Origin of the sequence: Arthrobacter sp. WCS2018Hpa-7, from assembly GCF_031843805.1 — a bacterium.
In the GTDB taxonomy this organism is placed as follows: Bacteria; Actinomycetota; Actinomycetes; order Actinomycetales; family Micrococcaceae; genus Arthrobacter.
On record NZ_JAVTJB010000002.1, the window covers coordinates 1 to 57,671 of the forward strand.

Below are 57,671 nucleotides of genomic sequence, written 5' to 3' on the forward strand. Positions count from 1 at the left end.
GTTGGCGCCGATTGCGCCCGTAAGCTCTGGTGCGCTTGGCGCGTAGTGGTGCGGCGTTGGCGCACGAGTGGTGCGTTTGGCGCGTAGTGGTGCGGCTCTGGCGAACAACTGGTGCGCCGCGTGAACGCGAGGGCTATCCTGTCGCTATGACGACGGCGGCTGGTCCGCGCGGCACTGACCGCGGGCTTCTGCCCGACCTCGCCGGGAGACGCGAGCTGGTTGGGGGATGGGCAGCGATCACGCCCATCCACTACTTCATTGTGGAAGCCGTTGCGATAGCCGCCTGGCTGGGCAGCCCGGGCTATGAACGGCGGGCCCACGTCATCAGCGATCTCGGCGCGGCCCACTGTGGACCCTTCAATGGGTACGAAGTCTGCTCCCCGCTCAATTGGTTGATGAATGTTTCGTTCGTGCTTCAGGGCGTAGCCATGATTCTGGGCGCCGTGTTGGTGAATACGGCCGTGTTGTCCATCGCAGCCCAGCCTGGCGCGCGTGTTATCACTCCCCGGATGGCCTCGGAATCCCAAAGGACGGCCGAGTCTTTTCCTTGGATCGCGGCCGGGGCGGTGCGGGTGCTGATCTTCGTGGCGGGCATTGGCCAGGCAATGGTTGGACTGGTCCCGGAGGACACGGACCTGGCACTGCATCTGGTCGGCGCCGGCATGTATTTCATCGCCGGCCCACTGTCCTTGGCGGTCCTGGGCGTCGTGTGGCGCAGGCATACGCAGATGTCCTGGTTTGTCCTTGTCTGCGGTGCGGTGTCGTTGGGCACCACCATCTACATCCTCGCAGTGGGGTTGCGCGTGGAGGAGCCGGGCGCGATCGAACGCACCATGGCCTATCCGATCATCATGGGGCTATCCATGGTGGGCCTTGTGGTGGCACGACGCGTGACGAAGCAAAGGAAAGCCGTCAGGGCTTTGCGCTCTTCCGGCCCAGGAAAACAGCCAGCACGCCGCACGCGAGGCTGACCAGGAACAGTACCCACGACGCAATGGTGAGGCCGGACGCCAAAGCCACCGAACCGGCGTCGGGCGCGTCCGACGCCAACATCGAATCGATGGCGACGTTGGACCACAGATGAGCCACGGCGAACAGCATGGGAGCCGCCCACATAGCCCAACGCCATGACTTCCGGGCCACGTTGGTGCCGATGAGCAGGAGCCAGCTGAACCCGAAAATCAGGGGAAACAATGTGCCTGCGGTCTTATGCACGTAGTTCAGCTGGCCGCGCGCGGATTCGTCCATGGCCTCGCGGAGTTGGCCGACGTATTCCTGCGAGAATCCGCCGATCAATGAATCCGGCATAGCCAAGCCGCCGGAGAGCTGGGTCATCTGGTTCAACGTCAGCAAGTGCAGGTACCAGAACAGGAACAGGCTGGCCACCACGCCCGCGATCACGATGAGCTTGGAGTTGCTCTGCGCCTTTTGCGGTGTCCGCTGGGTGGTGGTGTTGATCACGGGAGGCAGTGTGTGATCGGGAACCACTGCCTTTGCTCCGTGCTTCTTGATGCGCTGGGCTGGTGTCTTGGCCATGTCATTCATTATCCGTCCACATAAGCTGGAACCATGACCACCGGCAGGCACACAGCAACTGAACTCGATCCAACACTGAATGACTACCAACTGGCCAGCGCGCTGGTCCGTGAGGCAGGCCAGTTGGCGCTGCTCATGCGGATGGGCGGCCTGCAGGGCGAACGCAAGACCTCAGTGTCCGACGTCGTCACTGCAGCCGATCACGCCGCCGAGGCCTACGTCCTGGAACAGTTGCGGCGCTGCCGGCCCGAGGATGGCATCCTCGGCGAAGAAGGTGCGTCGGTGGCGGGAACGAGCGGCCGGACCTGGGTGATCGATCCCGTGGACGGCACTTACAACTTCCTGCACGGATCCACCTACTGGTGCTCGGCGATCGCCCTCAAGCGGGACGGCTCCGAGGACGGGACCAACCCCGTTGCCGATCCGGAGGTGCTGCTCGGCGCCATTTACCAGCCTGAGCTGGACAAGCTGTGGCTCGGCGGGGAAGAACACCCCGCGACGTTGAACGGCGAACCGATCTCCGGCTCGGGCGATCGCGCCGTGGGAGAAATCAGCGCGGCCACCTACATCCACCCCACGTGGCTGGCGGATCCCCGCGCGGCCATGCCGTGGCACGCCGCTGCGGTCACCGCGGCGTCCCTGCGCATGTTCGGCTCGGGTTCGTGCGACCTCGGCCGCGTAGCCGACGGCGAACTCGGCTGCTGGTTCCAGCACAGCTGCCCGGAATGGGACTGGCTGCCCGGAAAAGCGATCGTCCGCGCAGCAGGCGGGGACACCGCCGTCGTGAAGGTCAACGGACTGAACTGGTTCGTCGCTGGAGGCCCGACGGCGGTGCGCGAGTTGAGTGCCGCACTGGCCTCGGTTCCCCAGTTTGCTTAGTCGCTAAGGCGTGTGAAGCGTCGATGGACCGGTGCCGGATACCCGGTGCCTTATTGTGTCGGGGCCACCGCCTAGACTGGTAGGCACCATGGATATGTTGTTTGACCCCTACGCAGACGGACCCTTCAAAGCAGGCACCAAAGCCGCAGCCAAGGCTGCCCCGGAGCTTTCCCACTCAGGGGGAGGCGCTGCCGGCGCCCGCCTCCAAGGGGGCAGCAGTGGGTCGTCGGACACTGCGGCGGGCCCGGCATCGGGAGGATGGGGCAACACCGGCGGGTCGGGACTTCCGTCTGCTGATGCGCTCCTGCAGGGGCTGAACCCGCAGCAGGAAGAGGCCGTCAAGCACGCCGGCAGCCCCCTGCTGATCGTGGCCGGCGCGGGATCGGGCAAAACCCGTGTCCTCAGTAACAGGATCGCCTACCTGATCGCCACCAAGCGCGCACACCACGGGGAAATCCTGGCCATCACCTTCACCAACAAAGCGGCAGCGGAAATGCGGGAACGCATCGAAGCCTTGGTTGGCGGCCGGGCCAAGGCCATGTGGATCTCCACGTTCCACTCCTCCTGTGTCCGCATCCTGCGCAGGGAAGCCACCACGGTGGGCCTGAACTCGAATTTCTCCATCTACGACTCCGCGGATTCCCTGCGCCTGATCACCCTGGTAGCGAAGAACCTGGACCTCGATCCCAAGAAGTTCGCGCCCAAGGCCATCCAGCACAAGATCTCGGCGCTCAAGAATGAGCTGATCGACGCCGATTCCCATGCCTCGTCCGCCAACTACAACGACCCCTTCGACACCGCCGTGGCCGAGGTCTTCAAGGGCTACACGCAGCGCCTCCGCCAAGCCAACGCCATGGACTTCGATGACCTCATTGCTGAGACCGTCTACATGTTCCGCGCCTTCCCCGCGCTCGCAGAGTCCTACCGACGCCGATTCCGTCACGTCCTGGTGGATGAGTACCAGGACACCAACCATGCCCAGTACGCTTTGGTCCGGGAAATCGTTGGAGTGGGAACTGACACCAGCGTCCAACCCAGCGAGCTGACGGTGGTGGGCGACTCCGACCAGTCCATCTACGCGTTCCGCGGTGCGGACATCCGCAACATTGTGGAGTTCGAGGCCGACTACCCCAATGCCCGCACCATCAAGCTCGAGCAAAACTACCGCTCCACCCAGAACATCCTCAGCGCCGCCAACTCCGTCATCTCCCGCAACCCCAACCGCCAGGAAAAGCGCTTGTGGACGGCGGAGGGCGATGGCGAAAAAATCGTTGGCTATGTGGGCGAGAACGAGCACGACGAAGCCCAGTTCATCGCCAAGGAAATCGACCGCCTGCAGGATGAGGACGGCCTCCGTCCGGGCGACGTCGCCATCTTCTACCGCACCAATGCCCAGTCCCGTTCCATCGAAGACGTGTTGGTCCGGGTGGGCTTGCCGTACAAAGTCGTGGGCGGCACCCGCTTCTATGAACGCAAGGAAATCAAGGATGCCTTGGCCTACCTTCGCGTCCTGGTCAACCCGGATGACGACGTCAACCTGCGCCGTATCCTCAATGAACCCAAGCGGGGAATCGGTGATCGGGCCGAAGGCGCCGTAGCTGCCTTGGCAGAACGCGAGCGGTCCTCCTTCATGGCTGCTGCCCGCCGTGCGGACCAAGCGCCCGGAATGGCCAGCCGTTCGGTCAACCTGGTCCTCGGCTTCGTGAAGCTGATGGATGATCTCGCCGAGGTCGCGTCAGGTTCCGGTGCCGCTGCCGCACTGGAAGCTGTCCTGGAGCAGACTGGATACCTCGCCGGGCTGCGGGCCAGTAGTGATCCTCAGGATGAATCCCGTGTGGAGAACCTCGCCGAACTCGTGGCCGTGGTCCGTGAGTACGAACGCGACAACCCGGAAGGTTCCTTGGGCGAGTTCCTGGAACAGGTCTCCTTGGTAGCCGACGCCGACCAGATCCCGGATGCACCCGGCGCTGACATCGACGCCGCCGTGGCCGAGGCAAAGCGCATGGGCGTGGTCACGCTCATGACCCTGCACACCGCCAAGGGCCTGGAGTTCCCGGTGGTCTTCCTGACCGGCATGGAGCACGGGATCTTCCCGCACCAGCGATCGGCCACAGACCCCAAGGAACTCGCGGAAGAACGCCGCCTTGCCTACGTGGGCCTCACCCGCGCCCGCAAGCGGCTCTACGTCACGCGATCCGAAGTCCGCAGCATGTGGGGCCAAAGCCAGTACAACCCTGCCAGCCAGTTCCTCGAAGAAATACCCTCCGAGCTGGTGGAGTGGAAGCGCGAAGGCATGAGCCGCCAGGCCGGCGGATGGGGCAGCGCCCCGATCGGTTCCAATCGCTATGGCGGTTCGTTCTGGGGAGCCGGCACCTCGCGCGGTGCTGCCGCCAGCCCCACTGCAGGGTTCGACGACGACGTTCCTGCCGCCGTCGCACGCAACAGGGTGCAGCCGCAGAAAGAAGTCATTTCAGTGGTGGTGGGGGACAAGGTCAACCACACGAGCTTCGGCAATGGCGTGGTGCTGGGCGTCGAGGGCGCTGGCGATAAGACAGTGGCCAAGGTGAAGTTCGACGTCGGCGAGAAGCGCCTGCTGTTGCGGTACGCGCCGCTGACCAAACTGGACGCTTGATCTTCGCCGGCATCCGGTTACCGGCATAATTGGTGGCATGCGACGGACTGTTCTGGGGATTATTGCTGCCGCGCTCTTGGTCTTGACCACAGGGTGCTCCTTCGCCACCGAGGATCCGGACTACGTTCCTCCTGCCCCGTTGGCGCCCCTGGAGCAGTTACAGCAGGTTCCGGTCACCGAGCAGACCACCCTGGCTGCGGGCGAGGATGTCACTGCGTTTGTCACGGCTGATAAGAACATTGTCTGCGCCCTGACTTCCTCCCGGGGCGGGCACCTCAACCTGCCCTATGAGGCCAACTCCTACTCGGACGCCGCCAACAACAAGTTCGCAGTTGTTCCCGTGGCTCATTGCGAACTGGCGAAGTATGCCAAGCCTGACCTGGCCGACATCGCCGACGACTGCGCCGGAACGGGCCTGGGCTACCTCGGTGGCACGGTCCTCCTTTCGCCGGACAAGGCCGTCTACGGCTCATGTCGTTCCGGCGTAACACAAATGGAGTCGGAGTTCGGGCCCAAAGGCAGCCGCAACGGGCCTATCTCCAAGTTGCGGGAGCTGGCCGATGGGCAGAACATCGAGCGCAACGGGCTGCGCTGCTCTGCCTATAACGGCGGTGTTGCCTGCGGAAACGTCTCCGGTGGCGTGGCTTTCTTCGTGACTCCCGAGGGGTACCAGCTGATTTCCGACGGCGGCAAAACAGTCACGGGGAACCTTAAGCAGGCCTCATGACGGACGTCGAATGGCCCAAAAACCGCGTCATTCTGCGGTTTTTCTACAGGCGATAGAAGTGTAAGGTTACTCACTTAACAGGTAGTGTGTAGCTGGCGGGACTCCTCATAGGGCTAAAGTTCCGAGAGGACCTTACGCAATGTGACCGGCTTCAATCCTGGTTGTTACCGCGTACTTTCCGCAGCTGGCTATCGCGGTCATCGCGGTTCCCGGCTGAACAGAAAACTACTTCGACGTAGAAGGACACTAAACCGTGGACCTGTTTGAATATCAGGCGCGCGATATGTTCGAAGCGCACGGTGTACCCGTGCTCGCCGGCATCGTGGCGCACACTCCTGAAGAAGCAAAGGCAGCTGCCGAGAAGATCGGCGGCGTAACTGTCGTCAAGGCACAGGTTAAGGTTGGTGGCCGCGGCAAGGCTGGCGGCGTCAAGGTTGCCAAGACTGCCGAAGAGGCACTTGAGCACTCCACCAACATCCTGGGCATGGACATCAAGGGCCACACCGTCAACAAGGTGATGATCGCCCAGGGCGCCGACATCGCCGAAGAGTTCTACTTCTCGGTCCTCCTGGACCGCGCCAACCGCAACTACCTGGCCATGTGCTCCGTAGAAGGCGGCATGGAGATCGAGCAGCTTGCTGTCGAGCGTCCCGAGGCCCTGGCCAAGATCGCCATCGATCCCGCTGTGGGCATCGACCAGGCAAAGGCCGACGAGATCGTCGCAGCTGCAGGTTTCGCTGAAGAACTGCGCGGCAAAGTGGCCGACGTCATTCTGAAGCTCTGGGACGTCTTCAAGAAGGAAGACGCAACCCTGGTTGAGGTCAACCCGCTGGTCCGCACCGGTGCAGGCGAGATCGTTGCCCTCGACGGCAAGGTTTCCCTGGACGAGAACGCTGACTTCCGCCACGTGCACCACGCCACGCTGGAAGACAAGGACGCAGCTGACCCGCTCGAGGCCAAGGCCAAGGCCCAGGACCTCAACTACGTCAAGCTGGACGGCGAAGTAGGCATCATCGGCAACGGCGCCGGTCTTGTGATGTCCACCCTCGACGTCGTCGCTTACGCAGGTGAGAACCACGGCAACGTCAAGCCCGCCAACTTCCTGGACATCGGCGGTGGAGCTTCCGCCGAGGTCATGGCCAACGGTCTGGACGTCATCCTTGGCGATTCCCAGGTCAAGAGCGTGTTCGTGAACGTCTTCGGTGGCATCACTGCGTGTGACGCCGTGGCAAAGGGCATCGTGGGTGCACTTGCTGAGCTTGGTTCCTCCGCGAACAAGCCGCTGGTAGTCCGCCTCGACGGCAACAACGTTGAGGAAGGCCGCCGCATCCTGACCGAGGCCAACCACCCGCTGGTTACCCTGGCCGCCACCATGGACGAGGGCGCCGATAAGGCTGCCGAGCTCGCCAACGCAGCTAAGTAAAGGGACGCGACAATGTCTATCTACCTCAACAAAGACTCCAAGGTCATCGTTCAGGGCATCACCGGCGGCGAGGGCACCAAGCACACCGCCCTGATGCTCAAGGCCGGCACCAACATTGTTGGTGGCGTCAACGCCCGCAAGGCCGGCACCACGGTCCTGCACGGCGACAAGGAAATCAACGTCTTCGGCACCGTCAAGGAAGCCATCGCTGAAACCGGCGCAGACGTCTCCATCGTCTTCGTCCCGCCGGCATTCACCAAGGACGCCGTTGTTGAAGCAATCGAAGCCGGCATCGGCCTCGTTGTGGTCATCACTGAAGGCGTTCCGGTTCAGGACTCCGCCGAATTCTGGGCACTGGCCCAGTCCAAGGTTGACGCTGACGGCAAGCAGATCACCCGCATCATCGGGCCGAACTGCCCCGGCATCATCACCCCGGGCGAAGCCCTGGTGGGCATCACCCCGGCGAACATCACGGGCAAGGGCCCCATCGGCCTCGTGTCCAAGTCCGGTACCTTGACCTACCAGATGATGTACGAACTCCGCGACCTCGGCTTCTCCACCGCGATCGGTATCGGTGGAGACCCCGTCATCGGCACCACGCACATCGACGCCCTGGCTGCGTTCGAAGCTGACCCCGAGACCAAGGCAATCGTCATGATCGGCGAAATCGGTGGCGATGCTGAAGAGCGCGCAGCCGACTACATCAAGGCCAACGTCACCAAGCCGGTTGTGGGCTACGTTGCCGGCTTCACGGCTCCCGAGGGCAAGACCATGGGCCACGCAGGCGCCATCGTGTCCGGCTCCGCTGGCACCGCACAGGCCAAGAAGGAAGCTCTCGAAGCTGCTGGCGTGAAGGTCGGCAAGACGCCGTCCGAGACCGCCAAGCTGCTGCGTGAAGTTTTCGCAACGCTCTAGCTAGGCTGCCGTAAGGCACCTGAAGTACGACGACGGCCCGGTGCCTTCCCCACGGAAGGTACCGGGCCGTCGTCGTACTTTAACGCGGCTGACGCGGGCCGAAGAGTCTGGGGGAAAACTCCGACCCGCGCCAGGTTCATGGGGCCGGCTAGGCGATGATCTTCAAGGCCTGCCAGCCGGTGCCGAGGCTGACCGGCGGTACGTTGCTGAACGTCCCGCCGCCCGATCCGGGATACAGCCACAAGGTGTCTCCGATGCGGCCCACGACGTCGTTCCTGCCGTCGCCGTCAAGGTCCCGCGGCCCGGCCACCGCAGTGCGGGTTCCCCAGCCCGTCCCGATCTGCGTCCATTGCAGCCAACCCCCGGTGCCATTGCCCGGATACAGCCATAATGCGCCTGTATCCGTACGGCGCGCCAGTACATCTCCCTTGCCGTCGCCGTTGAAATCGCCGGTACTGAAGATGGCGTTCATGACGTCCCAGCCCCAGCCCACCGTGTAGGGAGTCCGCTGCCCTCCGGTGCCGTTTCCTTCGTACAGCCGGAGCTCGCCGTTGCTTCGACGGCCGATGAAATCGGGGATGCCATCGCCGCTGAAGTCGCCGGGGGAGAAGAGCTGCGACATGGTGCTCCACCCGGTACTGACCTGGGTCCGTGCCCCGAAGCTGCCCGCACCGTCGCCGGGGTAGAACCAGAGGACATCGCCCGCCCGTGCCAGGAGGTCGGGCTTGCCGTCCTTGTTGAAGTCGCCGGGGGTGAGGGTGTCCGTGACGGTGGACCAGGCTGGCGCGGCCAGGGCGATCTTCCTGGTGTCCAGTCCGCCGGAGGCGTTGCCGGGGTAGAGATACAAGTTCCCGGCCGTATCAGCGGCCAGCACGTCCGCCCGGCCGTCACCATTGAAATCATGGGCCGACGGCGGTCCGGCTGCCGGCACGGTGTAGGTCTGGGTGCCCACGGCCGAGGTGTTGCCGGCAGTGTCAACACCCAGGTACTTGACCACCAAGGTGGTGCCGCCCATGACGATCGGATTGGCGGGGTTGTACTTGATGTTGGTGGCTGATTCCGTAGCCGTTGGCGTGCTGCCGTTGGTGGTGTAGTAGATGGCGGCAGGTTCGTTCGCTGACAGGGCAATGGTGGCTCCGCTGGCCAGGGCTCGGCTGGTGGGGTTGGCCGTGACCGTGGGAGCGGTCGTGTCAGGTGGCACGGTGTAAGTCTGGGTGGCCACCTCGGAGACGTTCCCGGCGGTATCCCGGGCGAAGTACTTCAACGTCATGGGACCGGGACCGTTGAAGGGGATTGCTGCGGTGTAGGTGAGCCCGGCCGTCAGGGGATCGGTACCGTCCGTGGTGTACCGGATTTCGGCCGGTTCATTCGCGGCCAGTGTGATGGTGGTGCCCGCTGCGTGTTGGCCGCCCAAGGGGTTGGCCGTGACCACCGGCTTGGTGACGTCCGGGCCGGTGGAGTAGGTCTGCGTGACCACAGCCGATGAATTGTTGGCGGTGTCCACGGCGAAGTACTTCAGGGTCAGCGGGCCGCTCAGAATCAGCGGAGCGGTGTATTTGCTGCTGGCCGTGGTGGGGGTGCTTCCATTGGTGGTGTAGTAGATGGTGGACATTTCATTGGCGGTGAGGGTGACGGCCTGGCCCGCCGCGTAGGTTCCACCCGGGGGCGCCGCAGTGACCACGGGGGCCACGTTATCGGTGCCGAGGTAGGCCTCGAACTCGGCCAGTCCGGCATTGGTGGTGCCGGCACTGACGGAGGTGATGTTGAGCCGTACCGAGCTCACTGTCTTGGCGGGAAACTTGATGGTGAGGCCCGATCCGTTGTTGGGCAGGGACGGGACCGCCACAGTGCTTCCATCCGAGAACTGCAGGTTGCCGCCGGTGATCTGATCGGTCAGGAGGGGCCGGTCGGACAGGGTGACCGCATTGATGGTCCGGGTGGGAGTGAAGTTGTATTGGATCCAGCTGCCGGCTTTTTCCCCGGCTGAGACCCATTCGCGGGTTGCATCCATCGGAGCGCCCCAGTGGTACCCGTCACGGACCTTCTCAGGGCTTTGCGCCGCAGCCTTCTGCGACGACGCAGTGACGGTGGTTCCTGCGGACTTGGCGGCGTTGCCCACCCACTCGATGGCCGTAATGTACTGCCGTTTCAGCCACTCGTCATAAGGGGAATCCGGACAGCCCTCACCGGGGCTGCTGCAGACGTACATGTCGAAATCGGCGAATCGCACAAACGTGTCCACCTTGGCGGTGAGCTCAGCGCCGGTCACGTTCTGGGCGTATTCATCAATGACGTAGGCATCGTAGGCCATGGACGTGTGCGGTCCGGTGTAGCTGCGGGTGGCAAGCTGGGCAAATTTTGCGGTAGCCCAGTGGTCGCTGTGGTCGTACGGGGTGGTGAAGTTTCCGGTCCAGTCCTGGGTGCGGAAGGTGGTGGGCTGGAAGTTGGCCACAAGCCGGTTCAACGCTGACTGGAACTGGGACTTGGTGAAGGTAGCAGCGTTGTCCACCGGGCGGATGGAGGAAAGCCGGCCGTCCCAGAGTTTGAGGATGCTCTGGCTGTTGTACGCGGCGCTGCCCAAGCCATTGGGGAAGCCGTCCGGCAGTCGCATGTACACCACGGAGACATTCGGGGCACCGTTGAGGGTCCGCAGGGTGAGCGGGCGTCCTGGTACACCGGCGTCGGAGGTCGTCCAACTGTTCGATACTCCGGCCATTTTGGCGTAGCTGGCCTGGATCCCTGATTCGAGGCTGCGCCAGTAGGTGGCACCTTCACCTGCCTCGCCGGCGGTAGCAAACACCGTTTGAACGCAACGCTTCGCCTGGATATCTCGCATGAAGTCCGGGCTGAGGAAAAGCAGGTCATCATCAGTGTGGGCAACGATCTGCATGGCGCCGCCCGTGCCCGCGCACGGCGGTTCAGCAGCAGCAGCGGGAGCAGCGGTGGTGAGGGCGAACCCGCCCATGACCAACGCGGGCCCCAGGAGAAGGCCCAGAATGCGTTTTATTAAAGAATGGCGGTTATTCGGACGAAGAGGACGACTGGCGTATTTTGGACGGTCCACAACCATGCTCCTTTGAGCAGATGTTGGGCCCCCCAGCCGGCAAACTTACGACGCCCCCTGGACGCCTTGATGAATGAAGTTGGTACTGGCTGAACTTCCGATGACGCTGAAAGCGATGCAGTGAGCGTTACTGTACTCCACCAGGACGAGCCTGGATAGGGTGCCGGCATACTTCCACAAAGGAAGTGAAAGGCACCAGCCGTTCTGAGTCGGCGAGCTGGGAAACTTCGGGGTGCCACTGTACGGAGGCAACCCACCGGGATGGATCTTCCAGCGCTTCCACCGTACCGTCGGCGGCGATGGCCGTGACAGCCAATCCCTCGCCCACCCTGGCCACCGCCTGGTGGTGCCCCGAGGCGACCTTGACAGTGGACCCGCCGGGGGAGCCATAGAGGGCCGCAGCCTTGGATCCGGGGGTGAGCTGGACGTCATGCCAGGACCACTCGCTGGCTGCGGGATCGTGTGGATCCAGGCCACTGTGGTTTACCGAGGTCGGGGCCATGTCCTGGGTCAGCGTTCCGCCGTACAGAACATTCAGCAGTTGATGGCCACGGCAGATGCCCAGCAGGGGCAGGCCGGCGTCGATGGTAGCGCGGGCTACGTCCATGTCCAGGTGGTCCTGCTCCTGGTTCACGTCATACAGGGAGTCTTCGGGATCCTGGCCGTACAAGCGGGGATTGATGTCGCCGCCGCCGGGGAGCAGCACGCCGTCGAGCATTTGCATCTCGGCAGCCAAGCGGCCTGCGCTGTCCGCCGAAACCGGCGTCAGCAGGACCGGCTGGGCACCGGCCTCGCGCAGCAGGTCCACGATGAAGGTGAAGAGCTGATTGGCTTCGCCCACCCGGGCGTCGGGGGTGTCCGAACTGCTGAGGCGTACCGGAACACCGATGCGCGGACGGGCAACTTCTGAACTCTTCATGTTTCATGATGCACTGGACAGCAGCCCGGCGCGCAAACGCCCGCGTCACAGCCTTGGCGATACTACGCTGAAACCATGAATCGCACCGGCGCCCTGAACCCGAGCCCGCGGACGCTCGACATAGAAAGCGTGGTCCACTTCCACCATCTGGTGACCGCAGGAGCCGGGTCCATGAATGGCTGGCACGCGCAGTCACTGGACCTGCGGGGACACGCACGGGAGCTCAAGTCCCTGGACGCCCAGGGCGCGATCTTCCTGGGATGTACCTTCGACGAGGGTGTGGAAGAGAGCCTGCGGCGCCGTGGAGCGCTGATCTTTCCCACGATGCAGGGCGTGCCGTTCGACCCCTACCGGAACAGCCTGTACACGGCAGCGGAACTCTACCCGGACATCTCCTCCACAGAGTACGAGACAACCCTCGACACCCGGGTCTACCAGTGGAGCATCCTCCCCGGGCAGCGGGGAAGCCTGGACGCCACCCTCGCCGCAGCCCTGCACGACCACGCAATCGGCGACGCCCTGGACGAACTCCTGGACCACGGAGCACTCTCCGGGGCCAAAGTAGTGGGTGTCATGGGTGGACACGCCGCCCAGCGCGGCACCAGCGACTTCGCCGACGCCGCACGGCTGGGCCGGCTGCTCGCCCAATCAGGATTTGCTGTCGCCACCGGCGGCGGACCCGGGGCCATGGAAGCAGCCAACGTGGGCGCCTACCTGAGCGGAACGTCCGACGCCGATGCTGCAGCCGCGCTGGAAACCCTCGCCGAAGTACCGGGGTTCAGGCCCTCGGTGACGGCCTGGGCGCGGCAAGCAGCCGCCGTCGTCGAACGCTGTCCGGAGGGCACTGCGACCCTCGGGATTCCCACCTGGTTCTACGGCCACGAGCCACCGAACCTGTTCGCCACACACATTGCCAAATACTTCGCCAATGCCGTCCGGGAAGCCATCCTGCTGGAACTGTGCACCGGCGGGATCGTCTTCCTTCCAGGCGCCGCAGGAACAGTGCAGGAGATCTTCCAGGACGCCTGCGAGAACTACTACGGAGCACCCGAAACCATCAGTCCCATGGTGCTGGTGGGACGTGAACACTGGGAACGGACACTCCCAGCCTGGCCGATGCTGCAGAGCCTCGCCGCGGGAAAACCGATGGAGGAGAAGATCTTCCTGGTGGACACCGTGGAGGAGGCGCTCGCAGTGGTCTCCACTCACGCGTGAGGCACAGCTAGAAGTCTTTGCTGCAGGGGCCCGAGCCGAGTTGGGCCAAGCCGGTCCTGTCGCCTGCAGCGTACTGGCGGACCCAGGAAGCCTGGTCAAACATCAGTTGCCGGGGGTCGTCCACGTGGTCAAGGCCCAGCAGGTGTCCCAGCTCATGCATGATCACCGCTACCCCGATCTCCTTGCCCTCGGAGGTGTCCACGATGCCGGCGAACTGCGGGGCGTCCAGGGACACGGTTCCGGTGACATAGGCTTTGTAGCCATCGCTCAGGCCAATCGAGGAACTCCCACCCAAGCCCACGGTTTGGCCCGTCAGGCGCGGTACCTGCTCCGGAGTGCTCCACGCGATCAGGACGGGCGCCCACCGGTCACCGTATCTGGCGGGCTGGTATCCCTGCCTGTTGGTGGACGGGACCTCGGAACTGGGGCCGTCGTAGACGAACTTCAATCCGGTGGCCACGCTGGCTTGGCGAATGGCCTCGTCCACCAATGGCTGCCAGGAAGGATCCCCGAGATCCGCGTTCACCACGTAGTGGATGGGCCTGCACGGTGAGTAAGCCAGGGGCGTTCCGTCCTCCTTCACGGCGAGGAACTTGTACGAGGTACTGGTCCGGTTCACCGGTGCCGGAGTTCCCAGTGGCGCGTCGGCTTCTTCCAGACCGGGCAGAGGGTCTTGGCGCTGCCCGAACGGCACCAACCCGGGCCGGGGTGCCTGGCTTTGCGTGGCGGAGGAGCCGTACAGGAACCGCTGCAGGTCGCCGCTGAAATACGCACCCGCGCACACCAATGCGAGGATGCCCAGGAAGAACAGGATGGCGGCGATGCTGCTGTGCTTGACGGGCGGCCGTGGCGTGGCCGGTTGCCGGGCCGGCGGTGCCAGCGTTCCCTCGGGCCGGTAGGGGCCATGCGGAGGATCATGGGGGCGGGAAGGATCGGGGTCCTGCCACTCGGGCGACCCGTAAGGTTCCATGGAACCCCCTGACGTGGAGGCTGCGACGGGAGGTGGGGCGCCGTCGTCGGCCGTTCCCGACAGCATAAGTCCGGTACCGCCGCGAGTCCATGGCGGACTGAACGGGCCCTTAGATATCCTCGCGGCAGGGGGCCGAGGCAAGGAGGTGCAGTCCGGTCAGGTCGCCGGCCGCTAGACCGTCAGGGGCCCCAATCTCCGGGTACATCAGCTGGACCGGATCTTCCACGTGGTCCAAACCCATGACGTGCCCCAATTCGTGTTGCATGACCGCCAGGACATAGTCGGCGCCTTCGGGGTCAGCGAGCAGTTCGGAGACCTGCGGGGTGTCCAGCTCCAGGCTGCCCGTGATGTAGCTTTTGGGTCCGTTGTTGAGTGAGTACATGGTGCTGCCGCCGGTGCCAATGACTTTGTCCGCCAAAGCCGGCGCGGCCTCTGGCGTGGTCCACGAAATCAGCAAGGGCGCCCACCGGTCGCCGTACTTGGCCGGTTGGTATGGCTCCCGCCGGTCTACCGGCAATTCGTCGGTGGTGCCGTCGTTGACGAACTGGATCCCTGAAGCGGCGGAGACATTGGCGATCGCTGTCTCCAGCAGTGCATCGGAACCCTCCGGCGCGGATGCGTTGTTCACCACGTAGTGCAGCGGCCGGCATGGCGAGTACCCCACCGGAGTGCCGTCGTCGTTGGTGGCCAGGAACTTATACGAACCGTTGGTAGTTTCCGGCGCCTTCGGCGAGGCCAACGGGGCGTCCGCCTCCTCAACTCCGGGCGGCGGGGCGTCTGCTGCACGTGCAGGCGCCGTTTGCTTCTGCCCGGGGTGCCCGTCCTGCGCGGCACCTGGGACGCTCACACCCGGGAAAAGGGCGGTGATCCGTGGGTCTCCATGCAGGAATCCGCTGACCAGCACTGCCACCACAGCGGCAATTCCGGCCATCAGTACGCCACGGAGAATGCGCCAGGCCGTACCGGCACGCCGGTGCTTGGGCGCACGCGTTTCCCGCTCCGAGTCCACGGTTCTCCATTCCTCACGCCCTGGTCACGCGGGGCAGCGCGGAGGACGAACCAACATTACGGGCTGCGGGGGGAGCCGTCCAAACTAGATGATGGTTGCCCCGAACACCAGGCCCAGCCCGTAGGTGGCGGCCGCTGCTCCCAGGCCGATCGCGAGCTGGCGCAGCCCGCGGCTCAGTGGCGACGTTCCGGACAACAAGCCCACGACGGCGCCGGTCGCCAGAAGCGCGATGCCCACCAGGACACCGGCCACCATCAAGGCGGCAAAGCCCGTCATGCCGAAGATAAAGGGCAGGATGGGAACGACCGCACCGGAAGCGAAGAAGCAGAAGCTGGACACCGCGGCGCCCCACGCGGAGCCGACGGATTCGTGCTCGTCGGTGGCAGGTTTCTCAGGCTGCAAGGAGAGGCTGGGATCGCAGTCGCAGCTGAACACGCCCATGCGCTCTGCGGCGCGGTGCTCGGCGGCTTCGCGGGTCATACCGCGGGCGAGGTACACCAGCACCAATTCGTTGTGCTCGATGTCCAAGGACGGGGCAGCCGTGAGGGTGGCTTGCGTTGGCAGGGTCGCATTGAGCAGTTCCCGCTGGGAGCGGACCGAGACGTACTCGCCGGCGCCCATGGACAGTGCGCCGGCCAAAAGACCTGCCACACCGCTCATCAGCACCACCGGACTGGGTACGCCGGTGGCGGCCATGCCCATGACCAGCGAGAGGTTACTCACCAAACCGTCGTTGGCGCCAAAGACCGCGGCACGGAAAGTACCGGAAAGCCGGTTCCGGCCGCGGGTGGCCAGTCCCCTGACCACCTCTTCGTGGATCTGTTCGTCGGCCACCATGGCAGCTGTTGCCGCGGGTTCGGTGCCGTAGGGGGAGCGGCCCTCTGCTCGTTGGGCCAGGGCCAGCACAAAGACGGACCCGAAGTTGCGGGCCAGGAAGCCCAGGAACTGGCCGCGGGTTGATGCGGCCTTGGGCATTCCGGCGTGCTCACCGAGGAGCTTGAGCCAGTGGGCCTCGTGACGGCCTTCGGCTTCGGCAAGGGCCAGCAGGATTTGGCGTTCTTCGCCGTCGCGCCTCTGGGCGAGTTCGCGGTAGACGGCGGCCTCGGCACGTTCATCGGCGAGGTACTGACGCCACCGGCGGATGTCGGCGTGCGAGGGCGGCGGCGGTTGCGTTACGTCGTTTTCGGGGGCTGCCGATTCCGGGGTGGGGTCCGGAGCGGGGCTCGACGAACCGGGGGATTCCTGGTGCTGTTGCACTTTCTCTCCTGTGCTGGGTGGGGTAGTTGCGGCCCCATTGCACGCCCCACACTACCGCTTATCCGCGCGGATTTTTGGCTGGTATTCCTTAGCTGGAATGTTCGGTGCACCGTAATTTCCGGCCGTCCTTGACCCTCGACTGAGCCGGTGCTCAGATGGAAGGACAGGGGCGGGGGCCCTCCCCGCACACGTTCAACTGGGCTTTGAGCCGCCCACGAGACGGAGGTTGCAGCATGGACACCACCGAATCACACGCCAAGCACCCGGACCGGGCAACCATCGAGTCGGATCCCGCCTACGACTACGCAGAGGACCAGGAAGTGGACGAGGCCTGGGTGGAAGAAGTGGACGCCCCGGAGGACGACGAACGCGTGGTCCCGATCGATGAAACCGAAGAGTTCCGCGACGAGGACGAGGAAATCCAGGCTTAGTCCTCCCGGGAGAGGGTGTAGTGCTGCCGCACACCCTCGCGTTTGCCGACGGCGGCAACAGTTACCGTGAGTGTCCTGGACGACTCACACCAGAGCGTCGGACGGACGGCCCGGGCCAACGCTTGCGCGATCAGGTGCGGCTGGGGATGTCCAAACCGCCGGGTTCCGGCCTTCGCGGTGATGGTGACCGTGCCCATGAAAAGGTCGACGGCGGGAATCACCGCAACTGTGGGCGTGGCTGTTGGTGCCGGGGTGCTTGGTGCCGGACTGCTTGGTGCCGGGGTGGTATCGCCTTGGTATGGCAAGGGACTGCTCCTTGGGGGAGTGCTCTTGCCCGCTCGGTTGTCTCTGGTCCGGGACGGGCCGCTTCCTCATCCGAACCACCCGTGAACATGGGGTTGGTGTGTGGCCAGTCGGAGCTTGGCACCACATCTCTTGAAGCTGGGACCACCCTACAGCACAGCACCCCAACCCCCTCCCGTTGTGAGGCCTGCTCTGCGTGCTTTGGCGGGGTTTTAGGGAGCACAGCGGGCCACGCAACGCCCAGTTCCCGGAGGCAAAACAACGGCGGGGACAAAACAACGGCGGCGCCACCCCGGAAAGGGGAGGCGCCGCCGTCGAACGTTGCTCTGTTGCTTGTTGCGTTACTTGTGGCTGCTGACCGGGTGGGCCTCAGGCGGGAGTTCCTCAGAGACGGCACCTGCAACGCGCTTATCCCAGGCCGCGCGGACGGCGGGATCCGTTGGCGGGGTGAGCAGTGAAATCACGACGTAGGCGATGAACGAGGCAGCGAGGCCGAAGTAGATCGGTTCGTTGGCGTAGACGCCGTCCGCACTCGGAATGACACCCACGGCGAAGAGGATCAGCAGCGTCAGAGTCAACACCGATCCCACTGCCATGGACCACGCAGCGGCGATGCCCGTGCCGCGCTTCCACACCAAGCCGCCCAGAATTGCTACCAGGAGGCCGCCTACCAGGATGTCGTAGGCGATGGTGAGGGCTACCACCACGTCCTGTGCTGCCATGGAAATCAGTACTGCCACGATGCCGAGTCCAAGAACCCAGTAGCGGTTTGCCTTGACGTCGTGCTCGGGATTTTCGCTGTCATCGGTGTTGATGGTCTTTCCGAACCAGCTGGCCACGAACGGGACAACGTCCGCACGTGCCACCGTTGCTGCGGCAATCAGGGCGCCGGAAGCGGTGGACATCATGGCTGCGACAGCCGCGGCCATGACCAGGCCGCCGATGCCGACGGGCAGGATGTGGGTGGCTACCTCTGCGTAGACAACGTCCTTGCCGAGGTTGGCGACGTCGATATCCGGCAAGGCCACGCGGGCAGCCAGGCCGATCAGGGCGCCGGCGATGCCGTAGAGAATGCAGTAGACACCGGCCGTGGCGCCACCCCAACGGGCAACCGTGGGGGTCTTGGCGGTGAAGACGCGCTGCCAGATGTCCTGGCCGATCAGCAGGCCCAGCGTGTAGACCACGAAGTAGGTGATGATGGTCTGGGCGCCGATGCCATCGATCTGGAAGAAGGTGTCGTCGAGGCGCTCACGGATGCCGTCCATGCCGCCGGCAGCGTTCAGGACGAACGGGAGCATCAGGAAGAAGATGCCGACGGTCTTGATGATGAACTGGACCTGGTCGGCCAAGGTGATGGACCACATGCCGCCAATGGTGGAGTAGACCAGGACGATCGCGCCGCCAACGGCGATGGCCAGCCAGCGTTCCCAGTCGAAGAGCACCACGAAGATGGTGGCGTAGGCGCCGGTGGACGTAGCGCAGAGCATGAGCGTGTACGCCAGCATGACGATGCCTGAGGTCTGTGTGGCCCTGCTGCCGTAGCGAAGGCTCAGCATCTGGGAGACGGTGTAGATCTTCAGGCGCTGGATGGTGCCGGCGAACAGGAGGCTGAGCAGCAGCACGCCTGAGCCGATGGCCACCACCAGCCACATGCCGGAGATGCCGAACTTGTAGCCGAGGCCGACGCCGCCCACGGTGGAAGCGCCACCGAGGACCACAGCGGCCATGGTGCCGGTGTAAAGGAACGGTCCCAGGCGGCGGCCGGCCACCAGGAAGTCGCTGTTGTTCTTGGTGCGGGACTTGCCCCACCAGCCGAATGCCAGCATGGCGAGCAGGTACACCACCACGATTGCGATGTTAATAGCCGAAGATTCCATGAACGGTCCTTGGAGCTGATGCACGGAGGTTGGGGTTTTCGACGATACTCCTGCGAAGCGTCGAAGTCTCTGTGCTGATGGTTGGAGATTGGGGAGGTGTTGTGTGCCTCACAGACAACACTTGTTGCCTATGAGGATATGTTGTGATCGGAGTAACAGTCAAGGTGCTTTGGTCATGGTTCCGCGGATTCTGGTCCTGTTGGCCTGTCTCCCGGCTACTATTGCTCCAATGACAGGGCCACATGACAGGCCTGAAAGGTTCGTGAATGAAGGCTCTCCCCGTTGAACCGAGCAATGTTCCCGTTGCCATCGGTTCCAGAATCCGCGCAGCCCGGCAGGCGCAGCGCCTCACCATCGAGCAAGTGGCTGATGCTACCGGCTTGACCAAGGGCTTCCTCAGCCGTGTGGAGCGTGACCTGACATCGCCGTCGGTCGCTTCTCTGGTCACCCTGTGCCAGGTCCTGTCGGTGTCCGTAGGCGACTTGTTCGCCGCCCCGGAAACGCACCTGACCAAACGCGACGACGGTCCGCGCATCTCCTTGGGTGGCCAGGGCATTGTGGAGCGTTTGCTGACGGCCCGCTCAGAGCGTCGACTCCAGATTTTGCAGGCCACTATAGAGCCGCGGGGCCGTGGGGAGAACGAGCTCTACGCCGTAGACTGCGACGTCGATGTCCTGCACGTGGTCAAGGGCAGGATCAAGCTCATCCTGACCAATGAAGAGTACGACCTTGAAGAAGGGGACACACTCTCCTTCCCCGGCCGCGAACCGCACACCTGGATCAACCCCACGGACGAAACCGTCGAAGTGCTCTGGGTGCTGGTGCCGGCGGCAAGCCGCTAGTTTTTCTCCCCGCGAGATGGCAGTTAATGCCCATGTTTGCGGCAAACATGGGCATTAACTGTAGTTTCGGCGGCGGGGGAGCAGGTGGTCAGCCCACGTGCACCCACGGCCGGCGGGTGATGTCCGGCTCGGCCTCCCTCAGCACTTCACGGGTTACCGGCGCGATCTCGCCTTCGCCGAAGAACAGGAACTTGCTGAGGTTGGAGATCGGGTTGCCCTCGGTCCAGCGGAAGTAGATGTGGGGCATGAATCCAGTGACGTCGCGGATGTGGAGGAGGACTGCCGCCACGGTGTTGGGGACATTGTTGCTGTGCACTTCCAGGATCTTGAAACCGTGCCGGATCTTGCCCGCAACCTGGAGTTCCTGTTCGAAGTCCGAGCTGTCGTCCACGATGACCTCGATGAAGACGGCGTCGCAGTCGACGGGCAGGTGGCTGGCCTGTTGCGCGTGCTGCAGTTTCTCGCGGTACCTGCTGGCGCTGAGGTGTTTGGGTTCATGCGCGATGATCCGGACGGGTCCCTCGGAAGCGTTGGCGGTGAACTCCAGTGCTTTCTCGTCCATTTTGATGTGGGTTGCCCGGAGTTCGAAGGCACGCCGCATGCGGGATATGAAGCTGACCACCATGATGCCCAGGATGAAGAGTGCTGCGATCTTCAGGCCGTCAGGACGCTCGATCGAGTTGACCACTGTGGTGTAGACGAAGACGAGGGAGATGATCCCGAAGCCGATGAACTGGCCGCGTTGCTTCTTTCGCCGTGCGGACAAGGTGACTGCGATGGAAGCGGAAGTGATGAGGACCAGCACGCCTGTGGCATAGGCGCCGCCCTGGGCATTGACGTCAGCCTTGAAAATGATGGTGACGATGAAGGCGATCACAGTGAACACCAGGACCAGCGGGCGCAGTGCCCGGGCCCAGGCTGGAGCCATGCCGTAGCGGGGCAGGTATCGCGGAACGAGGTTCAGCAGCCCGGCCATCGCGGACGCGCCGGCGAACCAGAGGATGGCGATCGTGCTGACGTCGTAAACGGTACCGAATCCGTCGCCGAGGAATTTGTGCGCGAGGTAGGCGAGTGCGCGGCCTTCGGCTTTGCCGCCGTCCTGGAATTCGGCGGCGGGGATCAGCATGACGGTGGTGAAGCTGGACGTGATGAGGAATGAGCTCATGATGATGGCCGCAGTGGTCAGCAGTTTGTGGGCGCCCTTGATCCGGCCGGCCGGGTTGGCTTCGGTGTCTGTGGCGTGTCCCTTGATCTGGGGCATAACGGCCACGCCGGTTTCGAATCCGGAGAGTCCCAGTGCCAGGCGGGGGAAGACCAGGAGGGCCAAGGCAACCATCATGATCGGATCGCCGTGGGAGGTGGTGAGTGCGGTCCACCAGTCGGTAATGACTCCGGCTTCGGTGAACAGGTGGGTCATGGATACGGCGATGACCACGAGGTTCAGTGCCAGGAACGCTGCCACCAGCACTACTGCCACGTTGATGGCTTCCTTGAATCCGCGAAGGAAGACCACGCCCAGTCCGGCGATCAAAGCCAGTGTGATGACAACTTGCTGGCCTTCCAGGAAGTGCGGCGCGAAGGGGTTCTCGATCAGGTGGGCTGTGGCGTCGGCAGCTGAGAGCGTGATGGTGATCATGAAGTCCGTGGCTGCGAACCCCAGGAGGGCCAGGACGAAGAGCTTGCCGCCCCAGCGGGGGAGGAGCCGCTCCAGCATGGCGATGGAGCCTTCGCCCCGAGGGCTCTCGCGGGCCACGCGCCGGTAGACGGGCAGTGCGCCGGCCAGGGTTGCCAGCACCAGGAGCAGGGTGGCCAAAGGGGACAGCAAGCCCGCTGCCAGGGCGGCGATGGCGGGCTGGTAGCCGAGCGTGGAGAAGTAGTCCAGGCCGGTGAGGCACATGACCTTCCACCAGGCTTGCGGCTTGTGAGCGTCCGACGGGCGGCCGTGGGGGCCTTGCCTCTTGCCTGAGGTGTCCGGCATTCCTTCCAGCAGCCAGGGCTTGAGCTTGAAGGAGTTCTTTGGCCGGTTGGCCGGATCGGCCGGAGGCCTCGACAAGGTGGTCACTGTGTCCTTTCGTGCAGCACGATGCTGCTTCCGCAAGGAGCGTATGGCCGCGTTCGACGCCGGGACCCCGGTTTTTATGGAATCTTTACGCCCACTGTGACCGGCATCTCAGGACGCACGCCTTCAAATCTGACTTGTAAACAGGTGATGCATATTAGGAAACTTTGAGTGTATGATGGGTGTCACAGTCATCCCAGCTATCCACTAAGGAGTGGCGCATTTTGGAAGAGCTCCGTATTGAGGCCAACGGCAACCTTGGTCCCATCGATTCGTCCCGCATCCCGCGCTATGCCGGTGCCGCCACCTATGCCCGCCTGCCCCGCCTGGACCAGGTGGCCAAGGCTGACGTCACTGTTGTAGGCGTCCCCTTCGACTCCGGCGTTTCCTATCGCCCCGGCGCGCGCTTCGGCGCCAACCACGTACGTGAGGCCAGCCGTCTGCTGCGCCCGTACAACCCCGCCTGGGACGTGAGCCCGTTCGAGAACATCCAGGTTGCCGACGCCGGCGACATGGCTGTGAACCCGTTCAACATCAACGAGGCCATCGAAACCATCCAGCAGAATGCCATGGACCTCACGGCCAACGGCAGCAAGCTGGTCACTCTGGGCGGCGACCACACCATTGCCCTGCCCCTCCTCCGCGCAGCAGCAGAGCGCGCCGGTGAGCCGATCGCCATGCTTCACTTCGACGCGCACCTGGACACCTGGGATACCTACTTCGGCGCCGAATACACGCACGGCACCCCGTTCCGTCGCGCCGTCGAGGAAGGGATCCTGGATACCGAAGCCATCAGCCACGTGGGTACCCGCGGCCCGCTGTACGGCAAGAAGGACCTCGACGACGACCACCGCTTCGGCTTCGGAATCGTCACCTCCGCAGACGTCTACTACCAGGGCGTCCTGGAGACGGTCGCCAAGATCCGTGACCGCATCGGCAACCGTCCGCTGTACATCTCCGTGGACATCGACGTCCTGGACCCGGCCCATGCCCCGGGTACCGGCACTCCTGAAGCTGGCGGCATCAGCAGCCGCGAACTCTTGGAAATCATCCGTGGCTTCCGCGGCATGAACCTCGTCGGTGCGGACATCGTTGAAGTTGCCCCGGCCTACGACCACGCAGAAATCACTGGTGTCGCAGGCAGCCACGTCGCGTACGAGCTCGTGACCCTCATGGCCGACAACGCAGTGGAAGGTGACCGCCTCGGCGCTCCGAACGGCTACGCGCAGCAGGCCCTCGGCGCTCGAATCGCAGAGCTCGCCAAGGCAACAGGGGATCAGCGATGATCGACTTCGACCCCGGCACAGCAGCTCCTACGAAGGGCACCAACCAGCGCAACGGCGGGGACCTCGTCGTCGAGACCCTTGAAGCGCTTGGCGCGAAAACGGTCTTCGGTATCCCGGGCCAGCACGCGCTGGGCCTGTTTGACGCCATGGGCCGCGGCAACCTCCACTTCGTGTCCTCCCGCGTGGAGAACAACTCGGCCTTCGCAGCGGACGGCTACTCCCGCGCCACCGGCGAGGTAGGTGTGTTGTTCCTGTCCACCGGTCCCGGCGCGCTGACGTCCTTGGCCGGTCTCCAGGAGGCCTACGCTACGGGTGTTCCCATGGTGGTTGTGGCCAGCCAGATCCCGCTTGACGGCCTGGGCGCACGCCGCAAGGGCATGCTTCACCAGCTCGATGACCAGAAGGCTTCGGCCGCGAACGTCACCAAGAGCCAGCGACTGATCCAGCACGCCTCGGGCATCCCGTCGGCCATCCAGGACGCCTGGACCGAAGCGATCTCCTCGCCGCAGGGCCCTGTCTGGATCGAAATCCCGCAGAACGTCCTCCTGGACCCCATCATGGTTCCCCCGGTGGAAGACGCCCTCGCAGAGGCATTCGACAACCCGCCGCGCGTCGAACTGATCCGCGAGGCCGTGAAGTGGCTTTCGACGGCGGAACGTCCGGCGATCATCGCAGGCGGCGGTACCCGCCGTGGCCGGGCCGAGAAGTCGCTGCTCTCGATCGCGGAGCAACTGCGCGCCCCGGTCATCTGCACCCCCGGCGGCAATGGTGCGTTCCCGTGGACGCACGAGCTGTCACTGCAGTCGTGGATCGAGGACCGGCACATGACCGATGTCCTCGAAGACGCCGATGTGCTCATCGTGATCGGCTCGTCCCTGGGTGAAGTGACGTCCAACTACTTCACGTTCGAACCCCGCGGCCGCATCATCCAGATCGACGCCGAACCCCGCGTCCTGGAGTCCAACCGGCCGGGGCTGGGCATCCGTGCCGACGCCGGGCAGGCCCTTGCGGCCCTGGACGAAGCTCTTGCCGCAGCAGGGGCGGCGGACGCAACCAAGCGTGATTGGCACGGGACCAGCCCGGAAGACGTGGTCAAGGAATCCTTGGCCAAAGTCACCGCCCGCCTGGAATCACAGGACCTGGCCAAGGAACTGAAGTTCATGGCCGACATCCGCGAGGCCGTCCCGGCCGACATGCAGACGTTCTGGGACATGACCATCTCCGCCTACTGGGGCTGGAGCTGCTGGGACGCCCGTCAGGGCCAGTTCCACTCCGCCCAGGGCGCCGGCGGCCTCGGCTACGGCTTCCCTGCGGCAATCGGCGGGGCTGTGGGACTGGAAACCACGGGCAAGCCAAGCCGTGTGCTGGCAGTATCGGGTGATGGTTCCTCCATGTACTCCATTTCCGAACTTGCCACTGCCAAGCAGCACAACGTCCCGGTGACCTGGCTGATCGTGGACGACGGCGGCTACGGCATCCTGCGCGAATACATGGTGGGCGCCTTCGCCCAAGCCACCGCAACCGAGCTTGCCCGCCCGGACTTCGTCAAGCTTGCCGAGTCCTTCGGCGTCCCGGCCCGCCGGGTCGCCCCGGAGGAAGTGGGGGACGCGCTCAAGGCGTCCTTCCAAGCGGACGGACCCAACGTCGTCGTGGTCGAAACGCTGCTGAAGATGTTCGGCCCCACCCATTTGGATTAAACAGACGCGACTAAAAGCCCCAAAACAGCCAGCCCCCGCACGGAACATCGTGCGGGGGCTGGCTGCGTTGTGAGGCCTGCTCTGCGCCCCAAACCGGGGAAATAGGGCGTGGAGCGGGCCCCGCAACACGAACCGAAGCCATCTTTAGTTTCCCAAAGCAATCAATCTGAGTTATAGTTGCTTTAGGCAAACAAAAAGAGGGGTGTTTTCCATGTCCGTCGGTTCTGCCACAGCGACCGATCTTGTGCATCAAATATTCGATCTCCAGCGCACGCTGCGCTGCGTGGTGACCGCCCACATGGCCCGCGTTCCCGACGTCGGAATGGCCGTCCAGGGAGTCATGCGGTTCATTGGCGAGGGGGAGACGCGGGCTACCCAACTGGCCACGCGCCTGGGCGTCAGCGCCCCGGTCCTGAGCAGGCACATCACCGAGCTTGAGGATCTTGGCTTTGTGGTGCGGCGACCGGATCCTGCGGATGGCAGGGCCCAACTCCTTGCCTTGACCGAAAGCGGCGCGGCCAAGCTGCGCGAATTTGAAGAACAACGCAGCGTGAGACTGCGGGATTACCTGGCGGATTGGAGCGAGGCAGACGCCCTCGAGGCCTCCCAGGTGATCAACAAACTCACGGGGTCCCTCAAGGACTCAATCCGGGCAACGGCGGCCGGCTCCATCACAACACACCAAACAGCTTAGGAGCCACCATGGCCACACCAGCAGTTCAGAACACCAAGGCGGTGGACGCCTCAGTGAGCCCCGCGGCCAGCAAAGCCGCCGCGCCCATGACCCACCGGCAGATCATGGAAGCCCTGACCGGGCTCTTGGCAGCCTTCTTCACGGCAATCCTCAGCAGCACGATTGTTGCCAACGCCCTGCCCACCATCATGTCCGAGCTCAAGGGCACCCAAACCGACTTCGCCTGGGTCATCACGGCCGCGCTACTCGCGAACGCGGCCACCACGCCCATCTGGGGCAAGCTCGCGGACCTCTTCGACAAGAAGCTCCTGGTCCAGCTGAGCATCATTATCTTCGTGGCCGGCTCGGTGATGGCAGGCCTGTCCGAAACCATCCCGCTGCTGCTGACCGCACGCGTCATCCAAGGTGTGGCGATGGGTGGCCTCACCGCCTTGGCGCAGGCCATCATCGGTTCCATGATCCCGCCGCGTGATCGCGGCAAGTACTCCGGCTACATGGGCGCAGTCATGGCTGTGGGCACTGCCGGTGGCCCGCTGCTTGGCGGCTTCATCGTGGACAGCCCGCTCGGCTGGCGCTGGACGTTCTTCGTCTGCGTGCCGCTGGCCGTCGTCGCGCTCATCCTGCTTCAGGTGACCCTGAAGATCCAGCACATCAAGCGCCCCGCCAAGATCGACTGGCTCGGTTCCATCCTGCTGACCTCCGGCGTGAGCCTGCTCCTGATCTGGGTTTCCTTCGCCGGCAACCCGGACTACTACGACTGGTTCTCCTGGCAGTCAGCCCTCATGGTGGGTGGCGGCGTAGCGTTGCTGGCCGTGCTGGTGTTCGTGGAAACCAAGGTTGAACAGCCGATCATCCCGCTGAAGATCATCTCCGAGCGCACCACGGCGTTGGCAATCGTTGCTTCGGTTGCCGTCGGCATCGCCATGTTCGGTTCCTCCACGTTCCTGGGTCAGTACTTCCAAGTTGCCCGCGGCGCCACGCCCACCGAGGCCGGCCTGCTGACGCTGCCGATGATCGCCGGCAACCTGATTGGGTCCGTCGCGTCCGGCATCCTGATCAGCCGCTTCGGTAAGTGGAAGAGGTTCCTGATCGCCGGATCCGTCCTGCTGATCGGCGGCCTGGCGTTTGCTGGAACCATGGACCACACCACGGAACTGTGGATCGTAGCCATCTACACGGGCGTCTTCGGCCTGGGCCTTGGCATGCTGATGCAGAACCTGGTCCTCGCCGTGCAGAACACGGTCCAGGCAAAGGACATCGGAACGGCCAGTGCTTCCGTGGCGTTCTTCCGCTCGGTTGGTGGCGCGATCGGTGTCTCCGTCCTGGGTGCCATCATGTCCACCCACGTGAAGGACCTGGCCGTTGAAGGCATGGCCGCCGCTGGTATTCCTGTCCAGGGCGGCGCGTCCGGGGCCAGCATGGACCTCGCTGATATGCCAGCCCCCGTCGCCGAAATCATGAGGACTGCCTATGGTGACGCGACCGCACAGATCTTCCTGATCTCCGCGATCATCAGCGTCGTGGCACTCCTGGCGGTGCTCTTCATCAAGGAACGGCCGCTGCGCCGGACCGTGGATGCGGCTCCGGAGAAGGAACTGATTGCCACGGCCTCCTCGGACGCTGGGATGTCCCTGGACACGGCATCGATGGACGCGCTGAAGGCGGACGATTTGAGGGCGGACGGACTGAAAGCGGACGACGACGGCGCTGGCACCTTGGGTGCCGGGCGTCAGGTTCCGGTGGGCGAACGTCAGGTTCCGCGCACCGAACGCCCTACCTCCGGCCCGGACTCCGGTTCCGACCTGGATCTGGAGTTCGCCAGGATCCTCACGCAGGAACGCCCGCACGCGGCAAGTGACGTGAGGGAAGTGCAGGAGCAGTTGTCTCGCACCCAGTACGTCCTGGCCGAACAGCAGTTGCAACTCAGCCGCGCCAACGTGGAACTGCAGGCAAGGCTGCGGGAACAGCAGGCCATCGCAGAGCAGCAGGCCCACACTGCCGAGGACCTCGCAGCGATCCGGAAAGAACTCAAGCGCGAACGCAGGCAGCAGGAGCGTATGGCGTTGCTGCTCCTCCAAGGCGTGGAAGCACGTCCGGACCACGGCAAGCACGCAGGCTGACTCCGCTACGGATCCCGCCTCTGTCCGAAACTCCTGACGTACTACGGGGAGCATGGCCAACAAGGGCGGGATTGAAAAGCGCCGGCTGGGATTCCAGCCGGCGCTTTGCCGTCCCCGGGGCTCTGGCGTCCGTTGCTGCTTCGGAGTACCCGCGACACGGCGGATACTCCGCTGGGATGATCTTTTCCGTAAGTTGTTTCGCCGGGGCAACGGATTTCGTAGAGTAGGGAGGCTAATACTGTCAGCCCCGGCTGCGACACTTCTCTTATCTCATTCACGCACTCTTTCTAAGGACCCGTGGGCATGCTTGTCACCCTTATACGGCGCTACTCCAAGCCGTATTTGCCGCAGATTGTGGCCGTGCTGATTTTTCAGTTGGCATCCACCATCGCCACGCTCTATCTCCCCAGCCTCAACGCCAAAATCATTGATGAGGGAGTTTCCCGCGGCGACACCGATTTCATCTGGCAGACGGGTGCGCTCATGCTCGCCGTCGCCCTTGGGCAGGTACTCACTGCCATAGTCGCTGTGTACTTCGGCTCCCGCGTTGCCATGGCGATCGGCCGCGACCTGCGCCGCAGTGTCTTCCGCCAGGTCAGCAGCTTCTCTGCCCAGGATGTCAACAAGTTTGGTGCCCCCACACTGATTACCCGTGGAACCAATGATGTCCAGCAGGTTCAGATGCTGGTGCTCATGGGCCTGAACTTCATGGTGTCCACGCCCATCATGTGCGTTGGCGGCATCATCATGGCGCTCCGCGAGGACCTCAACCTTTCCTGGCTCGTGTGGGTTTCCGTTCCTGTCCTGGTAGCGGTTGTGGGCTACCTCGTGGTCCGGCTCATGCCGCTTTTCCGCTCCATGCAGACCAAGATCGACGCCATCAACGGCGTGCTGCGCGAGCAGATCATCGGCATCCGCGTGGTCCGTGCGTTTGTGCGTGAACCCCACGAAGCCAAGCGCTTCGGCGATGCCAATGAGGATCTCACCGCAGTCTCCGTGAAAATCGGCAACCTGTTTGTCCTGATGTTCCCGGCCATCGGCATGATCCTCCACCTCTCCACTGCTGCCGTTCTCTGGTTCGGCGGACAGCGCGTGGACTCCGGCGAGATGCAGGTGGGCGCGCTCACGGCATTCCTCCAATACCTGCTGCAGATCCTGATGGCCGTCATGATGGGCACCTTCATGGCCATGATGATTCCCCGCGCTTCGGTTTGTGCAGACCGCATCGGCGAGGTTCTCGACGTCGAGCCTTCCATCCACAACCCCAGCTCGCCGGTGGTTCCCGCTGAGAAGAAGGGACGCGTCGAATTCCGGGACGTCACCTTCAAGTACCCCGGTGCCGAGGCCCCGGTGCTGAGCAACATTTCCTTCACTGCTGAGCCGGGCAAGACCCTCGCCATCATTGGCTCCACGGGTGCGGGCAAGACCACCTTGGTTTCGCTGCTGCCGCGACTCTACGATGTCGCTTCCGGAGATGTATTGCTCGACGGCGTCCCCGTCACCGACATGGATGCCTCGGAAATCACCAGCCGGGTATCGGCCGTTCCGCAGAAGCCGTATCTGTTCTCCGGAACCATCGAGCACAACCTGCGCTTCGGCAAACCGGATGCCACTGACGAGGAACTGTGGGAAGCGCTGGAAACGGCGCAGGCCAAGGGCTTCGTGGAGGAAAAGTCTTCGGGCCTGAACCGGCGCATCGCCCAGGGCGGAACCAACGTCTCCGGTGGGCAACGCCAGAGGCTTTCCATTGCCCGTGCCTTGGTGACGAAACCCAACGTCTACCTGTTCGATGATTCATTCTCGGCCTTGGACGTCGCTACGGACGCCCGGCTCCGAAAGGCCCTGAAGGCCAAAACCCGGGACGCGACAGTCATCATAGTGGCTCAACGTGTCTCCACCATCGCGGATGCGGACGAGATCCTTGTGCTGGATAACGGCAGGATCGTTGACCGCGGAACGCACGACGAACTGCTGGAGACGTCACCCACGTACCAGGAAATCGTTGAATCCCAGCTGAGCGTGGAGGAAGTGGCATGAGCGAGCAGAACCAGCAGAAGAAGCGTGGTTGGGCTGCCAAGTCTCAAGCCGCAAAGGATGCCCAGGCAACAGCCGAGGCTGAGATAGCAACCGAAGCCCTTGACGACGACGACTTTGTCGAAGAGGAATACGTCCCATCAGAGGCTGATGGCGGCATGTTCGGCGACGTCCCGGCAAAGAAGGCCAAGGAGTTCTGGCCGTCCGCCAAGCGACTCATGGGCCTGCTGAAGCCAGAGGCCGTTGGCGTGTACATCGTGATCGGGCTCGTTATCGTCTCGGTGGTCCTCAACGTGATCGCCCCCAAGGTCCTGGGTAACGCCATGGACGTCATCTTTGGTGGCGTCATGGGCAAGCAGATCCCCGAGGGCGTCTCCCAAGAGCAGTTCGTGGAACTCATGCGTCAGCAGGGCCAGGGCAACTTTGCGGACATGGTCTCCAAGATGGAGCTCACCAACGGGATCGACTTCCCCAAGCTGACGTTCCTGATTTCGATCGTGCTCCTCATGTACTTTGTGGCCAACATCTTCCTGTGGGCCCAGGGTTGGTTGCTCAACAGGATCGTCATGCGGGTCATCAAGAAGCTCCGCAACGACGTCCAGGCCAAGCTCAACCGGCTTCCGTTGAACTACTTCGACACCCGCCAGCGCGGCGACATCCTGTCCCGCGTGACCAACGACGTCGACAACGTCCAGCAAGGCCTCCAGCAGGCGTTCTCCCAGTTGGTCAGCTCAGTGCTTACGGTCCTTGGCATCACGGTCATGATGTTCATCGTGTCCTGGGAGTTGGCGCTGATCGCGTTGATCGCTCTGCCGTTGTCCGGCATCGTGGCGGGTGTTATCGGTGCCCGCAGCCAGAAGCTCTTCGCAGCACAGTGGAAGAACACCGGCGCCTTGAACGGCCAGATCGAAGAATCGTTCTCCGGCCACGACCTCGTCAAGGTCTTCGGTCGCGATGCCGACATGCTGGAGCGTTTCGACGAGAAGAACGAGGAACTCTACAAGGCCTCCTTCGGTGCGCAGTTCGTGTCCGGCGTCATCTTCCCGGCCATGAACTTTGTGTCGTACCTGTCCTACGTCGGCATCGCCGTCGTGGGTGGCCTCCGGGTTGCGTCGGGCTCCATGAGCCTGGGCGACGCCACGGCGTTCATCCAGTACTCGCGTGAGTTCACCCAGCCGCTGGGCCAGATCGCCGGTATGGCGAACATGCTCCAGTCCGGCGTGGCCTCTGCCGAGCGCGTCTTCGAGTTCCTTGATGCTGATGAAGAAGTCGAAGAGAACGGCACACGCCACCTGCCTTCCAAGACCGACGGTCACGTTGAGTTCGAACACGTCTCGTTCAGCTATGTGGAGGACAAGCCTCTCATTGAGGACCTGTCGTTCGCGGCCGAACCTGGCCACACCGTTGCGATTGTAGGTCCCACTGGTGCCGGCAAGACCACCTTGGTTAACCTCGTGATGCGCTTCTACGAGCTCAACGCCGGCCGGATCACCTTGGATGGCGTGGACATCAAGGACCTCACCCGTTCCGAGCTTCGGTCCAAGGTGGGCATGGTGTTGCAGGATGCCTGGCTCTTCGGCGGAACCATCTACGACAACATCAAGTACGGCAACCTGGACGCTACCGAGGAGCAGATCATGGAGGCGGCCAAGGCCACCTACGTGGACCGCTTCGTCCGTGCGCTGCCTGACGGCTACCAGACGATCATTGACGAAGAAGGAAACAATGTCAGTGCCGGTGAGAAGCAGTTGATCACCATCGCGCGGGCCTTCGTCTCCGACCCCTCGTTGCTGATCCTGGACGAAGCCACCAGCTCCGTGGATACCCGCACCGAACTGCTGCTGCAGAAGGCCATGGCCGCCCTCCGCACGGACCGGACGAGCTTCGTGATCGCACACCGACTCTCCACTATCCGGGACGCAGACACCATTTTGGTGATGGAGAACGGCAAGATCGTGGAGCAGGGCAACCACACCCAACTGCTCGCCCTCCAAGGCGCGTACTACCGGTTGTACATGTCCCAGTTCGCCGGTGAGGAAGAGACCGCTGTGGATGATTCGACGGCGGTGCACAGCTGAGTACCGATTCCCTGAAGACCGGGCAACCCGCCCGGGATTCCGTTGCACCCCAGCGCATTGAGGTCCTTGTACCCATGCGCTGGGGTGACATGGACGCTTACGGGCACATCAACAACGTGCAGATCGTTCGTATGTTGGAGGAGGCCCGCATCGCAGCCTTCGGGCCTCCCCGCGGCGCCGGCCTTCCTGGCGTAGAGCCTCCGGCTGCCCTGTTCAGCGACGTTGAAGAGGGCATCATGACCCTCGTGGTGGAGCACAAGGTCCGGTATGTCCGGACCTTGGAGTACCGCAACGTTCCTGCTGTTGTGGAGATCTGGGTGGGTGCCGTCAAAGGCGCCAGCTTCGATCTTCACTACGTCATCAAGGACCCTGTTACGCGGGAGGATTGCGTCAAAGCCACCACGCATTTGGCGTTCGTCGCCGAGGACACCGGCCGGGTCCTCAGGCTCACCCCCGGGCAGAAGGAAAAGCTCGGGCGCTACCAAGCCTGACGAGTTTTTGTACAGGTGATGCCCTTAAGGAGCCTTCTTAGGGGCATTACCTGTACAAAAACTCCGCGTAGAGTTTCAGCATGAAACTTGAAATTGCCGTGGTCAGCGCGGCCGGTGCGGGTACCGCTGCCGCTGAGGGAGCCCACCGCGTGGAGCTGTGCAGCAGCCTGGAGCTGGGTGGCATCACGCCCAGCCAGGGACTCATGGAAGCCAGCATGGAGCACGTTGACGGCCGTCTGGAGATCCATCCGCTGATTCGCTCCAGGCCCGGCGACTTCCGGTACTCAGCCTCGGACGTGGACACGATGGTCCACGAGATCCGCCACCTTCTGGCGCAGGGCGCCCACGGGGTGGTGGTGGGAGCGCTGACTCCGTCCGGAGACGTGGACGTTCACGCGATCCAGCGTCTGGTGGAGGCCGCCAAGGCGGCCAACCCCGCAGCCCAGTTGACCTTTCACCGGGCCATCGATCAGTCCAAGGAACCGTTGGCCGCGCTGGAGCAGCTTCTGGAGCTGGGCTTCACCAGGATCCTGACCTCCGGACACGAAGCCACCGCTGGTGCGGGTCTGAAGACCTTGGCTGCCATGGCGGAACGTTCCGGGGATGCCCTGGAAATCATGGCCGGCGGGGGACTGACCCTTGAGGACATCCCGGCGATGCACGCCGCGGGCTTGTCCGCCGTTCACTTGTCGGCCAAGAAGACCGTGTCCACACTCGGGGACGGCGCCATCTCCCTTGGCGCGCAGGATGGCGCAGATCCCACCGCCTACACCGTCACCGATCGTGAAATGGTGCGTGCAGCAAAGGCGATGGTGAACGCGCTCAACCTGGCCGCCGCAAAATAGCCCGGGCGTCCACTGTCCTGGGGCAGAAATCCCAGTAAGTACGCATCGCAATAATCTTTTACGACCCCCCTGAAGGTCGGCATGATGTAAGGATTCACCAACTCGGTGACAAGCCCCGGAAGCTACCTTCAGGAGTCCCAGCGATGCCGCTGCCCACGCCGGTTTCACCGGCCGTCATGTCCCCGCCCACCATCACCCCCTATATCAAGACAACAGGCCACCCGGAGGTGGAATGTGGCGTTGGAAACTGGGACAAGCTGCTCTACGGAAACCACCGATTCGTCGTGGAAGTCGTGGAAGTCGTGGAAGCAGCGGAAGCGGTGGGCCACGCCCACAGAGTGGTCCTCCCGTGGCGTCGGCAGGACCAGGACCCGGGAGCGGTGGACGTCATCGTCGTCTCGGAAAAGAACGGTTCCAGGGTCCGGAACGTGATCCTGGAAACGGCCACCCGGGAGTCCGGAAGCATCGTTTTCGAAGCAACCGACGGCCCGGGGATCTACTTCGTCTACTACTTGCCCTACGCCATGCTGGGGAAACCCCACTATCCCCAAGCGGAGTACCTCCCGCATCGTCCATCAGCAGAGCCCGGGTGGGCCGCCGGCGTCGTGCCTTCACCGTGGTGGCAGGCGGCGGAGGCCGAACGTCCGGACAATGAACTACCACTGGCAACCGTCCTCCGCTATGAAGCCGCCAGCGAGCGCGACTCGTTCGCTCCGATGAACTTCACGGCCCGTGCGGACGAGGTGGAGGGGCTCAACACCAGGTACACGGGCGAGGCTTTCCTGCTCTTCCCCGAGGACCGGCTGAATCCCGTCTCCATGCAACGGGATCTGCCGCCGCATTGGGTCATCAACGGACCGCAGCGGAGCTTCCATGCGAGTGCAGAACCGGGGGAGGACTACGTGGTCCAGGTGGGCCTCTACGCCCTGGAGGATCTGCACGGCGTGAGAGTCGACGTGATCTCGCCGGCCGGCGGACATTGCCTTAACACTGATGGAGTAGACCGTTTCGGGAAGCCGTGGCGCACAAGCCTGGCTGTTCCGGCCGGGCGGGTGCAGGCGCTGTACGTAATACTGCCAGTACCTCCGGAAAGAGCCGGAACCACTCTGGAAGCGTTGCTCAGGGTCACTGCCATTGGCCAGGCTGCACAAGAGGTTGAGGTCAGGCTGGACGTGGCCGCCGAAAGCGACGCGGACCCGGCGATTGCCGAGGGCAGCTTCGGCGATCCCCGTTTCCTGCGCCGCTTGGCGTGGCTGGATTCGCCGGTGGCCCAGGACGCGGAGCTCGTCAGCCCCTTCACGGCCATCACCGTGGACCAGTCCAGCAGGACGTTGGGGATTCTGGGCAGGTCCCTGCGGTTGGCGGAGTCGGGGCTGCCTGCGCAGGTGACGTCCACCTTCACCGCCGCCGTGACCGCAACGGACGGTCCCGCCGTCGAGCTCTTCAGCGGCCCGATGCGTCTGGACATCGACGATATTCACTGGAGCTATTCGCCGCTTACTTTCACGGTGGAAGGCCCGGCCCGGATCTCGTGGCGGTCCACGTGGACGGGTTTGAAGGACGCCAAGGCCGTCCTGGCTATGGAGTTGAACGGCGTGCTCGACGCCGACGGAACGGTAACGTACTCGCTGCAGCTCAGTTCCGGGGAAACTGTGGACGTGAACGACGTCGGTCTGCAGCTTGAGTTCCATGAGGCTGCGGTTCCGCTGGCGATGGGTATGGGAGTTCCAGGTGGACGGCGTCCGCAGTCCTTGGACTGGGCATGGGACGTAGCGGCGAAGAACCAGGACGCGCTGTGGCTTGGGAGCGTCAACGTGGGGATGCAGGTTGCCCTGCGGGATGGCAGCTACGAGCGTCCCCTGAATACCAACTTCTACAGGGAAAAGCCGTTGGTGGAACCGGTGTCCTGGGCCAATCGCCGGGAGGCCGACGGCGTAAGCGGAGTCCGCGGCGGGGTCACCCTCCGGACCAGCGAGGGCAGAGTGACACTGAATGCCTTCAGCGGCGCCCGGACGCTCGCGGCGAACGAGCCGCTGGACTTCAACTTCCGTCTCCTCCTGACACCGTTCAAACCACTCCAACCCGGCCGGCACTTGGCCAAACGCTACTTCCACCAGCCAGCGGACCCAGCAGACATTTCAGCGGCCGGAGCCACGGTGGTCAACATCCACCACGCCACGGCACCGGCGCCCTATATCAACGACCCCCTGCTGAGCGGCGACTCATTGAGGAAGTACATCGGCGAATGCCACCGGCACGGACTGACAGCCAAGGTGTACAACACGGTCCGCGAGCTCACGTTCCACAGCCCGGAGTTACTGCCGCTGCTGCAGCTGGACCACGAGATCTTCAGCGACGGCCCGGGCAAGGGACACATCTGGCTCCAGGAGCATGCCGGGAACGGCTACGTGTCCGCCTGGTTCGCTCCCAACGTGGAGGACATCGCTGTGGTGACCACGGGAGAGTCCCGGTGGGAGAACTTCTACGTTCGCAGCTTGCAGGAGCTGGCCAGCGGCGAAGATGGGATCGACGGCATCTATCTTGACGACATTGCCTATGACCGCCACGCGATGCTTCGTGTCCGCAAGGTCCTGGAGAGGGCCTGCCAAGCCAGGGGCGTCGAAGGTCCGGAGATAGACCTTCACTCGGCCAACCAGTTCACGGCGCACGACGGGTACGCGTCCTCGGCCAATCTGTACATGGAGCAGCTGCCCTATGTGGACAGGCTCTGGCTTGGGGAGTATTTCGACTACGACACCACCGATCCCGAGTATTGGTTGGTGGAACTGTCCGGCATTCCGTTCGGGCTCATGGGCGAAATGCTGGAAGGCGGCGGCAATCCGTGGCGGGGAATGGTGTTCGGCATGACCGGCCGGGCACCCGCCGTCGACAACCGGCCGCTCTGGGAATTCTGGGCCGAAACCGGGCTGGAGCACGCCCCCATGCAGGGGTTCTGGGACCCGCAGTCGCCCGTGCGGTCCAGCCATCCGGACGTCCTGGCCACCATGTGGCTCACGGAACGCGGAATGGTGGTGGCGCTGGCTTCCTGGGCCGAGCACACTGAGCACGTGAGGTTGATATTCGACGACGTCGCTGCCGCCACCAGCCGCATGAACGCCCCGGCAATCCCCGGTTTCCAAACCGCCGCGAGCTACGCTCCCGGCGATCCCATCACCCTTGATCCGCAGCGCGGCCTCCTCCTCACGATCGGATACTGACGTGGCCACCACCACCAGCTCCAACCTCACCGTCACCACCATTTCCCTGACCATGGCCGAGCTCGGGCCGCTCAACCCGTTGCCCGTGGTCGCCGCCGAACTCGACCAGCCCTACACCGTGGGCGAAGGCGTGTCGGAGGAACTCCAAGCGTCGGCACGCTACGGTGTGGTGCCCAACATCTATCCGTATCTCATGCAGGACGGCTACAGCCGAGAGGCGGCACCCCGGGAGGTCCCCGCCGTCGTGCTGGAAAACAGCAAACTGAAGGTGACCGTCCTCCCGTCCCTGGGTGGCCGCATCTGGGAGTTGCTGGACAAAGCGACCGGCAAGCAACTCCTCCACACCCACGATGCGCCGCAGCTGGCCAACATCGCGCTGCGCAAGGCCTGGTTCGCGGGCGGACTGGAATGGAACATCGGTACCCGCGGCCATTCGCCCACCAGTTGCGATCCGCTGCATACGGCGATCGTGCACACCCCGGACGGTAAGCACATCCTGCGCATGTGGGAGTTCGAACGGCTGCGGGAAGTGGTGTTCCAAGTGGACATGTGGTTGCCGGAAGACTCAGCCGTTCTGTTCGCCGCCGTCCGGCTGCGGAACCCCAATGACCACGACGTCCCCATGTATTGGTGGAGCAACGCAGCCATCCCGGAGACAGCCCGCACCCGTGTCATCGCCCCGGCGGACGAAGCTTACGGCAGCGACTACACCACGGACATCACCCGCGTCCGGCCCACCAAACACGAAGGCTATGACGGCACGTGGCTGGTCAACAGCCCGCACGCGGCCGACTTCTTCTTCGACATCGACCCCTCCGAGCGGCGTTGGGTTGTGGCCGCAGACGACGACGGCGACGGGCTGGCGATGCTGTCCACGGACCTCCTGCGGGGAAAGAAGCTCTTCGTGTGGGGCCAAGGCCAGGGCGGGAAACGGTGGCAGGAGTGGTTAAGCCCCGGAGCCGGCCCCTATGCAGAGATCCAGGCGGGTTTGGCGCAGACGCAGTTTGAACACCTGGTGATGCCAGCCGGCGCCCAGTGGGCTTGGGTAGAGGCGTACGGGAACGGGCATCTGGATCCGGAGACCTCGCACGGTGATGATTGGGACGCCGCGGTGGCCCACGCCGGCGAACGCTTGGAAGGGCTTCTGCCGCACGAAGAACTCGAGGCGATGCTTCCCGCAGCCATCGCCGACGCCGACGTCCCGCCGTCGACAATTCTGCTGCACGGCAGCGGCTGGGGCGTGGTAGAGCGTGCACGCCGCCTGAAAACAGGCAGGACGTGGATCGATGAGAGCGGAACCCCGTTCGTGGACGAGAGCGTCACCGGGGAGCAGGAGCCTTGGCTTGGGCTGCTGCAGGGAAAAGTGTTCGACGGCGCGCCCAGCTTCGTCGCCGGGGCGGACTGGGAGGAGTTGCTGGCAGGGCAGAACAGTCCTGACGCGAAGCTGCATCTGGCCACCATGAAGCACGGCCGGCAGGACCTGGAGGGCGCCAAGATTGCCTACGGCGAGGTACTGGCCACCAACGCCAGGCCGGGGACTACGGCGCTCGCACATCGCGGGCTCGGATTGGCGCTGCTCGCCGGCGGACAGGACGCGGAAGGGCTCGCCGAGCTCAGGAATGGCGTAGACAGCGACCCTTCAAACGCAGCCTCGCTCACCGAAGCCGTCACCCTCAGCATCCGGCACGGGGACCCGGCGATGGCGCTGGAACTGAACGACTCGGTACCAAGGGAGGGTTCCGCCGTCGGACGCTTGCGGTTCCTTAGGGCGCTGGCGCTGGCAAGGACCGGGAACCCCGGGGCGGCTGCAGCGATCCTGCGTGAGGGCATGGAAGTTCCGGACCTCCGTGAGGGCGAGGACGCGATATCTGTGCTGTGGCAGGAAGTCTGCCCCGGAGAGCCGGTGCCGGAGGCGTACCAATTCGGGATGCATTAGTCCCTTCGAAGGATAAAAAGCCCCGGGGATAGCGCGTTTCTACGGGAATGCGCTATCCCGGGGAGCCGGTTGGCGGGGCTTGGGCGCCCACCAAAAATCAACCCTTGACGGGTGACGTGGGTCACTGTATGTTTACGTAAACCTCTTCTATGTTCACGTAAACATGAACGGATTGGATTTAAGACAATGTTGTCGAGTACGAACGCATCGTCGCGTCATCGCATCGCAGCGGCAATCGCCGCATCTACCCTCGCTTTAGCAGCACTTCCCCTACTACCCTCAGCGGCATCAGCTGCGGAGGAACCGCTTGTCCTCACCCCCAACCCGGCCCAAGCCGGGCCGTCCTTCAAAGGGTGGGGCACCAGCCTCGTCTGGATGGCCAACGCCACGGGCCAGTACCCGGAAGCCATCCGGAGCGATCTGATTGACAAGGTCTTCGGCGACGACGGCCTGAACCTCAACATCGCTCGCTACAACGTGGGCGGCGGCAACGCCACAGACATTCCCGACTACCTTCGTCCCGGTGGGGCAGTTCCCGGCTGGTGGAACCCGAATGCCGGCCTCTCCGACCAGAACGGCCCCATCACCACCAACTACGCTGATCGGGACCGTTTCCTGGCTGCATGGACCGGCGATAACGCCTCGGACTACAACCTCGACGCCGATGCTTCCCAGCGAGCCTGGATCGCGGCCATCAAGGACAAAGTCACAACCTGGGAGGCCTTCAGCAATTCGCCGCCCTACTTCATGACCGAAAGCGGCTACGTCAGTGGCGGCACAGACCCCAACGCCGACCAGATCAAGCCCGCGGCTATCGGTAAGTTCGTCAACTACGTCAAAAAGGTGGCTGAGCACGTCGAAGAAACCGAAGGCATCAGCTTCGACACGATCAACCCCCTCAACGAGCCCAACACGAACTACTGGAAGACCACCTTCGGTGGAAACGGTCTGCCAAATGGAGGAGGCCAGGAAGGCGCCCATGCCGGCCCGGCCCTGCAGTCCCAGGTGCTGACCGCCATGGCTGCCGAGCTCGCCGAGCCCGGCACCACCACGGAGGCCAAGGTCTCCGGTCCGGATGAGACGTCGCCGAGCCGTTTCCTGGAAGACTGGAACGGCTGGACTCCGGAAACCAAAGAGGCCGTCAGTCAGCTGAACGTCCACACCTACTCCACCGGCGACCGTCTCGCGGTTCGCGACATCGCCAAAGCAACAGACAAGCCGTTGTCCATGAGTGAAGTCGAAGGCAACTGGGGCGGTGACTCCTGGAATCCGGACAGCATCGAAAACGGGTTGGGTATGGCCACGCGCATCACCGACGACCTCCGCGAGCTCGATCCTGAGTCCTGGGTGCTGTGGCAGCCGGTCGAAGACCTCTACAACATGGAACTCGGCGAGAAGAAGAACTGGGGATCCGTCTTCATCGACTTCGACTGCAACGCCGATGGCGACTCCGTGCGGCGTTTGGCTGCAGGCGCCGCTGATCCTTCGTGCCGCACCGCAGTGAACTCGAAGTACAACACCATCCGCAACTTCACCCACTACATCGCACCGGGTGACCGGATCATTCCCACCAGCGACGGCAAGACGACATCTGCGTTGAAGGCCGATGGTTCTGGCCTGTCCATGGTGCACACCAACGATTCCGATCAGGCCAAGACCGTCAAGGTGGACTTGTCCAAGTTCGCAACGATCGCTGCCGGTGCCACGGTTACCCCGGTGGTTACCACCCAGTCTCCGTCCGGCGACCCGACGGCCAACGCACTTGTCAGTGGCGCCGCCGTGGCAGTCGACGCCGGAACGCGCTCGGCGACGCTGACTGTTCCCGCCAAGTCCGTCACCACCTTCGTGGTGAACGGGGCATCCGGTGTCGCAGCCGATGCGCCGGCGGTACAGGATGGACAGTCCTACAGCTTCGTCGGAGTTCAGAGTGGCCGCGCAGTTACGGCTTCGGACGGATCTCCCAAGACGGTGCTCTCTGATTCGGTGGCTGGCGGGAACCAAGTGTGGAAGGCAGCCCTCATCGCTGATGAAGACGGCACCACCCGTGACCGTTTTGTCCTGAGGCTCGCCGATGGCCGTGCTTTGGCCGCAGACGCCAATGGCACCACGCTGCGCACCATCACCGACGAAGAAGCCCGCACGGATAGCTCGGCGCAGTGGCTGTTCAGCACCACGGACGGTACCTCGTTCAGCCTCCTGAATGCTGGCGTTCACCAGGTCCTGGACGTCTCGAACCAGTCCACGCATGAAGGTGCTTGGATCGGGCTTTGGACCTCCAACGGTGGGGCAAACCAGGCCTTCACCCTCCGGAATGCCAGCGAGGGCACGGGCTACAACAGCTTCCGGCCCGGCCAGGACTGGCGGGACAACAACGGCAACCTGATCCAGGCCCATGGTGGTCAGGTGGTGACGTCCAAGGATTCCGAGGGCAAGACCATTTACTACCTTTACGGGGAGGACCGGACCAACGGCTACCACTCAGCACCGGGTGTGCATGGTTACAGCTCCTATGATCTATACAACTGGAAGGACGAGGGAGTTGCGCTGAAGACGTTGTCCTCGCGCGAGCAGATCGACACGGACCCTTACTTCCAGAACCTGTACTCGGGCTACACCACCGAACAGAAGAACGCGGTCTACCGCGACCTCGGAACTGTCCCTGTGAATGGCCAGACCCCGCCGATCCTTGAGCGGCCCAAGGTCATCTACAACGCAGCCACCAACAAGTGGGTCATGTGGGTCCACGCTGACGGACCGTCGTCGTGGTCAACCGCTCAGTACGCCAAGGCCAACGCAGGCGTAGCGATCTCCGATTCGCCCTTCGGGCCGTTCCGCTACATCGACAGCTACCGCCTCCACAAAGCCACGGCCGGCGATCCCACCAACAAGGCTCCGAACAACCCGGGCATGGCCAGGGACATGAACCTCTTTGTGGATGACGATGGCAACGGCTACATCATCTACTCCAGCGAAGAGAACGCCACCATGTTCATCTCCAAGCTCAACGCTGACTACACCTACCTGTCCGCTTCGCCGGATACCGCGGTGGAGGGCGTCGACTTCCGGCGGGCCTTCGTCAACCAGTCCCGTGAATCACCGGCCATCATGAAATACCAGGGCCGCTACTTCATCATCTCTTCGGGAACCACTGGCTGGTCGCCGAACCCGTCCCGGTACGGCACAGCCACCAGCATCCTGGGGGAGTGGACTGACATGGGAGATCCGTTCAGCAGCGATGTTTCCTGGAACTCCAACAACTCCCAGCCCACGTCGGTGATCCCCGTTGATCCCGCCAATGGCAAGTTCATCTACATGGGTGACCGATGGAACGGCGGATCGGACCAGGCTCTGGCCACCGCGCCCATGGTGTGGTTGCCCATCCAGATGGGTGAGGGCGGCAAGACCCTGGCCGTGAAGTCCCCGTCCGAGTGGAAACTTGAGGACCTCGACGCGAACGCTGCTTGGAACGTCACTGGTGTTCCGGCCAGCTTGGCCGTGGGCTCGACCTTCAGAGCCAACTCTGTGACGGTCACTCAGAACGGGCAGAGCTCCACCCAACCGGTGACCTGGCAGGTCAGTGGCAGCACAAACACTGTGGGCGTCATTACTGCCACGGGTACGCTGCCCGGTTTCGGTAACCGGACGTTCACCCGGACCATCCCGGTGGTCCCGGACGGTGTCCAGTACGCAGTGAACGCCGGTGGGCAGCAAACCGCTGACTGGACCGCCTTGATGGCAGCGGCAGCCCAGGACGGTCCTGTCCTGAATAGTGCGGCAGACCAGCCGTTCGGGGCCGACCCCGTCACTGGGAAGACCTGGGGTTATGAGAGCGAGGGCAGCGGAGTTTCCGGAACCGCGGATGGCAACATCTTCACCACCCTCCGCTACGCAGCCGCTGGCCGTGACCTGAGTTACAAGTTCAACAATCTGGCTCCGGGAACTTACACGGTTTACGCCGGGTACTACGATCCGTGGGCCCAGTGGGATGACCGCGGAGCGAAGGTCACGGTCAACGGTGCTGTTGTTGAGGCTGATCACGACTACAGCGGCGAGTACCAGTCCGCTGCCTACCAGAACGTCACGGTCGGCACGGACGGGAAACTGACCTTCTCGCTGACCCCCACCCGGGGCCCGGATGTTCAGTTGAGCTGGCTGATGATTGCCAACCCGGTGCTCACCGAGACCGCACCACAGCTGAACGTCACCGCAGTGGCCAGCACCAAGTGTGTTGCCGGTAAGGTCACCGTGACCGCGCAGCTGACGAACCACGACACCAAGTCGGTTCAGGCCACCTTCACCTCGGCCTACGGAGCCAAGACCTTCGCTGAGGTCAAGCCGGGCAAGAACGCGGTCCACGCCTTCACCACCCGCGCCGCTTCGGTACCGGCAGGAACCGTGGCCGTCGAAGCCAAGGCCACAGTGAACGGCCAACCCGTGACAGTGGCAGCGAACGCTGCCTACAACGCAGCATCGTGCAACTAACCTGACGCTGGTGGCCCGCCTGAACGGCGGGTCACCAGCTTCCTCGTCCCTCATCCTCGCCGGCCTGATTGCCGGTCCTTGAGTAAGGAACCAAGAAGTGAACCGACATAAGTACGCGGCCCGCTGTGCCGCCATCACAACCGCAACGGCGTTGTTGTTGGGGGTCGCCGGCATGGCGATGGCTGACCAAAACCACGGCGACCAAGACGTCGATGTCAACGTCGGCATTACCGAAATCGTCGACGGCGGTGTCCTGGCCATGAGCGTGGCAGGCACCTCCACCGCACTGACCGAAGACGGCTCCACACCCACGGTGCGGCAGTTCAAGGGCACGCTGCCTACCGTGACGGTGACCGATACCCGGTCCCCGGACGAGATCCCTGCCGGCGCAGGCTGGTACGTGCTGGGCACGTCCAGTGATTTCGTCGGTAGCGCAGGACAACCGGCCATCAACGCCTCCCATCTTGGATGGGCGCCGAGGGTCATCGACGGCGGCGCGTCCGGTCAGGTAGCCGAAGGCGACCAAGTGAACACCTCAATGGATTCCGGTGCCAACGCCGCAGGCCTGGTGGACCAGGAACTACTCGCGCTGGCCCTGGACTCAGGAGCGATTGCTTCGGAAGGGCAGTGGACAGCCAACGCGGACCTCTTTATGAAGACCCCCGCAACCGTAGCCTCCGGCAACTACACCGCCAAGCTCACACTGTCCCTGTTCGAATAGATGCGCCGGAGGTATCTTCATCCCATGAGGCTTCCCTTGCTCGGGCAGGCAGGCTTTGGTCCCCTACGCCGAGTTGTTGTTGCCGTGTACCTTATGGCGTCAATGATCTTTGCCAGCGTCGCTTTTGCGCAGGCCGGCTTTGCTACCACCGCTGATGCCACGGAGAGTCCCGTCACGTGGGCCGTGACTCCCGCAGACACGGCGGGCCCCGACGGTCGCTCGTGGGTGGAACTGGAACTCGATTCCGGGGTGAGCGTGGATGAACATTTGGCAGTCAGAAACCTCAGCGGCAGGGAAGTCACGTTCTCCCTCACTGCGGCCGATGGGTATTTCACTCCTACCGGGCGTTTCAATATGCTCCCTGGTGACAAACAGTCGGTTGCTGCAGGGACATGGATCTCAGTGGACAAGACGGTCACCGTAGCGGCGGGAGGTACCGCCGTCGTGCCGTTCAAGGTGACGGTCCCGGACAACGCGACACCAGGCGATCATGCAGTGGGGATAGCTGCCTCGATCTATTCACAGGGCGGCTCGGACGGGACGCAACTGGGCGTGGAAAGCCGCGTTGGGTTCCGTGTCATGACCCGGGTGAAAGGAGAGGTCAAACCTGCGCTCAGCATGAAGGCAACCGCGAGCTACGATACGTCGTGGAATCCCCTGGAACCAGGATCCGCTGACCTTACCGTTGACCTGGAGAATACGGGCAACGTCCGCCTGTCGGTGGATCCCTCCACCATGGTCAATGACGCCCGGTGGCCGGCTGCCGGGACCGAAGAAGCCAGAACTCTCGAATTGCTGCCCGGGGACCGTCGAACCGTCAGTATCCACGTACCTCACGTGTGGCCGCTGGGCATCATGACTTTGCCGGTGACGGTTTCGCAAGGGGTGATTGCCCCTGACGGGGCCACCCAATCGCTGGAACCCGTGCAGGAAAGCGTGACGCTATGGGCGGTTCCCTGGCCGCAGCTCGCCATCCTCGTTGCATTGTTGCTTCTGTTTGCGGGCCTTTTCCGGGGGCGCAAGCGGCGGAAGAAGGAGCTGGCCCGGCTGGTCGAAGAGGCCCGCGAGGCCGGGCGCCGGGAAATGGAAACGCACTGATATCCGGGTGCTTGCCGTGCTCCCGAAAAAGTGCCGGAATGCAGCAAAATACCCTTGTCAAACTCCTCATGTTTACGTAAACTTCTTGCAACTCAATGTTTACGTGAACATTCACAAAAATGTTGTTGAGAACCGGCGATATTCTGCTTTCACAGGCCCACACTTGAGCTATCTCACAGTGCGCATGCGGATGTTGGACAGCCTCACGAAGAACCACGATCCAAAGGAGTAATCATGGCTGTAAATCTTGGCCCGTTCCAGGCGGCGGAAGGCGCCGGTCCAGGACGGCGAACCTTCCTCAAAACACTCGGAATCGGCGCCGTCGCCGCCTCCGGCATCCCCTTGCTGTCAGCATGCACGGGTGGTTCAGGTCCTGCCCCTGGTGCTTCATCAAAAAGCCTCACCTTCGGCTCTGGTTCATCGGACGAAGTTCCCCGCGCTGCCTACAAGGCGGTAACGGACGCCTTCACCAAGAAGTCGGGCTTCGACGTAGTGACCAATGTGGTTCCCCACAACGACTTCCAGAACAAGATCAACTCCTACCTGCAGGGCAGCCCGGATGAGTCCTTCACCTGGTTCGCCGGTTACCGCATGCAGTACTACGCAGAGAAGGGCCTCCTGGCTCCTGTCGATGACGTCTGGGAGAAGATCGGTGGCAATTTCTCCGACGCCATCAAGAAGGCTTCCACCGGTCCTGACGGAAAAATGTACTTGGTTCCCAACTACAACTACCCGTGGGGTTTCTTCTACCGGAAGAGCTTTTGGGCCGAAAAGGGCTACGCAGTTCCGGCCACTTTCGACGAGCTGACAACCCTGGCTGCCAAGATGAAGGCCGATGGCATCATTCCGATCGGCTTCGCCGACAAGGACGGCTGGCCGGCCATGGGCACCTTCGACTACATCAACATGCGGCTCAACGGGTACCAGTTCCACGTAGACCTTACTGCGCACAAGGAGAGCTGGGACCAGAAGAAGGTCAGCGACGTCTTCGATACCTGGAAAGCACTCCTGCCGTTCCAGGACCCCGCAGCACTGGGGCAGACCTGGCAGGACGCAGCCAAAGCCCTTGAGGCCAAGAAGACCGGCATGTATCTCCTGGGCTCATTCGTGACACAGCAGTTCACGGATCCCGCAGTACTGGCGGACATCGACTTCTTCCCGTTCCCGGAGATCGCCATGGAGGGAACTGACGCTGTTGAAGCTCCGATCGATGGCCTGCTGCTGTCGAAGAAGGGTGGAGAGAACCAGGCTGCCCGCGACTACCTTGCCTTCATGGGAACCCCGGAGGGCCAGGACGCTTACGCGGCCGTAGATACTTCCAACATCGCGACGGCCAAGGGCGCTGACACCTCCAAGTACTCTGCCCTGAACAAGAAGTGTGCGGACACCATCGCGAACGCGAAGTACATCAGCCAGTTCCTGGACCGCGATGCGTTGCCGGCCATGGCCAACAACGTCATGATTCCGGCTCTTCAGTCCTTCATTAAGGATGGAAGCGTCGACGTGAAGAACCTGGAAGCGCAGGCAAAGTCGCTCTACGCGGCCCAATAGCGCAGGACTGCCTTGGCCATACGGTTGCTGGTCAACCGGCCAGGCTTCCCGAGCAAGGGTCGGGCGCGGGTCACACCGCGGCCGGCCCCTGTGCGACGAATACCAAAGGAATTCCCATGAGTACCACAGCCGAAAAACCGGCCTCCCCGAACAGTGGGCCCCCTGCAGGCGGCGCCCAACGCGGGGCAGCACACGCCTCGCCGGCAACAGCCGGAAGAACGCGCAAGAAGTCCAGGAAGGTTCGCCGCCTGAGTCGCAGGGACAAAATCGTCCTTGGCATCATGGTGGGCCTTCCAACGCTCATTCAGCTGCTGTTCGTTTGGTTGCCCACCCTGGCCTCTATTGGTCTGAGCTTCACCCGATGGAACGGGCTGGACTTGGCCGACATCAAGTCTGCCGGGACGGAAAACTATGAGTTCATCAGCCAGAATTACCCACCGTTCTGGCCGGCCATGCAGCACAACGTACTGTGGCTGGCTTTCCTGGCCCTGATTGCAACGCCGCTGGGCCTTCTGCTCGCTGTGCTCCTGGACCAAAAGATCCGGGGAAGCAAGATCTACCAGAGTATCTTCTTCACGCCCGTCATGCTCTCACTGGCATTGATCGGTATTATCTGGCAGCTCTTCTACAACCGCGACAGCGGTCTGCTGAACTTCCTGCTCGGTACGGCCGGCACGCCCCAGGCCGTGGACTGGTTCGGTGACTCGAACGTCAACATCTGGGCCGCCATGATCGCAGCTACGTGGCGCCACGCAGGCTACGTCATGATCCTCTACTTGGCAGGCTTGAAGGGTGTGGACCCCGCCCTCAGGGAAGCAGCGTCGATTGACGGAGCCAATTCGGTTCAGACCTTCTTCAGAGTAGTCTTCCCCGCCATGCGCCCGGTCAACATCGTGATCGTGGTCATCACCATCATTGAGTCCCTCCGCGCCTTTGACATTGTCTACGTCATCAACCGCGGCACCAATGGGCTTGAACTGCTCAGCGCCTTGGTGATCCAAAATCTCATCGGTGAAGGACAGGTGATCGGCGTCGGTTCGGCCCTGGCCGTCGTGCTGCTGGTGATCTCCCTGGTGCCGATTGTCTTCTACCTCATCCGCACCTTCGGCAAGGAGAAAGAGGCATGAGCACCATCGCCCGCCCCCTTCCTGTCCAGACCGGCAGGTCCGGCAAGTCCGGCAAACGCCACTATGGCACGCACATCTTCCTCATCGTTATGGCCGCCATCTGGCTGATACCGCTGGTCTGGTCGCTCTATACGGCGCTCCGTCCCAAAGCTGACACCGACAAATACGGCTACTTCAGCTTCGGGGGCAGCTTCGGCTTCGAAAACTTCGTTCAGGCTTGGAACCAGGGAGGATTCTCGAAATACTTCCTGAACTCGGTCCTGATCACGGTTCCCACGGTCTTGCTGACGCTTCTCTTCGCATCCATGATGGCTTTTGCAGTATCGCGGGTGAACTGGAAGTTCAACATCACGCTGCTGATCATGTTCACTGCAGGAAACCTCCTGCCACCGCAGGTCCTTGCAGCACCGCTGTTTGAGATGTTCAAGCACGTTTCCTTGCCGTACTCCATCAGCGACTCCGGCAACCTGCTCAATACCTACATCGCCGTCATTATCGTGGACACTGCATTCCAGATCGGCTTTTGCACCTTTGTGCTCTCCAATTACATGAAGGCCCTGCCTCAAGACCTGACGGAAGCTGCTTTGGTGGATGGCGCTGGTATCTGGAGGCAGTACTGGAACATCATCATGCCGCTCTGCCGTCCGGCACTCGCAGCTTTGGGCACACTTCAAGTCATCTTCATCTACAACGACTTCTTCTGGCCGTTGCTGTTCATCCAGAGCGGTGACAGGCTCCCGATCACCACCGCCATCAACAACCTTCAGGGGCAGTTCCTGAGCAACTACAACCTGATCGCGGCCGGTGCCATGATCACCTTGATTCCCACCATGATCATCTATCTGGTCCTGCAACGACAGTTCGTGGCAGGGCTTACCTTGGGCGCAAGCAAGGGGTAGCAGTCCTGAACGTCGTAGCTGCGGAGGAGGGTCAGCCCTTGTCCGCAGCTACGCGCTTTTTCCGGGCCGCCGGACGCGCACTGACTGCGGGAGCGGCGGTGCTCTTGCGCACTACCATGCTGGTAGGCACGGTGGTGAAGTCATCCACCGACCCGGTGCCGGCGATCTGCTGAAGCAGGTTCTCGATACTCAGGCGACCCACGGCGTAGAAATCCTGGTGGATGGTCGTCAAAGGCGGCCAGAAGGACGTGGACTCGTCCAGGTCGTCGAATCCAACAATGCTGACATCTTCCGGAATGCGGCGACCCTGTTCATGCAGGGCACGCATTGCTCCCAGGGCCATTTGGTCGTTGGCGGCAAAAATGGCCGTGACATCCGGGTTGCCCGCGAGCTCCAGGCCGATTTGGTAGCCGGATTCTGTGGACCAGTCGCCATGGAGGACCGGAGGGGCCTCAACCCCGGCTTCTTCCAATGTCCGCTGCCACGACTCTTCCCGGTGCGTCGCCGAGAAAGACGTGGTGGGCCCACCGATATGCCACACCTGTTGGTGGCCAAGGTCCAGAAGGTGCTGGGTAGCGAATCTTGCACCTTGAGCCTGGTCGGTATCGACCATCGGATAGCCAAAACCGGCGTTGGAATCGATCACCACTGCCGGGAGATCCTCGGGTAGCTCGATGTCAGCGTCATCCAGCAGGTGGGCCTCGAAGATGACCACCACACCGTCGACCTGCTGTTCCCGCAGCCTTTGGTAGGCCCCGGATACCGTTCCTGTGGTGGGGTCCTGCACAGGGATGAGCGTCACTGAATAGCCAGCACGTGAGGCAGCCGTTGCGATGGCATCCAGGGTGCGCATGTTGCCGAAGCTGGAGAGGGTGAACATGATGACGCCGATGGACTTGAACTGACCGCTTTTGAGCGCACGCGCTGCCCGGTTGGGCCGGTAGCCGAGCTGCTTCATCGCGTCGAGAACCCGGTTCTTGGTGGTCTCTTCGACATTGGTGAGTCCGTTGGAAACGCGCGACACGGTTTGTGCCGAGACTCCCGCGGCCTTGGCCACGTCCCCAATGGACGGACCCCTGGTGGCGCGCTTTCGGGCCGCTGGTTTCACGGACTCCCCGGGTGGGACCGCCGGAGTTTTGGTGTTTGCGTTCTCCTGATCCATGTTCACCTCAACAGGCTACGTGCATTCGTTGAATCTTTGCGTGAGTAACATCCCGGGCCCGGGAATACCCCACAAACTGGTGGCTGCCGGAGCAGCGGGTTAGAGAGCCGGCGCGGCCGTGCTTTTGCGCACCATGAGGCGGGTCGGCACCGTGGTGACGACGCTTGCCGGGTTGTTTCCGGCGATCTGCTGAAGCAGCTTTTCAATGCTCAGCCGGCCAACTGCGAGGAAGTCTTGACGGACGGTGGTCAGTGGAGGCCAGAAGGAGGTGGATTCCTCGAGGTCGTCAAATCCCACAACGCTGACATCCTCCGGGATGAGGCGTCCAAGTTCATGAAGGGCTCGCATTGCCCCGAGCGCCATCTGATCGTTCGCGGCGAAGATTGCGGTGACTTCCCGATTACGGCCGAGCTCCATCCCGACCTGATATCCGGATTCGGTGGACCAATCTCCATGAAGGACAGCGGGTGCTTCGATGCCTGCCTCGTCCAGCGTCCTTCTCCAGGACTCTTCCCGGTGCCTGGCTGAAAAGGAGGACACCGGGCCCCCTATGTGCCAAACCTGCTGGTGGCCTAGATCGAGGAGGTGCTTGGTAGCAAAGCGGGCACCTTCGGCTTGGTCTGTATCCACCATGGGATAGCCGTAACCGGGGCTTGAGTCGATGACCACAGCAGGGAGGTCCTCGGGCAACGTAATGTCCGCACGATCAAACAGGTGCGCTTCGAAGATGATGACCACCCCGTCCACATCTTGTTCCTTCAGCCGGTTGTAGGCGCCTGTCACGGTACCCGTGGTGGGATCGTGGAGGGGTATGAGGTTCACCGAGTAACCTGCCTGTGACGCGGCAGTGGCGATTGCATCCAAGGTGCGTCTGTTGCCGTAGGTCGAGAGGTTAAACATGATGACGCCAATGGATTTGAACTGACCGCTCTTGAGGGCGCGCGCAGCCCTATTGGGCCGATAGCCCAGTTGTTTCATGGCATCCAGCACCCGCTGCTTGGTCTTTTCTTCAACATTCGTCAGGCCGTTGGATACGCGGGAGACGGTCTGAGCGGAGACCCCGGCGGCTCGTGCAACGTCGCCGATTGAGGGGCCGCGGGCGGCTCGGGCACTCTTGACCGAGGGTGAATCGCTGTCGTGCGACGTGCTGGCCGGGCTAACGCTCTCTGCGGCATCCTCTTGTATGTTCACCTAAACATGCTAATCTTCTTTCAAGAATGTTTGCGTAAACATAGCGAGAAGAGAAGAAAATATCATGACAACGACGTCGCCCGTGGCCGACGCTCTACCCTTGGTCCAATCCCGCAAGCGCGCAGGTCGATGGATGGGGTGGGCATTTGTGGGCCCGTTCATGGCTGTCTTCCTGCTGGTATTCGTGGCGCCCGTCCTCTACGCGTTCTACCTGAGCCTTTTCCAGAACCAGATGGTGGGCGGGGACAAGTTCGTTGGGGGAGCCAACTATCTTCAGGCGCTCGCGGATCCGCAGTTCTGGGACTCCGTGATCAGGGTGGCCGTCTTCCTGGTGGTCCAAGTCCCCATCATGTTGTTCCTCGCCTTGTTCGCAGCATTGGCCCTGGACAGCGGACGTCTCCGCGCGGCGTCGTTCTTCCGTATTTCGGTGTTCCTCCCGTACGCAGTCCCGGCAGTAGTGGCGACGCTGATGTGGGGATTCATCTACGGCCCCCGGTTTGGCCTGTTCGGAAGCATTAACGATTTCTTCGGGTTGGATCTGGCCGAGCCCCTCTCTTCCAGCTGGATCCTCGCGTCGATCGGGAACATCAACACCTGGGAGTTCACCGGGTACAACATGTTGATCTTCTATTCGGCGCTGAAGGTCATCCCTGCCGAACTGTATGAAGCAGCAAACCTTGACGGAGCTGGGACGTTCCGGGTGATTCGGAGCATCAAGCTTCCGTCCATCCGCGGAGCCATTGGCATCGCGAGCATCTTCTCGGTCATTGGCAGCTTCCAGCTGTTCAACGAACCGAACATCCTCAAGGCGTTGGCGCCGAACTCCATCAGTTCCTACTTCACGCCCAACATGTACGCGTTCAACCTCTCGTTCGCAGGCCAGCAGTTCAACTACGCCGCTGCCATCTCCATCATCATGGGCGTCCTCACGGTGGTTGTTGCCTACGTCGTCCAGCTTTCCGGCTCGCGAAAGGATGCCTAGCCCATGTCCGTACGTTTGAGCCCAGCCCGTTCCGGCGATACCGCCCCCAAACCGTCACCGGCGGTGAGGCCCCGGCGGTCACCTGCACCCAGGTTGAACACCCGGCGCCACGGCGCCACCCGGAAGCGCTCGTCCGTACTGCTCACCATCCTGATGGGGGTCATGGCAGTGTACGCACTGCTTCCCTTGTTCTGGTTGCTGGTCAACTCCACCAAGACGCAGACCTCCCTTTTCAGCTCGTTCGGCCTGTGGTTCTCCGGGGACTTCGCACTGTGGGACAACATCGTGGGTACCCTGACCTACAACGACGGCGAATTCCTGCGCTGGCTTGCCAACACCGTGCTCTACGTCGTTGTGGGCGCAGGCGGGGCAACATTCCTTGCCACCCTGGCCGGCTATGGACTGGCCAAGTTCGATTTCCCCGGCAAACGCGGCGTCTTCGCAGTTGTCCTCGGCGCGGTGGCTATTCCGGGGACTGCCCTTGCCGTCCCGACCTTCCTGATGTTCAGCCAGATGGGTCTCACCAACACCCCATGGTCGGTCATCATTCCATCCCTGATCAGCCCGTTCGGGCTCTACCTGGTGTGGATCTACGCCCTCGAGTCCGTCCCCACGGAAGTCCTGGAAGCAGCGCGAATGGACGGGGCAGGGGAGTTCCGCACGTTCTTCACCATCTCGTTACGAATGCTGGCTCCCGGCTTCATCACCGTCCTGTTGTTCACGGTGGTGGCCACTTGGAACAACTACTTCCTCCCCTTGATCATGTTGAGCCAATCAACCTGGTACCCGCTCACCGTGGGGCTCAACAGTTGGAACGCCCAAGCGACCACGGCCGGAGGGGAGGCCATCTACAACCTCGTCATCACCGGATCATTCCTCACCATCGTGCCCATCGTGGGGGCGTTCCTCTTCCTCCAGCGCTTCTGGCAGTCAGGACTGTCTGCAGGAAGCGTCAAGTAAAGAACCCGACGACGGCGACCTCCCGCCGTCGTAAATCTCCAAACCGCATCTGAAAGGCACTCATTCAATGAAGAACAACCATCGCTTCCGGCGGGTGGCCACTGCCGCCCTGGCGGCCAGCCTCCTGGTAGGCGGACTCGCGGCCTGCAGTGGCTCCGGAACAACCGCAAGTGCCGGGGCCGAAGGCGCCAGCGCCGAAGACATCGCCAAGGCACTGGACACGGAGACCACCCTCACGGTGTGGGGTTGGGCGCCGCAGCTCGAACCGATCGTGGAAGCCTTCGAGGCCAAGTACCCCAAGGTCCACGTCAACCTCGAGAATGTAGGAACGGGCAACGCCCACTACACCAAGCTGCAGAACGCCGTGAAGGCCGGAAGCGGCGCTCCGGACGTTGCCCAGATCGAATACAACGCCCTGCCCCAGTTTGCCCTCTCCGATTCCTTGGTAAATCTGAAGGACTTCGGTGCCGAGGATCTCAAGGAGAACTACACGGCGTCCACCTGGGGTTCAGTGAACCTCAACGGTGGCGTCTACGCGCTCCCACAGGACTCCGGTCCCATGGCGATGTTCTACCGGGCTGATGTCTTCGAGAAGCACGGCATCAGCATCCCGACCACCTGGGATGAGTACGTTGAGGCCGGTAAGAAACTTCACGCAGCGGACCCCAAGGCCTACATCACCAGCGATACAGGTGATGCCGGCTTCACCACGAGCATGATTTGGCAGGCCGGCGGAAAGCCTTACACGCTCGACGGCAGCACCAAGGTAGCCGTTGACCTCCAGGACGAAGGCGCCAAGAAGTGGACCGGCACCTGGAACCAGTTGCTCAAGGACGATCTCCTGTCACCCGTCACCAGCTGGAGCGACGAGTGGTACAAGGGTCTCTCGGACGGAAGCATTGCCACGCTGATCATCGGCGCATGGATGCCTGCAAACCTGGAATCCGGTGCGGCAGCGGCCAGCGGTCAATGGCGGGTAGCCCCGATGCCGACGTATGAAAAGGGCGAGGCGGCAACGGCCGAGAACGGTGGCGGCGGCGACGCCGTGCTGAAGCAGAGCAAGAACAAGGCTGCGGCCTACGGCTTCCTCCAGTTCGCCAACGGCCCTGAAGGGTCAAAGATCCATGCGGCAAACGGTGGTTTCCCCTCCACCACGGCCGATCTTGAGAGCGAATCATTCCTTAATGCTGAAAGTGCCTACTTCGGCGGCCAGAAGATCAACGAGGTCCTGGTCCAGGCTTCGAAGGACGTAGTACCGGGTTGGAGCTACCTTCCCTTCCAGACCTACGCCAACAGCATCTACAGCGACACCGTTGGCCAGGCATACGGCTCCAAGGGCGATCTGAATGACGGCCTCAAGGCCTGGCAGGACGCCACGGCAAAGTATGGCCAGCAGCAAGGCTTCACCGTTACCACCAAGTAAGACGTGGCGCGGGGTCCAAGGCTTCCCCCCGGCCTTGGACCTCCGCCCCACCATTTCAGATTGGATCTCACCCCATGCCAACCTTCACCATCGGCGAGCAGGACTTCATGCTTGACGGTCAGCCCCACCGCATCCTGTCAGGCGCACTGCACTACTTCCGCGTCCATCCGGAGCAATGGGCGGACCGGATCCGGAAGGCCCGGCAAATGGGGCTCAACACCATCGAGACCTACATTCCGTGGAACGCCCATGCTCCGTCTCCGGAGGTCTTCGACACCTCAGGTGGCTTGGATTTGGGACGCTTCCTGGACCTGGTCGCCGCTGAAGGTATGCACGCGATAGTTCGCCCTGGGCCGTACATCTGTGCGGAGTGGGACAACGGCGGGCTGCCTGCGTGGCTGTTCGACCGTGGCGCTGCGGCCATCCGTGCCGATGACCCGGTCTACATGGCAGCCCTCACCGAGTACCTTGAACAGCTCGCCCCCATTCTGGTTCCGCGTCAGATCGACGCCGGCGGTCCCATCATCCTGATCCAGATTGAGAACGAGTACGGTGCCTACGGCGCCGACCGGTTCTACCTGGAAAAGCTTGTGAAGGTGAACCGGGAAATCGGGCTGACCGTGCCGTTCACCACGGTTGACCAGCCACAGGACGACATGTTGGCCAACGGCAGCCTGCCGGAGCTGCACAAGACAGGCTCCTTCGGTAGCCGCTCTGCGGAACGGCTTGAGACGCTTCGCCGCCATCAGCCCACCGGCCCCCTCATGTGTTCTGAATTCTGGGTGGGCTGGTTCGACCACTGGGGCGCGCACCACCACACCACCACAGTGGAGCAGTCCGCCAACGATCTGGATAAGTTGCTGGAGCTCGGCGCGTCCGTGAACATCTACATGTTCCACGGCGGTACCAACTTTGGGCTCACCAACGGAGCCAATGACAAAGGTGTCTTTCAGCCAATCATCACCAGTTATGACTACGACGCCCCGTTGGACGAGGCCGGAAACCCGACGGCAAAGTACTGGGCCTTCCGCGACGTCATTGCCAAGTACACAGACCTGAACGACGACGACCTGCCGGCACCGGCGCAGCTTGGGCCGGAGCACTCCATTGCCTTGACGGAGTCAATTCCCCTGTGGGATTGCCTGGACCTTCTTGGAAAGTGGACCTCGCACGAGGGAATCCGCTCCCACGATGAGCTGGGCCACTACTCCGGCTTCACCCTCTACCGCAGAGGAATCGAAGTGTCCGGTCCCGCTGTGCTGGAGTTCGACGAAGTACGTGACCGGGCCCAGGTATTCCTGAACAGGGTGCCGGTGGGAATCCTCTCAAGGGACCACCATGAAAGGTCCCTGGCGCTGCCCCATGACGCCGCTGGCACCCTGGAGATCCTGGTGGAGGACCAGGGGCGGGTGGACTACGGTCCACGTCTGGGGGAGTCCAAGGGCCTGATCGGAAACGCCCGGATTAACGGTGACACTCTGTGGAACTGGGACATCCTTCCACTGGAGCTCGATGACATCAACCCGATTTCGTCCGCGCTGGAGGCACAACCCTCGCTTCATGGCGCTCCCGTTTCCGGACCGGTTTTTGTGCAAGGGACCTTTGACCTCCCCGGCGGTGGCGACACCTTTCTTTCCACGAAGGGTTGGACAAAGGGTGTGGTGTGGATCAACGGCTTCTGCCTGGGACGGTACTGGTCCCGAGGACCGCAAGCCACGCTCTACGTTCCCGGCCCGCTCCTGCGGAAGCACGGCAACACCATCACCGTGCTCGAACTCCAAGCGGCCGCCCATAGCTCCGTATCCTTTGTGGCCAGCCACGACCTGGGCCATACGGAGTTCTGACCATGACGATGACCCAGACACCCATGGCAGGGATTGCGGTTCCGACTGGCCAGCAGTTCCGGATCTCCGCGGAATCCGAAGAGGACGGGCGCGTGGTCTCGGCGGTCATCACGGAGATCGGCGGGACCATCCGCAGCCTCACAGTGGACGGCGAGCCGCTGATCGAGGAGTTTCCCGAGTTCGGGCTCCCCAAACACTGTGAGGGCGAGATCCTTATTCCTTGGCCCAACAGGGTCCGGGACGGGCGGTGGTCGCACCACGGAAAAGACCTACAGTTGGCCATCAGTGAGCCTGAGCGCGGCAACGCGATTCATGGCCTGGTCAAGTTCCGTCCCCACACGCTGGTTCGACGGTCCGCCAATGAGTTGACCCTTCTTGTTCGGATCTACCCGAGCGAAGGCTACCCGTTCGCCGTGGACGTCGAGACCACTTACTCGGTATCTCCGGAGGGGCTGACGGTTACCCATGCGTTGACCAACAAATCAGCCAAGCCCGCCCCTGCGGCCGTTGGTTCCCATCCGTACATGCGGGTGGGTGCCACGCCCATGCAGGACGTTTCCTTGACCATCAACGCTGCCTCGTATGTGGTGGTGGATGAGCGTCTGAATCCCGTGGGTACGTCCCCAGTATCAGGGACGCCCATGGATCTGTCCGCAGGGCCCAAGGTGGGCTGGCTGCACCTGGACACAGCATTCCTGGATCTCACTCCGGCGCCGGACGGAATGTACCGGCACCTCCTGGAGGCGCCCAACGGTGACGCCGTGGAGGTCTGGGGCGATGCCAACTACCAGTACGCGCAGGTGTACACCACCACGAGCTATCCAGCGGGAGGCCACCGGACCGCCGTAGCGGTGGAACCCATGACGGCGCTCCCCAACGCCTTCAACTCCGGAGCCGGCCTGCGCTGGCTTGAACCGGGGGAGGAATGGATCTCGACCTGGGGGATTTCACACCGGCTCGGCCCCGCACAGGGCAACCACCATAGAGGAGAGAACTGACCATGGCATGGCTAGTAACTGGAGGAGCCGGCTACATCGGCTCCCACGTAGCCCAAGCACTCATGGATGACGGCCACGACGTGGTGGTCATCGATGACCTGTCCAGCGGCAAGCGCGGATTTGTGCAGGAAGGCGCAGCCTTCGAACAGGGATCACTGCTGGATACTGGTTTCCTTAAGGACGTCTTCGCACGCCACGACGTGGCCGGCGTGATCCACTTAGCGGGTTTCAAGTACGCCGGTTTATCGGTTGAATGGCCGCTTCACACCTATTTCCAGAACGTCACCGGTACGGGAAACCTGCTCGCCGCCATGGAAGCAGCCTCTGTACGGGCGATCGTTTTTTCCTCGAGCGCCGCCGTGTATGGGAACACTGACGTGGATCTCGTGACCGAATCGACGCCCACGAGGCCGGAATCTCCCTATGGCGAATCCAAGCTCATTGGTGAGTGGCTCATCGCAGACCAATCACGGGCAACCGGGCTTCGCCATACATCCCTCCGGTATTTCAACGTTGTTGGCTCCGGGATTCCGGACGTGGTGGATGTCAGTCCGCACAACCTGTTCCCCTTGGTCTTCCAAGCGCTGAAGGATGGCGCAACGCCGAAGATCTTTGGTACCGCCTATGCCACGCCGGACGGCAGCTGCGTCAGGGATTACGTCCACGTTGCCGACGTTGCCGCGGCCCACGTGGAAGCTGCCCGGAAACTCCAGGAGGGCGTTGATCTTGAACCCGTCTACAACCTTGGCAGCGGTACCGGGGTATCTGTCCGTCAG

43 protein-coding genes and 1 riboswitch (1 of these 44 running past the window's edge) are annotated in these 57,671 nt (G+C 62.9%); of the genes, 31 read left to right on the forward strand and 12 right to left on the reverse strand.

From position 1 onward, the window contains the following. The first annotated feature begins 146 nt into the window (after nucleotides 1-146). Complete coding sequence (locus tag RQH14_RS02610) at nucleotides 147-971, forward strand: DUF998 domain-containing protein (RefSeq protein WP_311211787.1); 825 nt, start codon at nucleotides 147-149, stop codon at nucleotides 969-971. On the opposite strand, the gene RQH14_RS02615 is transcribed toward RQH14_RS02610, so the two are convergent. Next, nucleotides 913-1,536, reverse strand: coding sequence for a hypothetical protein (locus tag RQH14_RS02615; RefSeq protein ID WP_311211788.1), 624 nt, complete (start codon nucleotides 1,534-1,536; stop codon nucleotides 913-915). The genes RQH14_RS02610 and RQH14_RS02615 overlap by 59 nt on opposite strands. Before the next feature lie 33 nt (nucleotides 1,537-1,569). Here RQH14_RS02615 and RQH14_RS02620 point away from each other — a divergent pair, with 33 nt between their 5' ends. The 5 genes from RQH14_RS02620 to sucD all read left to right on the forward strand — a co-directional run bounded on the left by RQH14_RS02620 (nucleotide 1,570) and on the right by sucD (nucleotide 8,112). Then, nucleotides 1,570-2,415, forward strand: coding sequence for an inositol monophosphatase family protein (locus tag RQH14_RS02620; protein WP_311211789.1), 846 nt, complete (start codon nucleotides 1,570-1,572; stop codon nucleotides 2,413-2,415). Between the two features lie 88 nt (nucleotides 2,416-2,503). Further along, nucleotides 2,504-5,047: a DNA helicase PcrA gene (pcrA, locus tag RQH14_RS02625; RefSeq protein ID WP_311211790.1), complete on the forward strand. Its 2,544-nt coding sequence runs from the start codon at nucleotides 2,504-2,506 to the stop codon at nucleotides 5,045-5,047. Nucleotides 5,048-5,084: 37 nt separating this feature from the next. Next, nucleotides 5,085-5,774, forward strand: a complete 690-nt coding sequence (locus RQH14_RS02630) for a hypothetical protein (protein WP_311211791.1) — start codon at nucleotides 5,085-5,087, stop codon at nucleotides 5,772-5,774. Nucleotides 5,775-6,027: 253 nt separating this feature from the next. Next, the gene (sucC, locus tag RQH14_RS02635) at nucleotides 6,028-7,197 is read left to right on the forward strand and encodes an ADP-forming succinate--CoA ligase subunit beta (RefSeq protein WP_089593935.1); all 1,170 of its coding nucleotides are present in this window, start codon (nucleotides 6,028-6,030) and stop codon (nucleotides 7,195-7,197) included. 12 nt (nucleotides 7,198-7,209) lie between these two features. After that, nucleotides 7,210-8,112, forward strand: a complete 903-nt coding sequence (sucD, locus tag RQH14_RS02640) for a succinate--CoA ligase subunit alpha (RefSeq protein WP_159703364.1) — start codon at nucleotides 7,210-7,212, stop codon at nucleotides 8,110-8,112. A gap of 148 nt (nucleotides 8,113-8,260) precedes the next feature. Here sucD and RQH14_RS02645 read toward each other — a convergent pair whose 3' ends face one another. Next, nucleotides 8,261-11,182 (reverse strand): chitobiase/beta-hexosaminidase C-terminal domain-containing protein, encoded by a 2,922-nt coding sequence (locus RQH14_RS02645; RefSeq protein WP_311211792.1) that lies wholly within the window; start codon nucleotides 11,180-11,182, stop codon nucleotides 8,261-8,263. 121 nt (nucleotides 11,183-11,303) lie between these two features. Then, a complete protein-coding gene (locus RQH14_RS02650; protein WP_311211793.1) occupies nucleotides 11,304-12,095 on the reverse strand; it encodes a gamma-glutamyl-gamma-aminobutyrate hydrolase family protein in 792 nt (263 codons plus the stop codon). 75 nt (nucleotides 12,096-12,170) lie between these two features. Here RQH14_RS02650 and RQH14_RS02655 point away from each other — a divergent pair, with 75 nt between their 5' ends. Then, a complete protein-coding gene (locus RQH14_RS02655; RefSeq protein ID WP_311211794.1) occupies nucleotides 12,171-13,310 on the forward strand; it encodes a Rossmann fold nucleotide-binding protein in 1,140 nt (379 codons plus the stop codon). Between the two features lie 7 nt (nucleotides 13,311-13,317). Here RQH14_RS02655 and RQH14_RS02660 read toward each other — a convergent pair whose 3' ends face one another. The 3 genes from RQH14_RS02660 to RQH14_RS02670 form a co-directional block, all read right to left on the reverse strand. After that, a complete protein-coding gene (locus RQH14_RS02660) occupies nucleotides 13,318-14,280 on the reverse strand; it encodes a matrixin family metalloprotease (protein WP_311211795.1) in 963 nt (320 codons plus the stop codon). Nucleotides 14,281-14,389: 109 nt separating this feature from the next. Continuing rightward, on the reverse strand, nucleotides 14,390-15,289 hold the full coding sequence (locus tag RQH14_RS02665; protein ID WP_311211796.1) for a matrixin family metalloprotease: 900 nt from the start codon (nucleotides 15,287-15,289) through the stop codon (nucleotides 14,390-14,392). 84 nt (nucleotides 15,290-15,373) lie between these two features. Next, complete coding sequence (locus RQH14_RS02670; protein WP_311211797.1) at nucleotides 15,374-16,546, reverse strand: VIT1/CCC1 transporter family protein; 1,173 nt, start codon at nucleotides 16,544-16,546, stop codon at nucleotides 15,374-15,376. A gap of 233 nt (nucleotides 16,547-16,779) precedes the next feature. On the opposite strand from RQH14_RS02670, the gene RQH14_RS02675 reads away from it, so the two are divergent. Further along, nucleotides 16,780-16,977: a hypothetical protein gene (locus tag RQH14_RS02675; protein WP_311211798.1), complete on the forward strand. Its 198-nt coding sequence runs from the start codon at nucleotides 16,780-16,782 to the stop codon at nucleotides 16,975-16,977. Here RQH14_RS02675 and RQH14_RS02680 read toward each other — a convergent pair. Then, nucleotides 16,974-17,282 (reverse strand): hypothetical protein, encoded by a 309-nt coding sequence (locus tag RQH14_RS02680; protein ID WP_311211799.1) that lies wholly within the window; start codon nucleotides 17,280-17,282, stop codon nucleotides 16,974-16,976. The two genes, RQH14_RS02675 and RQH14_RS02680, sit on opposite strands and share 4 nt — an antisense overlap. Before the next feature lie 16 nt (nucleotides 17,283-17,298). Continuing rightward, a riboswitch (SAM riboswitch) is annotated at nucleotides 17,299-17,418 on the reverse strand. A gap of 203 nt (nucleotides 17,419-17,621) precedes the next feature. Continuing rightward, a complete protein-coding gene (locus RQH14_RS02685; RefSeq protein ID WP_311211800.1) occupies nucleotides 17,622-19,157 on the reverse strand; it encodes a sodium:solute symporter in 1,536 nt (511 codons plus the stop codon). 266 nt (nucleotides 19,158-19,423) lie between these two features. Here RQH14_RS02685 and RQH14_RS02690 point away from each other — a divergent pair, with 266 nt between their 5' ends. Continuing rightward, on the forward strand, nucleotides 19,424-19,999 hold the full coding sequence (locus RQH14_RS02690) for a helix-turn-helix domain-containing protein (protein ID WP_024819844.1): 576 nt from the start codon (nucleotides 19,424-19,426) through the stop codon (nucleotides 19,997-19,999). Nucleotides 20,000-20,087: 88 nt separating this feature from the next. Here RQH14_RS02690 and RQH14_RS02695 read toward each other — a convergent pair whose 3' ends face one another. Next, a complete protein-coding gene (locus RQH14_RS02695; RefSeq protein WP_311211801.1) occupies nucleotides 20,088-22,061 on the reverse strand; it encodes an amino acid transporter in 1,974 nt (657 codons plus the stop codon). A 221-nt stretch (nucleotides 22,062-22,282) separates the two neighbouring features. Here RQH14_RS02695 and speB point away from each other — a divergent pair, with 221 nt between their 5' ends. The 16 genes from speB to RQH14_RS02775 all read left to right on the forward strand — a co-directional run bounded on the left by speB (nucleotide 22,283) and on the right by RQH14_RS02775 (nucleotide 48,335). Next, the gene (gene speB, locus RQH14_RS02700; protein ID WP_311211802.1) at nucleotides 22,283-23,344 is read left to right on the forward strand and encodes an agmatinase; all 1,062 of its coding nucleotides are present in this window, start codon (nucleotides 22,283-22,285) and stop codon (nucleotides 23,342-23,344) included. Further along, a complete protein-coding gene (locus RQH14_RS02705) occupies nucleotides 23,341-25,041 on the forward strand; it encodes a thiamine pyrophosphate-binding protein (RefSeq protein WP_311211803.1) in 1,701 nt (566 codons plus the stop codon). The genes speB and RQH14_RS02705 overlap by 4 nt, the downstream gene beginning before the upstream one ends. 211 nt (nucleotides 25,042-25,252) lie before the next feature. Then, nucleotides 25,253-25,735: a MarR family transcriptional regulator gene (locus tag RQH14_RS02710; protein ID WP_311211804.1), complete on the forward strand. Its 483-nt coding sequence runs from the start codon at nucleotides 25,253-25,255 to the stop codon at nucleotides 25,733-25,735. A gap of 8 nt (nucleotides 25,736-25,743) precedes the next feature. After that, nucleotides 25,744-27,855, forward strand: coding sequence for an MFS transporter (locus tag RQH14_RS02715; protein ID WP_311211805.1), 2,112 nt, complete (start codon nucleotides 25,744-25,746; stop codon nucleotides 27,853-27,855). A 303-nt stretch (nucleotides 27,856-28,158) separates the two neighbouring features. Continuing rightward, nucleotides 28,159-29,892, forward strand: coding sequence for an ABC transporter ATP-binding protein (locus RQH14_RS02720; protein ID WP_311211806.1), 1,734 nt, complete (start codon nucleotides 28,159-28,161; stop codon nucleotides 29,890-29,892). Continuing rightward, entirely contained in the window at nucleotides 29,889-31,967 is a 2,079-nt protein-coding gene (locus RQH14_RS02725) for an ABC transporter ATP-binding protein (RefSeq protein WP_311211807.1), read from the forward strand. The genes RQH14_RS02720 and RQH14_RS02725 overlap by 4 nt, the downstream gene beginning before the upstream one ends. Before the next feature lie 74 nt (nucleotides 31,968-32,041). Next, a complete protein-coding gene (locus RQH14_RS02730; RefSeq protein ID WP_311211808.1) occupies nucleotides 32,042-32,458 on the forward strand; it encodes a thioesterase family protein in 417 nt (138 codons plus the stop codon). A gap of 80 nt (nucleotides 32,459-32,538) precedes the next feature. Then, nucleotides 32,539-33,303, forward strand: coding sequence for a copper homeostasis protein CutC (locus tag RQH14_RS02735; RefSeq protein ID WP_311211809.1), 765 nt, complete (start codon nucleotides 32,539-32,541; stop codon nucleotides 33,301-33,303). A 143-nt stretch (nucleotides 33,304-33,446) separates the two neighbouring features. Beyond that, the gene (locus tag RQH14_RS02740) at nucleotides 33,447-36,521 is read left to right on the forward strand and encodes a glycoside hydrolase domain-containing protein (RefSeq protein WP_311211810.1); all 3,075 of its coding nucleotides are present in this window, start codon (nucleotides 33,447-33,449) and stop codon (nucleotides 36,519-36,521) included. A gap of 1 nt (nucleotide 36,522) precedes the next feature. Beyond that, nucleotides 36,523-38,457 carry a DUF5107 domain-containing protein gene (locus tag RQH14_RS02745; RefSeq protein ID WP_311211811.1) on the forward strand — a complete coding sequence of 645 codons (1,935 nt, stop codon included), beginning with the start codon at nucleotides 36,523-36,525 and terminating at the stop codon, nucleotides 38,455-38,457. A 186-nt stretch (nucleotides 38,458-38,643) separates the two neighbouring features. Beyond that, nucleotides 38,644-42,939 carry a family 43 glycosylhydrolase gene (locus RQH14_RS02750; protein ID WP_311211812.1) on the forward strand — a complete coding sequence of 1,432 codons (4,296 nt, stop codon included), beginning with the start codon at nucleotides 38,644-38,646 and terminating at the stop codon, nucleotides 42,937-42,939. Between the two features lie 97 nt (nucleotides 42,940-43,036). Beyond that, a complete protein-coding gene (locus tag RQH14_RS02755; protein ID WP_311211813.1) occupies nucleotides 43,037-43,660 on the forward strand; it encodes a hypothetical protein in 624 nt (207 codons plus the stop codon). Nucleotides 43,661-43,684: 24 nt separating this feature from the next. Next, the gene (locus tag RQH14_RS02760; RefSeq protein WP_311211814.1) at nucleotides 43,685-44,758 is read left to right on the forward strand and encodes a hypothetical protein; all 1,074 of its coding nucleotides are present in this window, start codon (nucleotides 43,685-43,687) and stop codon (nucleotides 44,756-44,758) included. Between the two features lie 234 nt (nucleotides 44,759-44,992). Then, on the forward strand, nucleotides 44,993-46,309 hold the full coding sequence (locus tag RQH14_RS02765) for an extracellular solute-binding protein (RefSeq protein ID WP_311211815.1): 1,317 nt from the start codon (nucleotides 44,993-44,995) through the stop codon (nucleotides 46,307-46,309). 116 nt (nucleotides 46,310-46,425) lie between these two features. Continuing rightward, a complete protein-coding gene (locus RQH14_RS02770) occupies nucleotides 46,426-47,436 on the forward strand; it encodes a sugar ABC transporter permease (protein ID WP_311211816.1) in 1,011 nt (336 codons plus the stop codon). After that, on the forward strand, nucleotides 47,433-48,335 hold the full coding sequence (locus RQH14_RS02775) for a carbohydrate ABC transporter permease (protein ID WP_311211817.1): 903 nt from the start codon (nucleotides 47,433-47,435) through the stop codon (nucleotides 48,333-48,335). The genes RQH14_RS02770 and RQH14_RS02775 overlap by 4 nt, the downstream gene beginning before the upstream one ends. Nucleotides 48,336-48,366: 31 nt before the next feature. Here the strand turns inward: RQH14_RS02775 and RQH14_RS02780 are convergent, their stop codons facing one another. Together RQH14_RS02780 and RQH14_RS02785 are read right to left on the reverse strand one after the other, a co-directional pair. Further along, nucleotides 48,367-49,497 carry a LacI family DNA-binding transcriptional regulator gene (locus tag RQH14_RS02780; protein WP_311212091.1) on the reverse strand — a complete coding sequence of 377 codons (1,131 nt, stop codon included), beginning with the start codon at nucleotides 49,495-49,497 and terminating at the stop codon, nucleotides 48,367-48,369. A gap of 99 nt (nucleotides 49,498-49,596) precedes the next feature. Continuing rightward, the gene (locus tag RQH14_RS02785; protein ID WP_311211818.1) at nucleotides 49,597-50,688 is read right to left on the reverse strand and encodes a LacI family DNA-binding transcriptional regulator; all 1,092 of its coding nucleotides are present in this window, start codon (nucleotides 50,686-50,688) and stop codon (nucleotides 49,597-49,599) included. A gap of 64 nt (nucleotides 50,689-50,752) precedes the next feature. Between RQH14_RS02785 and RQH14_RS02790 the strand changes: the two genes are divergently transcribed. Then, nucleotides 50,753-51,670 carry a sugar ABC transporter permease gene (locus RQH14_RS02790; protein WP_311211819.1) on the forward strand — a complete coding sequence of 306 codons (918 nt, stop codon included), beginning with the start codon at nucleotides 50,753-50,755 and terminating at the stop codon, nucleotides 51,668-51,670. Here the strand turns inward: RQH14_RS02790 and RQH14_RS02795 are convergent. Next, complete coding sequence (locus RQH14_RS02795) at nucleotides 51,667-51,834, reverse strand: hypothetical protein (protein WP_311211820.1); 168 nt, start codon at nucleotides 51,832-51,834, stop codon at nucleotides 51,667-51,669. The genes RQH14_RS02790 and RQH14_RS02795 overlap by 4 nt on opposite strands. On the opposite strand from RQH14_RS02795, the gene RQH14_RS02800 reads away from it, so the two are divergent. The 5 genes from RQH14_RS02800 to galE form a co-directional block, all read left to right on the forward strand. Next, nucleotides 51,833-52,630 carry a carbohydrate ABC transporter permease gene (locus tag RQH14_RS02800; protein ID WP_396136307.1) on the forward strand — a complete coding sequence of 266 codons (798 nt, stop codon included), beginning with the start codon at nucleotides 51,833-51,835 and terminating at the stop codon, nucleotides 52,628-52,630. The genes RQH14_RS02795 and RQH14_RS02800 overlap by 2 nt on opposite strands. Nucleotides 52,631-52,697: 67 nt before the next feature. Next, nucleotides 52,698-54,053: a sugar ABC transporter substrate-binding protein gene (locus RQH14_RS02805; protein ID WP_311211821.1), complete on the forward strand. Its 1,356-nt coding sequence runs from the start codon at nucleotides 52,698-52,700 to the stop codon at nucleotides 54,051-54,053. A gap of 74 nt (nucleotides 54,054-54,127) precedes the next feature. Beyond that, nucleotides 54,128-55,897 (forward strand): beta-galactosidase, encoded by a 1,770-nt coding sequence (locus RQH14_RS02810; protein ID WP_311211822.1) that lies wholly within the window; start codon nucleotides 54,128-54,130, stop codon nucleotides 55,895-55,897. A gap of 2 nt (nucleotides 55,898-55,899) precedes the next feature. Beyond that, nucleotides 55,900-56,895 (forward strand): aldose 1-epimerase family protein, encoded by a 996-nt coding sequence (locus RQH14_RS02815; protein WP_311211823.1) that lies wholly within the window; start codon nucleotides 55,900-55,902, stop codon nucleotides 56,893-56,895. Nucleotides 56,896-56,897: 2 nt separating this feature from the next. Further along, nucleotides 56,898-57,671: the 5' portion of a UDP-glucose 4-epimerase GalE gene (gene galE, locus RQH14_RS02820; RefSeq protein WP_311211824.1), read on the forward strand. The gene runs 201 nt beyond the window's last position; only the first 774 of its 975 coding nucleotides appear in the window; it begins with the start codon at nucleotides 56,898-56,900; its stop codon lies off the right edge, out of view.

Bases quoted from the DNA above. Each gene is read 5' to 3' on its own strand.
- RQH14_RS02610 (WP_311211787.1), top strand. From the start codon at position 147: ATGACGACGGCGGCTGGTCCGCGCGGCACTGACCGCGGGCTTCTGCCC.
- RQH14_RS02615 (WP_311211788.1), bottom strand. From the start codon at position 1,536: ATGGCCAAGACACCAGCCCAGCGCATCAAGAAGCACGGAGCAAAGGCA.
- RQH14_RS02620 (WP_311211789.1), top strand. From the start codon at position 1,570: ATGACCACCGGCAGGCACACAGCAACTGAACTCGATCCAACACTGAAT.
- pcrA (WP_311211790.1), top strand. From the start codon at position 2,504: ATGGATATGTTGTTTGACCCCTACGCAGACGGACCCTTCAAAGCAGGC.
- RQH14_RS02630 (WP_311211791.1), top strand. From the start codon at position 5,085: ATGCGACGGACTGTTCTGGGGATTATTGCTGCCGCGCTCTTGGTCTTG.
- sucD (WP_159703364.1), top strand. From the start codon at position 7,210: ATGTCTATCTACCTCAACAAAGACTCCAAGGTCATCGTTCAGGGCATC.
- RQH14_RS02645 (WP_311211792.1), bottom strand. From the start codon at position 11,182: ATGGTTGTGGACCGTCCAAAATACGCCAGTCGTCCTCTTCGTCCGAAT.
- RQH14_RS02650 (WP_311211793.1), bottom strand. From the start codon at position 12,095: ATGAAGAGTTCAGAAGTTGCCCGTCCGCGCATCGGTGTTCCGGTACGC.
- RQH14_RS02655 (WP_311211794.1), top strand. From the start codon at position 12,171: ATGAATCGCACCGGCGCCCTGAACCCGAGCCCGCGGACGCTCGACATA.
- RQH14_RS02660 (WP_311211795.1), bottom strand. From the start codon at position 14,280: ATGGAACCTTACGGGTCGCCCGAGTGGCAGGACCCCGATCCTTCCCGC.
- RQH14_RS02675 (WP_311211798.1), top strand. From the start codon at position 16,780: ATGGACACCACCGAATCACACGCCAAGCACCCGGACCGGGCAACCATC.
- RQH14_RS02685 (WP_311211800.1), bottom strand. From the start codon at position 19,157: ATGGAATCTTCGGCTATTAACATCGCAATCGTGGTGGTGTACCTGCTC.
- RQH14_RS02690 (WP_024819844.1), top strand. From the start codon at position 19,424: ATGAAGGCTCTCCCCGTTGAACCGAGCAATGTTCCCGTTGCCATCGGT.
- RQH14_RS02705 (WP_311211803.1), top strand. From the start codon at position 23,341: ATGATCGACTTCGACCCCGGCACAGCAGCTCCTACGAAGGGCACCAAC.
- RQH14_RS02710 (WP_311211804.1), top strand. From the start codon at position 25,253: ATGTCCGTCGGTTCTGCCACAGCGACCGATCTTGTGCATCAAATATTC.
- RQH14_RS02715 (WP_311211805.1), top strand. From the start codon at position 25,744: ATGGCCACACCAGCAGTTCAGAACACCAAGGCGGTGGACGCCTCAGTG.
- RQH14_RS02720 (WP_311211806.1), top strand. From the start codon at position 28,159: ATGCTTGTCACCCTTATACGGCGCTACTCCAAGCCGTATTTGCCGCAG.
- RQH14_RS02725 (WP_311211807.1), top strand. From the start codon at position 29,889: ATGAGCGAGCAGAACCAGCAGAAGAAGCGTGGTTGGGCTGCCAAGTCT.
- RQH14_RS02730 (WP_311211808.1), top strand. From the start codon at position 32,042: ATGCGCTGGGGTGACATGGACGCTTACGGGCACATCAACAACGTGCAG.
- RQH14_RS02735 (WP_311211809.1), top strand. From the start codon at position 32,539: ATGAAACTTGAAATTGCCGTGGTCAGCGCGGCCGGTGCGGGTACCGCT.
- RQH14_RS02740 (WP_311211810.1), top strand. From the start codon at position 33,447: ATGCCGCTGCCCACGCCGGTTTCACCGGCCGTCATGTCCCCGCCCACC.
- RQH14_RS02750 (WP_311211812.1), top strand. From the start codon at position 38,644: ATGTTGTCGAGTACGAACGCATCGTCGCGTCATCGCATCGCAGCGGCA.
- RQH14_RS02760 (WP_311211814.1), top strand. From the start codon at position 43,685: ATGAGGCTTCCCTTGCTCGGGCAGGCAGGCTTTGGTCCCCTACGCCGA.
- RQH14_RS02765 (WP_311211815.1), top strand. From the start codon at position 44,993: ATGGCTGTAAATCTTGGCCCGTTCCAGGCGGCGGAAGGCGCCGGTCCA.
- RQH14_RS02770 (WP_311211816.1), top strand. From the start codon at position 46,426: ATGAGTACCACAGCCGAAAAACCGGCCTCCCCGAACAGTGGGCCCCCT.
- RQH14_RS02775 (WP_311211817.1), top strand. From the start codon at position 47,433: ATGAGCACCATCGCCCGCCCCCTTCCTGTCCAGACCGGCAGGTCCGGC.
- RQH14_RS02780 (WP_311212091.1), bottom strand. From the start codon at position 49,497: ATGGATCAGGAGAACGCAAACACCAAAACTCCGGCGGTCCCACCCGGG.
- RQH14_RS02790 (WP_311211819.1), top strand. From the start codon at position 50,753: ATGACAACGACGTCGCCCGTGGCCGACGCTCTACCCTTGGTCCAATCC.
- RQH14_RS02800 (WP_396136307.1), top strand. From the start codon at position 51,833: ATGGCAGTGTACGCACTGCTTCCCTTGTTCTGGTTGCTGGTCAACTCC.
- RQH14_RS02795 (WP_311211820.1), bottom strand. From the start codon at position 51,834: ATGACCCCCATCAGGATGGTGAGCAGTACGGACGAGCGCTTCCGGGTG.
- RQH14_RS02805 (WP_311211821.1), top strand. From the start codon at position 52,698: ATGAAGAACAACCATCGCTTCCGGCGGGTGGCCACTGCCGCCCTGGCG.
- RQH14_RS02810 (WP_311211822.1), top strand. From the start codon at position 54,128: ATGCCAACCTTCACCATCGGCGAGCAGGACTTCATGCTTGACGGTCAG.
- RQH14_RS02815 (WP_311211823.1), top strand. From the start codon at position 55,900: ATGACGATGACCCAGACACCCATGGCAGGGATTGCGGTTCCGACTGGC.